We start from the raw sequence: 57671 nt of genomic DNA, 5'->3' as shown, positions 1-57671 counted from the left end.
TTAATTATCTAACACAATGTAATAACACTACATAAACTAACATAACGTCAGATAACCACGTTAGCAAACATCAATTCACACAATGGAAACATTTTTTTAATGAAGGGAAGGAGACTTATATGACTTTCAATCTCGGTACATCGATTCAATTTCACTCTGATAGTGTTGAGAAATAATCTTACGACGTAATTTCAGGGTCGGCGTCAACTCGCCTTTTTCGATGGAAAAAGCGGCGGGCAAAAGGACAAATTTCTTAACTTGATGGAATTTGGCAACGTTTTTTTGTATCTCCTTCAGGCGACTGTCAAATAGTTCAATGATTTGATGACTGCGCAATAATTCAAGACGATCCTGATAACAGAAATTAATGGATTTTGCATACTCTTCCAGAGCATCATAACAAGGGACGATCAACGCAGAAACAAACTGGCGGGAATCCGCAATGATGGCAATATTTTCAATAAAACGATCTTGTCCCAGCATCCCCTCAATCATCTGCGGAGCTATATATTTTCCTGTGGATGTTTTCATCAAATCTTTCAGGCGCTCAGTGATAAACAGGTTTCCATTGGCATCCAGCCCACCGGCATCACCTGTTTTCAGCCAACCATCTTCGGTAAAGCTGTAGACCGTTTCTTCGGGACGATTGAAATAACCTTTCATCACGATGGGGCCACGAACCTGAATTTCTCCCTCAGTACTGATGCGGACTTCAACATGAGGCAATGGCTTGCCAATCGAGCCTAACAGATAATTGTTTTCTTCCCAGCAAGAGACTGTTGCACAGGTTTCCGTCATGCCATATCCATATTTGATATTCAGGCCAATGGCCAGAAAAAAACGGGCAATGGAATCATCAAGACGTGCTCCCGCCACAGGCAGAAAACGAATTTGCCCGCCCAACAAATTGCGAAGCTTATTCAATACCAGCTTATCAGCCAGTTGGTAACTCGAGCGTGTGAATGGGCAACCTTTTTTATTCTGCTGCTGGCGCTTCCAGCGGTTTTCTCCCCGCTTCAATGCCCAATTAAAAATCGCCCTGCGCCAAATCGGTGCCTGAGAGACTTTACCCAAAATAGCACTGTGTACTTTTTCATAAAAACGGGGAACTGAACACATGACTGTCGGACATACATCAAGCATGGCTTCACGCACAAAGTTTGTGTCCGTCAAATACACATTCACTGCGCCAGTATGCATGACGTAATAGCTCCATGCGCGTTCAAAGATATGGGATAACGGCAGAAAACTGAGCGATATATCCTGTTCTGTCAGCGTCAGCCTTTGGTCATGCAAATAAAGTTGTGAGGCTATATTGCGATAATCCAGCATCACACCTTTTGGTTCTCCCGTTGTACCTGAGGTGTAAATAAGTGTGAAAAGATCATTCAAATCCTGACTGTTAATGCGGCGATCCAATTCTGGTTGGTATTCAGCGCAATCATTGGCAATAAAAGCGGATAAATGCACAGCCTGCGGGCACCCTTTCAAATCCACGGATTCATTCAGCACAATGAGATGAGTAAGTTCAGGACACAATTCAGGCAATGTCATTGCCACATCATATTGTTCCTGATTGCCAACGAACAATACCTGAACACCGGCATCATTAAGAATAAATGCCGCTTGATCACGGGTACTCGTTGTATAAAGAGGCACAGTTACCGCCCTGATCTGGAGAATGGCCAAATCAGCCAATGCCCATTCCATACAATTATGTGCAAAAATACCCACTTTTCCCTGCACACTCACTCCCGATGACAGTAAAGCCCTTGCCACGGATTTTGTCGTACATTCGACCTCCCGCCAGTTCATTTCAAGTTGACCTGATGGCGCCCATTGACGAAATGCTGTTTTTTCCGGATATGCATTAGCCTGTTGATGCAGTCGGTTAACCAAGTGATAGGTATGCAGAGCGTCTGTTATCACAATATAATCCTGTATAAATATTTTTATTCAGCGTACTCAGCGAGCATGTCGCCTACTTTTCAGCTTACAGATGTTAGCTATTTCTTTGCAGTCTACCTATTCCTAATTAAAGGGGAAAGTGTATTTTTGATATCTTCCTCCTTTAAAGAGAGGGTTACTTGCAGGATTTTATTGAATAAATGAGGATAAGCAGAGATAAATATCGTCAGAAGGGAAGCGATACAAAGAGCGCTATTCCAGTAAACTGCTATTGGAATAGGACTCTTCGCTCGTTTTGTTTTACGCCTGTTTGCCAAGGTGGCTCAACAGTGACTTCATCCACTGATGGCCTTTATCCCTGTCCGTTGAGCCATGCCAGATCAAATAACAAGGACAAGAAATCTGCCCTGCCGGCAACGGTATTGAACAAATGCCCAACTGCTCGGAATAATGCTCAACCATCCATTTAGGCGCAAGAGCCACTAAATAAGTCTGGGATACAATGTTAAGAACACTATTTAAATCTGTTCCCTGATAAGAAACCGATCGTAATAGTCCATTATTCTCATAGTAAGACTTGCTGAATGAATTTGGATTATCCAATGCCACAATAGCATGTCTTTCTTCCAGTAATTGCTGTTCCGTAATTTTCTGACTAATTCGAGGGTGATGCTTAGAAACCGCCAGTACCAATTCATCATCAAACAAAGGATAATTATGGAATTCGGGTTTATCTAATTGGTTATAACTGATGACAAATTCTATTTCCTGATATTTTAATTGTTTCTCTATATCGTCACTAATTTGTGTTTTAATGACAACTTCAATATTAGAAGAATATTTTTTTATTTCCCCGACAATTTGAGCAGCCAAACGAATATCAAGCGGGCTACAAATAGACAGGTTAAACATTCTGGTACTGTTATCAGGATCAAATCCGACGCCGGGCAATTCATTATGAACAATCTGAAGCGCCTGTCTCAATGGCCCGAAAAGTTGTTTTGCCCTCGCCGTTGGCTGTATGCCTCGCCCATAGCGAACAAACAACTCATCATCAAACATTGTCTTCAAACGGGCCACCGCATTACTGACAGCCGGTTGTGACATCCCCAAGGCCTGAGCCGCACGTGTAATATTCTGCATCTGCATTACAGCATCAAATACAGTAAGCAAATTGAGATCCACACTGCGTAAATGAACATCGCATGGTTCTTTTCTTCCTGTCGTTACTGAGTTGTATTCAGTCATTATTTCACTCCACAAAACTTATAGCAGTGACCTCATTAAATAATGGTTATCGGCAATTTACGAATGCAACATTTTGACATAGAAAACTGCTTTACCAATTAATAAGATCAATTACCCCAATTTGTCTGAAAATAAATTGAGATTCATCCTTGTACAAAAAATCAATATGCATAACCAATGCATTATTATCTACGTAACCGTAATATTTTTATATGCATGAATATTAATGCGCTATATATGAATAGAAAAAATTCATAATGAAAATAATCGTATTACGACCAGTTACCAGAACTTTCTATTAATATTCGATATCAGGAGAATAACTCAGAATACCAATTCATAAATTAGTTTTCCAAACATATCAATGCACGATTTATTAATATTCTATATGGCTATGATTTCGTAGCCTAAAAAGGCAATATTCAGAAACTTCATGGTGAATATCCATCTTATCCTTGTTCCTTAAACACTATCTGTCATATCCGCATCGAAACAGCCATATTTAATTGATTAAAAAAATCACATTAATAATAACTGTATAAAACAACAGGAATCACATCTATCATCCATCAGAGCCGGATTTTACTCCATATATAGATATGAATAATAGATAAAAACATCGCTAAAAATGTAAAAAATAGTCACCAAGTTCAAGTGGTGGTTAATTAATGAACAACAGTGAGCATGATTCACTCCAAATTTGTTCGTTTATTGCTTGACATCCTTTGGGAGATAACGTATCTATAAAAACACTTACGATTAAAACTCGATTAACAAACTTATAAAGGTTAACTTACATGTGTCACTCTATTCGCCTACTAAACCTACTACTACTCGCCTTAAATGCGCGCGGTGTAATGGTGGGTGAAAGACTGAATTAAGTTAACCCCCATTAAAAAACCCGCGCATGGCGCGGGTTTTTTTTTACCTAAACAGCAATAAAACATAAAACATCATTACCCTTTTTGACAGGAGCACAACATGAGCCAGCAAGTTATTATCTTCGATACTACACTGCGTGATGGAGAACAGGCATTACAAGTCAGCCTGAGTGTAAAAGAGAAATTGCAAATCGCTTATGCATTGGAAAGGCTGGGTGTTGACATTATTGAAGCTGGCTTTCCAGTGTCTTCTCCTGGTGATTTTGAATCTGTTCAAACTATCGCACGTGAAATCAAAAACAGCCGTATCTGTGCGTTATCCCGCTGTGTTGATAATGACATTGATGTCGCTGCTGAAGCCCTGAAAGTCGCAGAAGCTTTCCGCCTGCATATGGTACTGGCTACCTCTAACCTGCATGTCGAACATAAATTAAAAAGAACTTTCGATGATGTTGTCGAAATGGCAGTCCGTTCTATTAAACGCGCCCGCAACTATACTGATGATGTCGAATTTTCCTGTGAAGATGCGGGCCGCACTGACATCGACAATTTGTGCCACATTGTTGAGCAAGCCATCAAAGCCGGGGCCACCACAGTTAACATTCCTGATACCGTTGGTTACACAACCCCTTATCAATTTGGCGGCATTATCAATACGTTATTCAATCGCGTTCCCAATATTGATAAAGCCATTATTTCTGTCCACTGCCATGACGATTTAGGCATGTCCGTCGCAAACTCAATCACAGCGATTCAGGCCGGAGCCCGACAAGTCGAAGGCACAATCAATGGATTGGGAGAGCGGGCAGGAAATTGCTCATTGGAAGAAGTAATTATGGCGATTAAAACACGCCATAAAATGCTGGGGGTTCATACCAATATTAACCATCAGGAAATTTACCGGACCAGCCAATTAGTCAGCCAAATTTGCAACACCCCCATTCCTGCCCATAAAGCGATTATCGGCAGTAATGCCTTTTCCCACTCATCCGGTATTCACCAAGATGGTGTTCTGAAAAACAAAGAAACTTACGAAATCATGACGCCAGAATCCATCGGGCTGAAAGAGACTCAATTGAATCTGACTTCACGTTCCGGACGTGCCGCGGTGAAACATCGCATGTCAGAAATGGGCTACAAAGAAACAGACTACAATTTGGATCAATTGTATCAATCCTTCCTGAAACTGGCGGACAAAAAAGGCCAGTTGTTTGATTACGATCTGGAAGCATTGGTGTTTATCAATCAGCAACAGCAAGATACTGAACATTACCGTTTAGATTATTTGAGCACCCAGTCCGGCACCAATATCGTCTCTACGGCCACTGTCCGCCTGGCTTGCGGGGATGACATTAAATCTGAGGCTTCCACAGGAAACGGACCGGTGGATGCCATCTATCATGCCATCAGCCGCATTACAGGCTACCCGCTCCAGCTCATTTCTTACCAGTTATCCGGTAAAGGGCATGGAAAAGATGCACTCGGGCAAGTTGATATCGTCGTGGAATGTTTTGGCCGACGCTTTCACGGCATGGGTTTGGAAACTGACATTGTTGAATCCTCTGCCAGAGCAATGATCCATGTCATCAATAACATCTGGCAGTCTGAGCAAGTAGAAAAAGAAAAACAACGCATAGCCCAAGCACATCATCAAGACGATAAAAAGGAAACTGAATAATCATGACTTCAACGCAATCTACTCCAAGCAAGCAAGAAAACACCCGTCATCACATTGCTGTTTTGCCTGGCGACGGTATCGGCCCAGAAGTCATGAAGCAGGCTTACAAAGTATTGGATGCCGTTCGCCAGCGTTTCAGGATGCGCATCACAACCAGTGAACACGACGTCGGGGGAATAGCAATTGACAGACACGGCACTCCCTTGCCAAAAGAAACATTGAATGGCTGTGAAAAAGCTGACGCCATTCTGTTTGGCTCTGTAGGCGGCCCTAAATGGGAACACTTGCCCCCCGGAGAGCAACCAGAACGGGGAGCATTATTGCCGTTGCGTAAGCATTTTAAACTGTTCAGTAACTTACGCCCGGCACGTTTATATGCGGGGTTAGTCTCTTTCTGCCCGCTTCGCCAAGATATTGCCGCAAACGGTTTTGATATTTTATGCGTCCGGGAGCTGACCGGCGGTATTTACTTTGGACAACCCAAGGGGCGTGAAGGCAAAGGGAAATATGAACGTGCTTTCGATACAGAAATCTACCATCGTTTCGAAATTGAACGCATTGCCCGTATTGCGTTTGAATCGGCACGCAAACGCCGCCATAAAGTAACCTCAATTGATAAAGCGAACGTTTTGCAAAGTTCCGTATTATGGCGTGAAGTTGTCAGTGAGATCGCCAAAGATTATCCGGATGTTGAAATCGAGCACATGTACATTGATAACGCAACCATGCAATTGATTAAAGATCCGGCTCAATTTGATGTCTTATTGTGCTCCAATATTTTTGGCGATATTTTATCCGATGAGTGCGCCATGATCACAGGTTCAATGGGAATGTTGCCGTCCGCCAGCCTGAATGACAAAGGTTTTGGTTTATATGAACCGGCCGGAGGTTCTGCTCCGGACATTGCCGGTAAAAATATTGCCAATCCAATCGCTCAAATTCTGTCTGCTGCACTGCTGATGCGCTACAGCTTTGGCCGCAATGATGCCGCTGATGCCATTGAAGAAGCGGTCAATTATGCACTGGAACAAGGTTATCGTACCGCTGATTTAGCGGGTAATGATCAGGCCATCAGTACCGATGAAATGGGTAGCATCATCGCACGCTATATCGCCGAGGAGGTTTAAGATGTCAAACAACACATCAGCAAATACTGCATTCCCGAAAACCCTGTATCAAAAACTGTATGATGCTCATATTGTTCGGGAAAAAGAAAATGAAATCCCGCTTCTTTATATTGATCGCCACTTGGTCCACGAAGTGACTTCTCCACAGGCCTTTGATGGTTTGCGAAACCACAATCGTGTTGTTCGTCAGCCCAAGAAAACGTTTGCGACAATGGATCATAATGTTTCTACCCAGACCAGAGATATCAATGCCAGTGGCGAAATGGCCCGCATCCAGATGCAGGAATTAATGAAAAACTGCGCAGAATTTGGCATCTCCTTGTACGACTTGAACCATCCTTATCAAGGCATCGTCCATGTCATCGGCCCTGAACAAGGGATGACATTGCCGGGCATGACAATTGTCTGTGGCGATTCACATACGGCCACCCATGGTGCATTCGGGGCACTTGCCTTTGGCATTGGTACTTCCGAAGTCGAACATGTGCTGGCGACACAAACCCTGAAACAAGCCCGTGCAAAAAACATGAAAGTAGAGGTGATTGGCACAGTGAATCCTGCTATCACGGCAAAAGACATTGTGCTGGCGATCATCGGTAAAACTGGCAGTGCGGGAGGAACGGGCTATGTTGTTGAATTTTGTGGTGAAGCCGTCACGGCCCTGAGTATGGAAGGCCGCATGACATTATGCAACATGGCCATTGAGATGGGCGCTAAGGCCGGCTTAGTTGCGCCAGATGAAACAACATTCAATTATTTGAAAGACCGGAAATTTTCGCCCAAGAATGAACAATGGGAACAAGCAGTATCTTATTGGCAAACGCTCAAATCCGATCCCGGTGCCCAATATGACGCCGTCATTACCCTTCATGCAGACGAAATAGCGCCACAGGTGACATGGGGAACGAATCCCGGCCAAGTCATTGCCATTGATCAACCGATCCCCGCTCCGGATTCTATTGCTGATCCCGTTGAGCGAACTTCCGCAGAAAAAGCGCTGGCCTACATGGATCTGAAATCCGGCACTAAATTGACGGATATAAAAATCGATAAAGTTTTTATTGGATCTTGCACTAATTCACGCATCGAAGATTTACGGGCAGCCGCAGAAATTGCCAAAGGCCAGAAAGTGGCATCCGGTGTGCAAGCCATCGTTGTTCCGGGTTCAGGCCCAGTCAAAGCTCAGGCAGAAGCCGAAGGCCTGGACAAAATTTTCATTGAAGCGGGCTTTGAGTGGCGTTTGCCTGGTTGCTCCATGTGTCTGGCAATGAATAATGATCGTCTGCAACCCGGAGAACGCTGTGCCTCTACCAGCAACCGCAATTTTGAAGGCCGGCAAGGGCGCGGGGGGCGCACTCATTTAGTCAGCCCCGCCATGGCAGCGGCGGCAGCCATTTGCGGCCATTTTGCCGATGTACGCAACCCGATACACAAATCTTAAGGAGGAAATCATGGAAAAATTTATTCAACATACCGGCGTGGTTGCTCCTTTAGATGCGGCAAACGTTGACACTGATGCCATTATCCCCAAGCAATTTTTGCAAAAGGTCACACGCACAGGTTTTGGACAACATTTGTTTCACGACTGGCGATTTCTTGATGATGCCGGGCAGCAACCCAATCCAGATTTTATCCTGAACCATCCCCGCTATCAGGGAGCCACCATCTTACTGACACGAGAAAACTTTGGCTGTGGCTCTTCCCGTGAGCATGCGCCATGGGCACTGACTGACTATGGTTTCAACGTTGTCATTGCACCAAGCTTCGCTGACATCTTTTATGGCAATGCCTTCAATAACCAACTTCTGCCGGTAAAATTGAGTGAATCAGTCATTGATGAATTATTTTCTGTCATTAATAACCATGAAGTGAGTCAGTTCACCGTAGATTTAGAACAGCAAAAAGTTATTGCCGGTGATAAAAGTTACGCATTTGAAATCGATGGATTTCGCCGCCATTGCATGATGAATGGCTTGGACAGCATCGGGCTGACATTGCAGCATCAGGATGCCATTGCCGCTTATGAAGAAAATCAACCTGCTTTTCTTCGCTGATCCCCTTTTCCACGAATAGCCCCATAGAAAAAGCCAGTAAGCTCACTTACTGGCTGATAGACTTCGTTGCCCAATTCAACTATCCCAATGTCGATAATGGCATCGTTAATAAAACACAAAAAGGTCAATTGTATCTTCATGCACAATAAAATTGACCTTATTATTAGTGATTATCTGATTTGCCAGACAAATAATTTAGACAAGCTATTTTGTCACACCATTAATAAACCCACGGGCATTAATGGAGGAAATATATCTGCTAAAGAGCAATAATAAATATCCTCTGTATCATTAATGACTTTAGTTTTTGTAGTCCCGGAAAACCACCGTTTTAATACCCTTGGGAAATATCAGAATAAATGCTTCGTTTTTTGCATATTGAAACCAATCAATTTTTCCGCAAAAAATATAAATACCTCCAACCTCCTATTATTTTAAGCTTTCTTATTAAAAATTTAATAATTATGATTTAAAGTTATATGTACTAATGGGACCATTTTAGGCATCGCGCGGGCTCTCATTCAATCGGTATAATCACACCACCATTTGTTTTCATCATGGACACGAATGGTAAGGAACCCCAAGATAAAAGTAGAAAAAACGAACAGATTCCGTTGGCTTGATTTTAAATTTGTATGAATTACCCTCCCAGAGAGGTAATTCACAGAAAAAGCTAAAGTTATAAACATTGATTGTCTAATAGCAACAATTTTATTCACTTTTTCTGTGGATATCTATGTGAAAAAGTGAGGGGTAAAACGGGTATACTTTTTTAAGGTGTTTTATTACTCATCAGAAGAGTAAATAAATACCTATTATTTTTCATTATGTTAAAACATTTAACCTCTCATTTTGTTATGTATGTCACACATCAAAATTCCTGCTCCGGCTCATTGTGTTTAAATATCGAGCAATGGCTATTTTATCCACAGGATATGCCTTTTAGTTAAACAAAAATCGTTTGTTTTTGTAGAAAAAATCGTTTATCAGGGCTGTAAATCAAACCAGTGATCTAACTTTTTATCACTTATCCCACAAATCTGTGGATAACATAGTGTAAGATCCTGTTTATTATCACTGGGAATAGGTGAACAATCATAACAAGTTTATTTTTAATGCAGGGAATACACATGAAAAAATCTTTTATATCATGCTATTATCAAAAAAATAAACGTAATGATAAATTACTAATGACTGACAATAATTTACATGAACATTTTTTAACCAACAAAAAATATACGTTATAACATGCAAATTACACCGCCATCCACACCTGAAAATGAGCAACAATTATTCGAACGTGCCTACTCTCTGGCAGGTTTATCCATGGGTGAACTCGCAGCACAAGCCCATCTTCCGATCCCCCCCAATTTAAAGCGTGATAAAGGCTGGGTCGGCATGTTGCTGGAATACTATTTAGGCGCCAATGCAGGCAGCAGGCCAGAACAGGATTTTGAGCATATTGGTGTCGAGCTGAAAACAATCCCCGTGGATAGCAAAGGTACTCCATTGGAAACCACTTTTGTCTGTGTGGCTCCTTTAACGGGTAATAGCGGTATTAAATGGCAAAACTGTCATGTCAGGCGCAAATTATCTCGCGTCTTATGGATACCTGTTGAAGGAGAAAGAAGTATTCCTCTCTCTGAACGCCGTGTCGGTTCGCCATTGCTTTGGAGCCCAAACGCTCTTGAAGAAGAATTGCTGCGCAACGACTGGGAGGAGCTGATGGATCTCATTGTATTGGGAAAAGTCGAAAGCATCACTGCCCGTCATGGTGAAGTACTACAATTACGCCCAAAAGCAGCAAATAGCCGGGCATTGACCGAAGCCATTGGAGAATATGGACAACCAATAATGACGTTACCCAGGGGCTTTTACCTGAAGAAAAATTTTACAGCGCCATTACTGGCCCGACATTTTTTCTTGTAGTGTCAATAGATAGTGCAAAAATATAGTGCAAACATATGGTGCAAAATTACGGTACAAAATGCAGTATAAAATTCATTACGATGTCGCTTTATATCTGAAACGAAGCGGCAACGTATAACAGAGGGAAATTGATACCTATCTGCCTTCCTTTACTTTATGTTTTTTACTTTATGGCTTTGTTGGCTAATCTATTTTTTTACTCTGTACAACGCCCTTCCACCGAAATATCACTACATCATTTATTTGCAATATATGTAGAAAGTGAATGATATTTAAATAAATAAAGTGAATTAACAGATAAAAAATTAGCGTTAACATCCATCAAAGAATGTAAAACAACCCCTTGACTACCTGATTTTATTTATAGCATATTTAATGCTGAATCTGATTTATTATTACTTTTTTATTTATGTATTTCATTAACACATTACTTTTAATTAGAATAAGAAGGCTACTATTTATTTATAAATAATATTCCATTTTTATTAATAACAGCTCCATCTTTCATAATAAACCTCATTAATACAATAGCTAATTTTATTTGCAACACCTCCCATTTTTTAATAGTGAAAGAACAATCGTCGACATCAAAGAAACGCATTTTACCGATGTGTCAGCCGTCGTTATTTCATTAGAGGATATATTGAATGGTAAATTAGAACGTATTGAAGAAACACAATTTTCACTTCCTGTTTATCTTATCATGCCTGAAAACAAGGCATTACCTAAACACATCCTGTCAAGGGTCACCGCTGTATTTCAATCAGAAAATCAGGAGCAACTCCTCTTTATCTGGAAACCACCCGTAACCCATTTGGACTCATTGGCGGAATTGATGCCCGATGCTTCGAAGAAGATTATTTACGCCATTTAATAAAGGAAACTGCACCTGAGCGGGCCACAGAAAAACGCCCTTTCCGTCTGGCCGTTATCCAGTTAGTCACCTATGACGGAGTTGTCTGTAATGCCAGACACATCGTAGATAAAATCGGACAATTATGTGATTACATTTTGTTTGACTCCGCATGGCTTGGTTATGAACAATTCACTCCTATGATGGCCGACTGCTCACCCTTATTGCTGGATCTCAATGAAAACGATCCGGGTATCATGGTGACCCAATCCGTCCATAAACAACAGGCAGGTTTTTCCCAAGCGTCCCAGATTCATAAAAAAGATAAGCATATCAAAGGGCAATTACGTTACGTAAATCATAAACGTTTCAATAATTCTTTTACGGCCCATGCTTCCACCAGTCCATTTTATCCTCTCTTTGCCGCTCTTGATGTTAACGCCAAAATGCATGAAGGAAAAAGTGGCGTAAAAATGTGGATGGATTGCGTGAAGCTCACGGTTGAAACCAGAAAGTTAATTACGCAACAGTGTGCATATATTAAGCCGTTTATGCCCGACATGATTGAGGGGCGACCTTGGTCAGACTACAATACCGATGAAATTGCCAATGACCTGCGATTTTTCAATTTTGCCCCCAATGAAAAGCAGATGGTGCAGTCCCTTACCCTCCCGGTGTTTGTTGTGTCGTTCCTGGTGAAATTTGGGGAGGTTCTGTATTACGCTATTTTCTGGCGCTGGAAGAAAGCCTCAATCAATTCCCGGGGTTTGAACAAGAACTGCAAGGTGTTTATCCTCAGCAAGAGCAAGATGGGCGCATTCGAATTTATGGTTACATGGTTAAATCATGAAATGCAGGCGGTTTGGATAGGGCTTTCTGGCTGATTGCCTTTTCTTATCATTTTTTCCGACTGGTGGCCTGCCAAATGGCCACCTTACTAGTTTTTACCCAGAAAAGATGATTTATTTGTTTTTCAATTTGAAGTTAAACGTTGTGTTATCAATCCTATCTACATCTAAATCTAATTGAGATTCCAGTGAAATTTTCATAGTTGTAATATCAACAACCCCAGAAGAAGGAGAGTAAATAAGGTAGAGAGTACCCACTAATGGGTAGCTGCGTGTCTCTTTATTTCGAATATAAATGGCACATGCAATATCGTTGCTGCTAGCCTCTGATGGAATTCGAACATATTCCATGTTTCCACCAACTTCAACAGAAGGAACTTTAGCCTCCCCAAATCCATCTGCATCCAATATCATCAAATAGGTGCCCGATTTAGCACCCGTTGTATCTATCAGTTTCAGACTAATTGAAAAATTAGCTTTTTGATGGCTTCTTACATCACTTGTTCCAATCACAATGACCCCCCTGTTTTTCTTATTAAAAAATTAGTTGAATTCCATCGGATATACTTCTCATCTTTAAAACTTATTATTGAGTCAAAAACACTTTAAATTTTATTATTTATATGACTGCCATTGATAATTTTAATAAAAGCCATATACCCCATCATTTTTCAAGTTACAGCTTTGTTAACGACAACTTGAAGTATTGGGTATAATCACAATACCAAATTATGATAAATGGCAAGAATATAATAACAATTTAAAATGATAGCGTATTTTGTGTTATTATTAACTCGCTGTACTATTTAAATATTTTTTCACTTTCTTCAAGGCCATTTGCCTTTTAAGCGGTGATAAATAATCAGTAAAGAGAATACCATGTAAATGATCGATTTCATGTTGCATCGCAATTGACAGAAAATCTTCGCTTTCTATGGTAATCGATTTACCATGCCGATCCTGTGCTTCGACTTTCACTTTTTCAAACCGTTCAACATCAGCATAGTAGCCGGGGATCGACAAACAACCTTCCTGATTAATCACACGACGCTCTTTTTCAACAATCTCCGGATTAACTAAAACCAAGGGGTCATCACGATTTGGTGAAAGATCAATAACTAAAACTGACTCTCTGCGACCAACCTGCGGTGCAGCCAAGCCAACGCCATTATCGGTGTGATACATTGTCTCCAACATATCATCAACTAATCCCTGAACTTTATCAAAATCAATGACATCAACACATTTCTGTCTCAGTCGTTCATCCGGGATTGTTAATATATCTAAGATCGCCATAACGAATCCTCTCTTTCTATCTGGTTATGCACCTGACGTCTTTCGAGTTGCTGCGTTGTTGGTTATATTACTTTATTCTTCGCAACGCCCCCAACCACCATTTTCATCGTGATAGGGTCTGTTATGCGTTTGGAAAGTTGCAGCTTTGCCCTGCACCCTATCTTGAGACTCATCAAATATGCATTTTGAACAAAATGAATATATCTGATTTTTATTTAGATATCAGCAATTACTGAAATAGGTTGACTAAATCAATATCACTAATTATGGGGGTAAAAGATGAGTTTCGTCTATTATTTTAATCTAAATAAAAGACATATAATCACTTCACAATCAAAAAACATGTATTTTCAAAAAATTCATTCAAAGCCCAAAGATAAAAAACCATAAAACAAAATGGATAAATCTAATAACAAAAAATGCCAACTAAAAGAAAATAAGTTGGCATATCATTCTAACTATCCCCATTGAGTTTCAAGATACCACACAACGGGTATCTACTCTTTTACGACAATGAACTTGCGGTTTCAAGCGCCTGAGATAAATCAGCAATCAAATCATCGGCATCCTCAATTCCGACAGAAATACGGACCAGCTGTGGAGTGATGCCAGCCGCCAACCGTTTTTCCAGTGGTATAGAGGCATGAGTCATGGTAAATGGCTGACCAACAAGGCTTTCCACTCCACCTAAACTTTCTGCCAATGTAAACAACTGCAATGCTTTAATGGCCTTGCGAGTATACTCCTCGTCACCTTTCAGTACGATGGAAATCATACCGCCAAAGCCTCGCATTTGACGTTTCGCCAGTTCATGCTGGGGATGAGAAACAAGACCAGGGTAATACACTTTTTCAACTTGTGGTTGTTGTTCCAACCAATGTGCGATTTTATTCGCACTGCTGATATGACGATCCATGCGCAGTGCCAGTGTCCGAATACCACGCAGGACAAGGAAACTACTGAAAGGATCAAGAATGCCGCCAATGGAGTTCTGCAAAAAGCCGACTTGCTCCGCCAGCTCTGGGTTGTTGCCTACCACCGCAAGCCCTGCAACCACATCAGAGTGACCATTGAGGTATTTAGTCGCGGAATGGACAACAATGTCAAATCCCAAATCAAGGGGGCGCTGAATATAAGGAGAAGCAAAAGTATTATCCGCGACACTGATAATATTATGCCGCTGGGCAATCTGAGCGATAGCCGATAAATCCGCCAATTTCAGCAATGGGTTAGTCGGGGTTTCCACCCAAATCATTTTGGTATCAGGCTGAATCGCCGCTTCCAGCGCAGCAATATCTCCTGCTTCAACATAAGTCACCCTCAAGCCCGCTGTCCGGCGACGTACCTTTTCCAGCAATCGGTAAGTTCCGCCATAGAGGTCATCCACCGCAACCAAATGGCTGTCTTTATCCAATAATTCTAAAATGGTTGAACTGGCAGCCAGGCCGGAGCCGAACGCATAACCACGAGTACCGTTTTCTAACTCAGCAATTGCGTTTTCCAATGCGGTACGCGTTGGGTTCCCGCTACGGGAGTATTCATATCCGGTATGCTGGCCCGGAGCGAGTTGTGCATAAGTTGATGTCGCATAAATTGCTGGCATAACTGCACCTGTGTGATCAGGTACATAACCTGCATGAACGCTTTTTGTATCAAATTTAATCTTATCAAACTTAGCCATTAATTTATTCCTGAAAAAATCAATTGAGTTGTTGACGCCATGCGTTCAGCACATCGGTACGAGTCACAAGGCCAAGGAATTGATTATTGTCGTCAACAATCACAGCAACATGGCCCGCATCAAAGGTTGCAATCAATTGCTCCAATGGCGCTTTTTTATTAATAGTATGAACTTGGCTAGTCATCGCTTGAGTGACAGGCAGTGAGAAATTGTGAGAATCAGCCTGAATTGTATGCATGAGATCCCATTCATCAATAATGCCAACGACCCGATCATTCTCGATCACTGGCAACTGTGAAATGTCATACAAACGCATACGGCCATAAGCGATCTGCAAAGTATCTTGTGGTGACACTGAAACTGTTGCCCCATCCCGATAACGATAAGTAACGTAATCACTCAAATCGTTTTCTTGTGGCTGTGAACGCAGCCCTTGTTCCAATAACCAATAATCATTAAACATCTTTGACAAATACTTATTGCCACTGTCACAGGCAAACGTCACTACACGTTTAGGCGTTGTCTGTAACCGGCAATAACGCAGTGCAGCAGCAAGCAACGTACCCGAAGAAGAACCCGCTAAGATACCTTCTGTCAGTAACAAATCACGGGCACTGGAAAAGGCTTCCGCATCACTAATCCGATAAGCATGACGGACTTGGGTAAAATCCCCCAGCGGAGGAATAAAATCTTCCCCGATACCTTCAACAAACCAACTGCCCACTTCATCATAATGACCATGTTCGACATAATCGGCAAGAATAGAACCTTTGGGATCGGCGAGCACAAATTCAGTCTGAGGTGAAACATTTTTAAAATACTGGGCTAATCCCCCCAGCGTGCCACCAGAGCCGACGCCAACAACCACAGCATCCACATTTTGCTCCATTTGCTGCCAAATTTCCGGTCCTGTGGTGGTGGTATGAGCATAAGAATTTGCAGGATTATTGAATTGATCAATGTAATAAGAACCGCTGATTTCTTTCGACAAGCGCAGTGCATAATCCTGATAATATTCCGGGTGCCCTTTTCCTACATCAGAACGGGTTAAGCGCACATCCGTACCCAATGCCCGCAAATGATAAATTTTTTCCCTGCTCATTTTATCAGGCACAACCAAAATCAGCTTATAGCCTTTCATCGCTGCGACCAAAGCCAACCCAATGCCAGTGTTCCCTGCCGTGGCTTCAATGATCGTATCTCCCGGTTTCAGCAAGCCCTGTTTTTCTGCCTGCTCAATCATTGAAAGTGCCACACGATCTTTAATAGAACCACCCGGATTTTGATTCTCCAGTTTAATAAAGAGCTGGCATGGCCCTGTATCTAAATGAGTGAGTTCCAGTAGCGGAGTATTCCCTATCAGCTCTAGGACCGAGCGTGGTACTGCCATATTAGCCTCATTTATAATAATCATAGGTTGGTTTATAAAATCACAGAGAATAGAAAAGGATAACTCTGCATGGCAATTGATTTGAAAGAACAAATAAAAACTACATATAATAAAAAGTAATTACTTAATTCAATATTGATAAATATGATATCAATTTCCGATGATTCCCTGACAAGCAATGTAGCAGCCCAAGTGTAACGGCCAACTTGGAAAGTCAGGGGCAGCCTGTCCGAAAAAAACATATATACCGCCATCATGATCTCCACGATAATTACGATAATAAGGAAGCAATACCCTGAGCATGGCTTAATAGCCGGCGATCCTGCCCCGGCAGGCCATCAATGGACAATCCAACAGACAGACCCTCTTTTAAACCGACGGGTATCGTCAGGCTTGGGGCGCCGACACTACTCGCAATATCCGTATTGCGGACCAAATGTTCAAACAGGGTGGATTCGTGAGCCTTTTCGTGGCAAGGAACAGGACAATTCACTGTGGGATAGAGGATCGCATCCAAATGATGTTCCAGAAATCCCTGACTCCAGGCTTTACGTAAAACATCCATGGTGCGTAATCCGATCATGTAATCATCCCAGGAGATCGAACCGTATTGCAGCTGGTTCTGGATAATATTGCGCACCTGATGGTCACACAACTGATCGAGAATGGAATGAAACCTCGCCGCCATCCCATGACTGAGCAGAAAACGGGGAAAGTCGATAAAAAATTCATAAAAAGGCACCGAGAACTGTATGGCAGCATTCAGTTCTCCCCACAGGCTGTCATCAAATCTGATGAGTGTTATTCCATTGCTTTCAAGCAAGCTAAGAACCTGATTGCAGGCTTGTTCCACTGACGCATCCAATTCCTGCCACAGAAACCGCGCCGGGATCCCTATGCGACTTGGCATGACCGGTGCAATGGGGGTTTCTCCCGTCAGAGCGGCATCCAGCATCGCAATATCGATAACCGTGGGTGCAATGAACCCCGGTGTATCTTTCGTGTGTGATATGGGGACAATGCCGGATCGGGGATAACGGCCGGTGCTGGGACGAAACCCTGACACCCCACACAGTGAGGCGGGAATGCGCACAGAGCCACCGGTATCCGTGCCAACGGCAAAGGCACTGACACCAGCGGCTACAGCCGCAGCACTGCCACCGCTACTGCCACCAGCAATATGTCCGCTGTGTATGGGGTTATCCACCACTCCCCAGTATTCATTGTGCGAAGTTACCCCGAATGAAAGCTCGTGCATGTTATTTTTCCCGATTAGCACAGCCCCCAACTCACGCAGGCGAGCAACTATCGGTGCGTCATTTTCGGGCATAAAATCTTTCAGGCCTGATGTGCCGGCGGTGGTCGTAAAGCCTTGTGCATTAATATTGTCCTTACATGAAAACGGCAAACCAAACAGCGGTACATCCATTGGACAGTGGATTGGCATCTCACCGCTCAGTTGCATTTCATCAAAAGCAATGAAAGCGTTTTGGTGCTTTGTATGATGGTAGTTGGCAAGCCGACGCCGATGGTTATTCCTGAGTCCGGAGCGGCAACGATTAATGGCCACTTCCGTGGCCAGAGAAATATAAGGATCGATAGGCATGGTCAAATTGCGTTCAGTAATGGTAATGGTGGGTCATGGCAGTCAGTGGATTGTTGGTCAGTAACGTTCCCCCCAGACTGTATAAAGTTGCACAGGCTACATTAATGCCGGTCTGAACAGCTCCCTCTGCCCAACCGCCGGTAAAAGAGCAGCTGCAACCGGCTAAATAGATACCAGTATCGGTTTCATGTGAACAGGCACTCTGAAACTGAAAAAATAAAGCTTCAGAGTAGCGTTCTTCACCGGGATAATTGAGTTTGAACGCCCCCATCGCCATGGCATCGGTTAGCCAGTCATATTCAAGGATGTAGCGTGGATCGTTGTTCATCGGCACAAGGTGACGGGCGAAGGCCGGGGCAGTCTGTGATAGCTCCTCAGCGAGCCGGTTCAGACGAGCACACTTATCCTTTAACGTGACCAACTTGTGGGAGTCATCTTCCCAAGTGTAACTGATGAGCACTACGCCATGCCCATTGGGATCATCGGGCTGATAATCGAGGCAATAAACCCCTTTTAACAACGTATCCGTCAGGATAGTGTGCGGCAATTTCTCTTTAAGCCAGAATTTTTCCCGGGTCAACAGAAACAGTTTGGATGAACCAATCAGATGTGTTTCGTTAACCGCACGGACAACCTCAGGCGTCAGCCACTGTGGATCTTTAGACAACCGGAGAGAGACTTGCATGGCACGCGTGGAAGCCGTCACAATAACGCGATCAAACGCCGCAGTTCCCCCCTTCTCCGTTACCACCAAAAAACGATTGCTTTCCTGTTGCACAATCTGAGTGACTTTTTGATACTGAATCCGCTCTGCCAGCGGGCGGCCATTGATGATCTCTTGTCCCATGCGTTCACTCAGTGAAGATATTCCTTCAGGAACCAAACGCTGGTCTTCGACCAATCCATTCACTACCAAACGCAGTATTTCAATAAATGAAGCACGAAACACAGGTTGAAAGCCACCAGAGCCAATACCAAGCGCACCAAACAGTTCAAAATCGACCGGTTTCACCCAAGGCTGCCCCCCTGGCGGTTTTTTTCCGGTGAAAATGCGCACAAGTGCAGAGTAAAAACAGTTGTCACCAAAAACATCCAGATAATGCTGCCAGGCCGCTTTCGCCTCTGCCAGACGTCCTTCACGCAAAGCCTTCGTCACTGCCGCAGGTGCCATCAGACACTGGCCGTCATCAAACTCAATGCCCTCGTTTAGAAACGCTTTCCAGCCATGATCGACACGTTGAAACAGCGTCGGGGGCATCTCTCCGGCCTTCCAGCTGAACACTTCCCCCCGATAGTGGATTTCAGTATCCACAATCCCCGGGTCCGGAAACACGGAAGCAGTATCAATGCCAAACCGGTTAAGGTAGTGAAACAACCCGACTTCCGTCGGCGGGAAACGCATTGCTCCCATTTCTGCGATGTACTGCGGTATCAAGGGATTGAAGCGTTCGCTGAACAAACGCCCGCCATAGCGTTCTGGTTCGGCTTCATACAACGTGATATGACAGACGCCGGCACGTAACAATTCTCGGGCAGCAATCAAACCACTCAATCCTGCTCCGATAATGGCAACATGCTGATGGTTCCGGCTTTCAGGTAAGTGTCCAAGCGTACCCTGCAACTCAACTTGCGCTAAGAAAGCACCATAATCATACAATGTGTCAATAAATGGAAACGTGTCGATAAATGGAAATTCGCGGATCGGGGCTGAGGAAGTATAATTCGTTGTCATGATTATGCCTCAGATAATCAATTGCAAACTGTCGAAAGGGCGCTCAAGGTTAAGCAAAATGGTTTTGCGCCCGCTGATTAGCCACTGACTTTCGTGCAGACGAAACTGATGCTCAAGGCGTGCGGCATAATGCCACTCCCGATCACCACGGCTTTCACTATAGAAAATTTGACTGTTGCCGCTGGCACGCTGTTCACCCTCAACCCAGCTGATAACCGGGCGCTGGATCAGATGCTGTGAACGGCTTCGGGGTTGCTGCGAGAAATTACGCGCATTACGCAGCCGATTAATGCGCAGCTGCGTGACAAAGTGGTCTTCATACACCAGGGAAGACTCCGTCTGTGGGCTGGGTTGATCGTGCCGCAACGGAACCCACCATGTATATTCCTCAGCCAGCAGGGCAGACCAGGCATCAAAATCTTGTTCATCAAGCAGTACTGCCTCGTGGTAAATCAAATCGGTCAGGGTTTGTATGACATCATGACTTTTCATTGCCTGCCTCCATCATACGTTGCCACATGGCATAAAAATTCCGCATTTCGGCTTCACTGGTGCCTGACATTTGAGAGGTACGATCCCAACGTTCTCCGGGTTCATAGAGACGAGCGATATTAACCCACTCACTCGCCTGACTTTTTAGGCCTATTGTTGCGCGCTCATACATTTCCACATCATCATGCGCCACCATCGAACAGGGGGAATTGATTAAGTTGTTGTACTGCACCGTACGCTCCAGCATCTTTTGTGGTGCCCCGATCAATTCCAGTATCCAGGATTCGACAACTGTCTCACTGGCAGAAACTGGGCGGATCACACGTAATGTCTGAATAGGCCCTTTAACCATCAGGTTGGGGAAGTACACGGTGTTGTGCCGTGTATCATTCAAAATTTGCTGTGCCCGCTCCTCACCATAACTCTCCACCATGCTTTCCCAGTAACCGGGGATCGCCGAATAATCTTTATGGATGGAATGACTGACGCCCGTATGACCGTGACCATTGGGCCAGACCCGAAGCCCCATTTCGGCAAAAAATGTGAGGGAAGACATAAAAGGAGAAAAAAGCTCAACAGCCATTGGCTGAACACGTTGTGGATGGGCTTGTGCCCAGAGGTTTATAGCTTCACCAGCCGAAGATTCATGGGCGACCATGGGATGACAGGTGTCTGTCTGGTTATCCATCACCATTTTCCAGTTACAGTGGTGGCGATGGCGCAGTGGCGCACCGACTACCCGCAGAGTTCCCTGGGGGGAACGGTCGATCATATTGTCCAGAGTTGAGAGAGAATCACCAAAGAAACGCTCAAACGGCAGGCCATGGTCACTCAGGCGCACAAAGATAAAATCGCGGTAACACACAACATTCTCAACCACTTTCATGCCGGCACTCGCTTCGCAACCGGACAGAACATCGGGATCATATTCAGTTTTTACCGGAATTCCCAGCAATTCACCTGAAGGTTTGAATGTCCAGGCGTGGTAGGGACAACGCAGGAATCGCCCACTGTTGCCACAGGTTTCGGCCAAAACCTTTACGCCTTTGTGTGGGCAGCGGTTATACAGTACTTTGATTTCACCACTCTTCTGGCGGATCGCGACGAGTGGCTGTGATGCCAATTCAGTGGTGAAGTAATCACCCGCGGTGGGGATTTGGCTACCGTGACACAGATAGAGCCAACTCTGTACAAAAACGGTCGCTTGCTCAATTGCGAACACGGCCTCATCAAGATAAGCGGATTTATGGATTTCCGCTCCACGAAACCAAGAAATTCTTGTCATAAAGCAACTCACAACTCTAGTTTAAGAAAGCATCCCTTTGCGTGAGAAACACAGGGATAGATGATTCCGCTAGTGGCCGCTTCTTGCGGTGTCATGATGAAATCGCGGTGTTCCACGTCGCCTTCGATTACTTTTAATGCACACACGCCGCATTCGCCCCGCCGACAATCATACAAAGGCTCCAGCCCCGCTGATTCCAAGGCATCCAGCAGTGATTGCCCTGCTGCTACCTGCAAGCGGATACCTGATTCTGCTGCCTCTACTTCATAACCTTCTTCAGTCGTATCTGCCTTTGTGAATGGCGTTGTAAAAAGTTCAAATGCAATGTGTTGTCGCGGAAACTGATAATCATCGCAGTAATCCAGCACAGCACTGAGCAGGCGCTCAGAACCACACACATGCAGTCGATCATCAGGCTGCAAAGTTCCCAATAATTCGGCAAGGTCGCATTTTTGGCCTTCTGAGCTGTGCAGATGAAAAGATGAACCTGCGAGATTTGTCAGTTCTGTGGCATAAACAGCCTGTGCCCGTGACTCGGTGAAATAGTGGCATTCAGGGTGCTTGCCCATGACAATGAGACGCGCCACGATGCCAGTAATGGGCGTCACTCCAATGCCGCCGGCAATCACCACATCCCGCCCTTCTGCTGGTGCAATAAGTTGCGGGAAGTGATTAAAAGGTCCTTCAAGACTGACCTTGTCTCCTTGCTTCAGGCTTTGCAGATACTGGCTGCTGGCAGCCGCCATATTCAATTTAATGGCGAACGTCAATGCGGTTGCTGGTGCAGTAAACATGACACAAGAATAACGGCGTGCCCCGATCTCGCCGGGCATCAGCCAGCGGAAGTGGCTGCCGGGCGTTAATGCTGCGAGCTCCCACGCTGGCGTCGCCAGCGTGAATTCTCGGATGGTGTCACTGAGAGTTCGAATATTGCTTATCGGATACTGCTTCATATGTTATTCCACCATGGCTGTTTCATGCGTTAGCACCAGCTGCCCTGCGTGGATATTCATGATGAGCAGTTCGAGCGCAGTATGAGGAGCAATTAATTCTTTTTCTGATTCTGCTCGCATAGAGACTCCATTTATTGACTAATTTTTTGAACCGCCGTGCAGCTCCAGTGCGGCAATAACAACACGGCAGTCACTTCTGAAAAATTCATTTTCCCATTTCAATTATTTTCTTATTTCAATCATTTTCTCATTTCAATAATATATTCGCTGCCATATACCGTAGAGAAATTCAGGTTGTAGATATTTGTGACAGAAAACCCGGCCTGGGTTGCCACAAATTCAAATTCTGTCTGATACCGTTTACGCCCTAATAACAGGGTATCTATATATAAATCAAATGACCCTTCGTCATCGGGTTCTTTAATCATATCAATAATATATAAAACGGAATTATCCCCCATTGCTTTATGGCAATTTTTGAGGATCTCAATGACTTGATTATCTGGCCAATCATGCAAAACATTCTTTATGCAATAAGCATCATACCCTGTTGGAACATTCGAAAAGAAGTTGCCATTGATAAGCGTAATTTCTTCCGATTCCTGTCTGGAAAAATCATATTGATCCATAACATGACACTGAATATGTGGATAATGTTCTTTTATACTTTTTGCAAAAGTACCTACCCCGCCCCCGATGTCAATTAATGAGGAAATACCATCCAGCGGGAGGTGTTCAATAATGCTTTTGTTCATTCTATCGGTCGACTTTGCCATTAAATCATCAAAAGTTTTTTTAATCTTTTTATTACTCTCCTGATTGAGATAATCAAAAAATGGCTCATGATGCGTCAGTTCAAAAGCCGATTTGTCATTTGTTTTACTTAAGGAAATGCCATATTGTGACCAGGCGTTCCAGAAGACGGGGTCTAATTCAAACTTGATATATAACGTTTCAAAACTGTTTGGATCACTGAGTGATGCCCATTCTTCCGTCAGATAAAACTGATTATCTTTTTCTGTTAACACATTGAGTTTCTGCATATAACTCAATAAGCGATGGAATCTATCCTGATAAACATGACATAGCTGGGCAAGTTCCTCCACGGTTTTACCATCTTGGGTACTTAAATGTAATGGGGCTTTGCTGTTTACAAAAGCAAATAGTGCATTAGATTTACGATAAGCAGTAACCATTTCCAATGACATCATTATTTCCTTTATTTAAATTTTACCAATAGATCGGATTCAATTAATTTTTAAATCCGTGGATTTAAAGAAATTGATTCAATAAACGCATTACCGTTTCAATTTTTACCGGAAAACTAGTTTCTTTATTTTCAGAATACATGATTAACGGTAGCAATCAGCACTCGTCAGGTTGCACCAAGTAAAAACATTGACGGCACTCCAATCATTACCGTAAACATTCATCTTATCCCTATTAAATTTAATTCAGACGACGATCATCATATTGAATATGTTCCTAATACCTGTCGATAATATTTTATTAAAATTGATTTTCATAAAATGATAATATGGTACCAAAAAAAGATAATGGTCATTAAACCAAATTTAATTTGGTCAATGATTAAGAAATTCTTATTAAAATAACAATATTCAAGTTTATTTTTTTACAAAAAAGAAACGACCAGCCAACCCAAAATCATTCCACTTCATTCAAAATGAAAATAATATTTTTATTCCAGATATCATGGGAGCTCGGGCTGCTCCCTTATTTTTATGATATCAATGACCGAAGCTTACTCTTACTGCTTCATTTTCTATTCCACAATCGCAGTTTCATGCAGGTAACGCCAAAGAGGTTTCCCTTCATGAATATCAATGATGACCAAAGACCAACGAATCAGTGATGTTCCTTCGTTATGCTGGGTTTCGCGATAGCGACATATTACGCTTTCTGCACTTTCGGCCAACGTTTCGCAGGCATCAATATTAATGCGCAGTTGAGGCCGGGCACCGATGTTATTGCTAAACAGGTTTTCCACGCCGGCGAAACCAATGTCCTGACCTGCCATTGTCACCATCCTGAAATCAGGAGTAAAACTGTTCAATAGTTTTTCCAGTGCAGATGGATAATCCGCATGGCCGGTAAACACCTTTTCTATCCATTGGGGAAGCTCGATCACACTGCGATGAGCAATGATTTCTTTTTCTGATTTCATAGGGACTCCGTTTGTTGATTCATTTTTTGATTAAGTTGCATGAGCCTTAGCAGGGGCAATAGTCCTAGCACCGCAGCGATAAGAAAGGTGTAATGATAAGCCGATGTCGTGGTGGTCTGATGCTGCAACAAATTAAACATCAGAGTAAACGCCGCAGCACCGACACTGAATGACATCTGGCGATTCAGGTTCCAGACTGTACTGGCGCGCGCCAGATGTTCACCGTCAAAATCCAGCATCGCTGTGGTTTGCGCGGTATTGGTCGTAATGCCTCCTCCCGTCCCCATCAGCAGGTAAGCAATGAGCAGCAATGGCAGTTCATGTGTGATGCCCACCAGCGCAAGCAAAGCAATACCGATGGCATGCAGTGTCAGGCCAATGAAAAACAGCCGCGTGGAACCAATGCGATTATAGAAACGCCCGCAAGCCATCATGGCAAAGAACGCTCCCCCCGCAAACAGCACCATCAATAGCCCAGTCTCACTGGCAGCCCAACCGAGCACCTGCTGTAGAAAGAAAATGTTGAGCAGATTCACGCCGGAAAAAACACCCGGTACAGCGTAGTAAACCAAAATAGAGAAACTCATGCGGGGATTGCTCAATACATCCAAATCGAGTATCGGATAGGCTGCACGACGCGCGTGTCTGACATAAAACAGGCTAAAGACAATGCCGGCCCCGGCCAGAGTGAGAGGCAACCAATGGCTGGCAGCACTGGCATACAGCGACATGGCAACCAGTAGCGCAGCAAGTGCTGAACTCACCAGCAATAGCCCCGTGAGATCGGGTCGGCGCGCAGTGGTTTTTTCCGATTTGATCCACCAAACCGCCAATATCGCCGTAATCAGGCTGAAAGGAATATTACAGAGAAAAACCCAGCGCCAGGAAAAGTGATCAACAATGACCCCGCCAACCCCCGGTGAAACGGCCGGCGCAATCAACGCGACAGCCATTATCAGTGTCGATATTTTGGCCCGTTCATTTTTTTTAAACAGTCCAAACGTCAGCGCCTGACCTACCGGGATCAGCAGGCCACCTCCTATCCCCTGAATAAACCGGAACAGGATCAACGAGGCAAAATCACTGGAAAGACCTGACAGTATGGTAGCTACCGTAAATATTGCCATGGAAGCCGCCATCGTCAATCTGGCGCCAAAATGACTCGCAAGCCAAGTACTGAGTGGAATAATCAGCGTCAGTCCCAGAATATAGCTGTTTGCTACCCAGGCGACACTGGATTCAGTAATATTCAGTTCGCGAGAAATATCAGGCAATGCAATGGCTGACATAAAAATATTTATGCAATCAATGAAAAAACCCGCTAAAAAAATCAGGGCAATACGATAGCGATATGTCATTTTCACCTCCTAATCAAAGTCTAATTTGGCTTGACCGGTAGTGTCGATTAATTTAAATTAAATTCGTTGTTTACTAATATTTAACAATTTATGTTTTTTAATTACTTAAACAGAGTTCAGACTTTTATCGCGGTCGTAGACTGTGGCTCATTCACCCGTGCAGCTGAACGGTTGTTCATCAGCAAAGCGATGGCCAGCATTCATGTCAAATCGCTGGAGGAAGTATTGAATGTGCCGCTGCTTATCCGCAACACGCGGGGCATTACACTGACAGAAGCGGGTGAAGTGCTGTACAACGACTTTCAGGAAATATTTGCGAATATTCAGACCTCCATTGAAAACATTTCTGAAAGCCATCATTCTTTGTCCGGAACCCTGAGCATTACCTCCACGGCGGAATTTGGCGAGCAATTTTTAATGCCATTAATCGGTGAGTTTTGTAAACTTCACCCGCGCTTAGATATCAACTATTACGCTGATTCATCATTAAATGATTTAATTTCAGACAGGCTTGATCTGGCTATTCGTCTGGGAACCTTACGTAACTCGGCGTTAAAAAGCAGAAAGCTCGGCAATTATTCCGTTATCATGGTCGCCTCATCAGAGTGGCTCAAAAACAATTCAATTCAGTCGCTTAACGATTTGAATTCTGCCCCGTGGATTGCCAACAGTAACTTACCGATGCCAACACAGTGGGCATTGCACAACGATAAACACGGAACATTTGATCTTCGTGCCGTAGCACGGTTTCATTCGAACTCAGCCTTATCCATTAAGGCAATGGTTCGGGCCGGACTGGGCATTTCCATTTTGCCGGAGTGGTTAGTGAAAACAGAAATAGCAAAAGGTGAGCTGATCCAGCTATTTCCCGATTACACCCTGCCAAAGCAAGACATCACCATCGTTTTTGTCGGTGATCACCGCATTCGCCTGAAATGCCGGGTTTTTATCGATTATCTGATGCAGAATTTACATCTTTAATCCGCTGGGTGACGGAGAACCCAGCCCTCGGCAAACCTGTCAACACATCTCACCAATATCATCGGTTGCACTGTCTTATCGTTATCCCGCAAAAGACAGGCTCCTAATCTATACTTGATTCTGACTATAACGCCATAAATCAGACACACTTCAAATAATCATAGATAATGATTGTCACTACTTTAAACAAAACTGAGGTTAACTGGATGAAAAAAACGTCAATCTTGTTCAGGCTGGAACTGCTGAAATAAAAAAGGGGGCAAGATGTATACATACCAACAAGCTGCCAACTTTGCTGCATTAGTGTTGTATGCAGCTGAGATGAATGTTCAATATTACAATAACCCCACCCCTCCTGCTGACCTGCGCATTAATGAAGATGGATGGGAAGTGATAGCATACATTTCGGCCGATGATACCTCCTTCTCAGTAGAACCCCGCAAAAAAGAAGGACTACCGGAACATGTCTGCTATGGCTATGTCGCCAAAAAACATCAGTTACAGAACGCATTACTGAACCAATATGTTGTTGCCATACGGGGAACCGATCCAAGCATCCTGCTGGAAGATATTCATGACGGCCTGATTGGCCATACTTCACCATGGCCCAACTATCCGGCAATAGCGATTAGCTGGGGATTTTTCAGCATTTATGACTCGATGAAATTAATCCCTGTGAATCCCATATTTCCCGATAATTACAGTAATCTCAAACTGGCAGAAGCAATCACTCAATTGGTGGGCGCTAATAGCCGGTGTACAATCACAGCTCACAGTCTTGGTGCAGCTCTTGCTTCCTATCTCATGTATGAAATTGGCCCCGTGTCCCCTCACTATTCAGCCTGTTTATTTGCTTGCCCCAGACCAGGAAATAGTGAGTTTTCCCAACACCTTACCCAGAATTTCAGTCACTTCTCTGTATTCAATTATGTAGATGATATTATTCCTAAACTTCCCCCTGAAACATTGGCATATTCATCATTGGCGAACATTCAAGAATTTGAATCTCAAACCCAGATCGACATCTCAGATGGCCCACTATGCAGCCACTATTTAATCAATTACATTGCCAGATTGGATTTTGAAGTATTCAAAAGGGTCATCAAAAATGATGACATTGATTCTTGTATCAATTTATAACCAACAAAAGACGATGCGCAGACTAAGTCCGATAACTTGATTTTTTTGCTGACCGCTGCAATACCTATTTCATGTTAGATACTTACCAACAAGGGAACAAAATATGAAATTACGTGGTTACACATATGGTGCAATGCTATTGGCTGGCAGCCTTTTTACGTCAACGTCATGGGCCAAAGGCGAAGCTCATTTGTTATTCCACATGGGCTTGGGCGCCAATGGGAAATTCTTCGTCGGAGGGACGTTGCAAAACAAAGGTGATGCACCTGTAGCAGGAGGCTATCTGGCGATATTGTCCCTCAGCGCTAAATGTCAGCCCGGTAAATTAAGCGTACATTCATTTGAGCCTTTGGCACCAGGGGAAAAGAAAGAATTTCGTGTCCCGATGGAGTCACCACTGAGCGGTTATCGTTTAATGGGTTTTGGGGCTTATGATGATATGGGCTTTCCCCTTCCCGCCATAGATGAAACAGCAGAAATCATTAAAAAACGGAGAGCGGAAGAACGTAAGGCGTGCCTATCTGCACGTTCCCCAGCATCAGAAAACAAGTCAGAAAAACCCAAATCGTAAATAAATTTCCTTTTCGGTTATCAATAGTTTTATATCCTCAAAGGGTGGTTTACAAAAAGCAAACCACCCTTTTTGTAAACCACCGTTTTCTGAAATTTAAAATTTATTTGGCAAATTATTTATTCGTATTTATCCGCAATAAAGCAAAACCATCCCAACCTTTTTTGCCTACCATTTGTAAGGCTGTCACAGTGATTTCCGGACGTTTAAGCATGGATTCCAACGCCTGACATATACCGTCTGTAGATTTATCACGCTGTTCATGCAAAATAGCCCCCTCGCGGATCACATTATCGATGATGATAATGCTTCCCGGCCTTCCCAGCCTGATGGACCAGTCCAGATAGAGCAAGCTGCTTTCCTTATCAGCATCAATAAAAATCAAATCGAAGGGTTCTTCTTCCGCCAACGTTGGCAATGTTTTGCTCGCATCTCCCACGATGATTCTGATTTTGTGATCAAGTTGTGCCCTTTCAATATTATGCAGGGCCACCTTAGCGACTTCCGGCTCTTTTTCTAAGGTGATCAGCAAGCCATCGTCAGGCAATGCAGCGGCCATACATTGAGAACTATATCCCCCCAATGTGCCAAATTCCAAAATGCGTTTTGCACCGCTGATTTGCACCATCATATGCAAAAACTGCCCTTGCAACGGGGAAACATCAATGGCCGGCAGCCCTTGGCTGGTGTTGTATTCAAGTGTTTTATCAAGATTAGGGGATGGATGTAACAGTACTTTTTCAAGATAGTCATCAACGTTTGACCACTGTTGCTGAAACGCTATTTGCTGTAGGCTTGAATTCACAACATACTCCTTTCATCATGGTTAATATCAGGTTTTATATTGGAAAGACAAAATTCAGAAAGTAAGGGGGGAGGCAGGACACATTCCATTGACAGCCTGACAGTGATAAACCGTCGCATTCAAGCCTGTTTTTGCTTCATATTGGTGCTCAATGGCTCGTTTTACACTTTCCACTAAATCAGGGGGAAACAGTGCCACGACACAACCACCAAAACCACCGCCAGTCATCCGAACTCCACCATACTCACCAATCACGTTTTTTACAATCGTCACCAACACATTCACTTCATGCACCGTAATGTCGAAATCATCCCGCATGGAAATATGAGACTCCGCCATAAGCTGCCCCAAATGCAACAAGTTTCCCGCCCTCAAAGCATCAGCGGCTGCCAAGGTACGCAAATTTTCGGTAATCACATGACGGGCACGTTTGGCAAGTAACGGATTAAGCTGCGCCTGCCTGACACTAAACTCATCAAAGGAAACATCGCGCAATGCTGTCACACCGAAAAAACAAGCGGCTTCTTCACACTGTTGCCGGCGCGTGTTGTATTCACTGCCTGCCAGTTTTCTGGGTTTATTGGAATTAATGATCATCACTGCCATGTTATCCGGCATCGGTATTGCCTGCGTTTCCAGTGAGCGGCAATCAATCAGCAGGGCATGTTTTTCTGTGCCACAGGCCGAAATTAATTGATCCATGATGCCGGAATGACAACCGACAAACCGGTTTTCCGATTGCTGCCCATGCAATGCAATTGTTTTGGCACTGATATTGAGTTGATACAAGGCGTTAATTGTTTGGCCTATAACGACTTCCAGCGATGCTGACGAACTCAATCCTGCACCTTGTGGAATATTGCCGCTGACCGCGATATCCATCCCCTTGAAAGCATAACCGCCATCTGCCAGAGACTTGACTACGCCCCGAATATAATTTGCCCACATTTTCCCCGACTGAAAAAGTACCGGTTCAGAGAGATCAAATTCATCACATTCGTTGTGATAATCAACGGCAATAATCCGGATCTTGGTATCTTCACGCCTGGCGGCGCCAACAACCGTGTAATAACTGATTGCACAAGGCAAAACAAAACCATCGTTATAATCCGTATGTTCACCGATTAAATTCACTCTCCCCGGCGACTGAAAAAAATGGGCAGGAGGATAATGAAAATACGCATTGAAAGATCTTGCTACCTTTTGAATTAATGCTTCAATCACAATACCTTCCCTCAATAAGCGGGCTGTATCAAGCATCAGCGCGCGTTGAAACGGATATCACTCACACTGCACAATTGCCTTGCTGCCTGTTCTGGCGTCAAATCACGCTGGAGTTCAGCCAACATTTCATAGCCTACGGCAAATTTACGGACAGTGGCGGAACGCAATAGCGGCGGATAAAACAGCGCATGTAACTGCCAATGCTCAAGGCGATCTTCCTGAGCCTGATGATGAATATGACGTTGATGATTAAAAAAAGGTGCGAAATGCCAGCCCATTGAATACGGAAAGACACATTGGAACAGATTGTCGTATCGGCAGATCAGTTTTTTGAGGGCAATCGCCAAATCATCGCGCTGTCCTTCCGTCAGTTCATTCATGCGACGAACATGGCTTTTCGGCAATAACATCGTTTCAAACGGCCACATTGCCCAATAAGGCACAACTGCCAGCCAATGTTTTGTTTCCACCACTGTTCGGGAACCATCGTTCCGCTCAGCCTGAACATAATCCATCAATAAATTGGCCCCTTGTTGATGGTAATATTGCCGCAACAATTTATCTTTATTGGCTATCTCATCCGGCAGAAAATCACTGGCCCATATTTGCCCGTGGGGATGAGGCTGAGAACACCCCATCATCTCCCCTTTATTCTCAAAAACCTGTACCCAAATATAATGCTGCCCCAACACTTCTATCTGTTCATTCCACGTATCAATGACACGGCGGATTTGTTTCAGTGGCAACTCCGGCAATGTCTTACTGTGATCCGGAGAAAAACAGATGACGCGACAAAGGCCACTCACCGGCTCAGTCTTGAACAAAGGATTATCAGCAGGAGGCTGCCCATAGCTATTCTGTAATTTCTGTAAATCGGGCAAATCCGGCAATAAGGCAGAATAATCATTCTGGAATACGTAGATATCTTTATAATTTGGATTGATGTGACCTGAAGCCCTGATATTGCCCGGGCATAGAAAACAGTGTTCATCGTAGCTTGGCAATGTGGTGTGGAGAGGTTTTTCATTGAGCCCGCTCCACGGTCGTTTGGCTCGGTGTGGCGAAACAATGATCCATTTCCCTGTCAAAGGGTTATATCGTCTGTGTGGACAATCAACCGGATTAAATGGCATTTTTGGCATAACTGGGCGCTCTCTATCATCACCACACCAACCAACAACTTAACACATCATGGCTGTATTACTGTTTCATTTTATAGCCATCCGGATTTTGGGATTGCCAACGCCATGAATCTGCGGTCATGTCGATAATAGTGCGGCTTGCCTTCCACCCCAATTCCCGCTCAGCCTTTTCCGGGCTTGACCAGCATTCAGCGATATCTCCCGGACGGCGGGGACAAATTTCATAAGGAAGGGTTGTACCACATGCACGACTGAAAGCGTCGACCATTTCCAACACACTGGTGCCTTTTCCCGTGCCCAGATTGTAGATGTGCAGACCCGATTTCTTGCCAGCCACATTCAATGCAGCGATATGCCCGTCCGCTAAATCCATGACATGAATATAATCACGAACACCCGTTCCATCCGGCGTTGCATAATCATTTCCATAAACAGACAGTTTTTCCCGGCGCCCGACCGCCACCTGAGCAATATAAGGGACTAAATTGTTGGGAATACCTTGTGGATCTTCCCCCATTGTCCCGGAAGGATGCGCCCCCACCGGATTAAAGTAACGCAGCAATACGACAGACCAATCATTTTCTGCATAATGCAGATCAGACAAGCAACGCTCTACCATATACTTACTGGTGCCATAAGGGTTTGTGGTACTGCCGACCGGAGATTGTTCGGTCACTGGCATGACATCAGGATCACCATACACTGTCGCGGACGAACTAAAAATAATGCTTTTTACCCCCGCCTTGCTCATACTGCGTACCAGCACTAATGTTCCGTTGACGTTGTTGTCATAATATTCGATAGGCTTGGCAACCGATTCCCCAACCGCTTTCAGGCCTGCAAAATGAATGACCGACCGGATTTGGTGACGGGAAAAAATGGCATCAAGAAATGGCTCATCACGGATATCACCTTCATAAAACAGTGGCTGAACTCCTGTTAACGCTTCAATTCGAGCCAGAACCTCACGATTGGCATTACATAGGTTATCAATGATGACAGGAGTCATTCCGGCTTCAATCATTTGAACACAAGTATGACTGCCGATGTATCCCATTCCGCCTGTTACTAATATTTCCACACTGACCTCTTTTAAAAAATGATGACAATAAAATGATGGCAATAAAGAGTATATACCCAATGGATTTCAAGATGCAGCGTGATGGCTCTGGAATATCACGCGTTTTTGTCGTCCGCATCATTGCCAATCTGCCCTTGTTTTGGGGTTAAGGTCGCCTCGCCTTTCGTTTTTCTTCTGCATGATTTTTATCGTGATTTTTCTGACCGGTTTTTTGCACTAGGCGGCGTTCATTGCTCAGTATTGGTGTTATGATTGGCCTCATTCAGCCCGATGGGGATTTTTTTCGTTTAGCGATCAAACAGCTCACCCAATTCGGATTGAATGCTCTCACTGTGAGCCATTATTGGGATCAGTGAATTAGCTAAGAACCCATAAATCCGTACCTACCCATAACTCATTGATATCAATTCAACCGTAAAAAAAGAGGTATCTCCATGATTCAGTCACAAATTAACCGTGAAACCCGTCTGGCGCTGTCTGACAAAATTATCGCCATCAAGGCAAAGAAAGATCTTTCATTTGCCCAGATTGCTGATGGCACCGGTTTATCGGAAGTCTTCGTCACCGCGGCTATTCTGGGACAACACCCCCTGCCAGAAGAAGTGGCCAAGATTGTTGGCAAAAAACTGGATCTCGACAATGATGAAGTGGCGCTGCTACAGGCTATTCCTGTTCGGGGCAGCATAGAGGATCGCATTCCTACCGACCCAACGATGTATCGTTTTTACGAAATGCTGCAAGTTTACAACACTACGCTGAAAGCTCTGGTTCATGAAAAATTTGGCGATGGCATCATCAGTGCCATTGATTTCAAAGTCGATATTAAAAAGGTTACCGATCCCAATGGTGGTGAGCGCGCAGTGATTACTTTTGATGGTAAATATCTGCCGACCAAGCCATTCTGATAACAAGGTTACCAGCAACAATTGGCATATGGCCCCGGGATCGTATCATTAACCCACCATTTGAATGTTAATGCCGCTCGCCTGAGTGCGGGCTGTATCCGTTGGTTTTAAGCCACGTTAAGTTTCTGGGGAACAGTGCCAGGTTTTGTCCTGAACATCATAATAACCCGCTACCCAACAATGATAATCAGCAATAAAATTCCGATGATGAAAAAAATCATGTTTACCCAAGCCGTTGCAGTGAATGATCCTTTTTTCACCGACCTACACATAGGTTCACTGCCTGAGCACCCCGATGTTCAAATCATGCTGGCTCATTTTAATCAAGATTGCTATCGAGATAATTTGTTTGTTGAACATGGCATCTCGTTTCCGGATAAATTACAGAACGCCGTGAACAAACGGCGGGCGGAGTATCTGGCTGCGCGCTATTGCACACAGCAGGCCTTGAATAATCTGGGTTATCCTGACTTTCAAGTGATGAATGCGCCTGATCGTTCTCCCATTTGGCCTGATGACATTTGTGGCTCTATCTCCCATACCACCAACTGCACTATTGCCTTCGCCGCTCCCAATGCCAATTTCAAAATCATTGGTGCGGATATCGAACAGGAAATAAATGCAGATACCATCAAAAATGTTTCAGCCAGTATTCTCAAGGATGCTGAAATCACTTTATTGAAGAAATGCACATTGTCTTTCGAGCAGGCGTTTACACTCGCCTTCTCTATCAAAGAAAGTTTATTTAAGGCACTTTATCCCCATGTAAAACGCTTTTTTGATTTTCATGCTGCGGAGGTGACTTCAATTGACTGCAACAATCACACAGTGAACATCAGATTACTGCAAACGTTATCGGAACAGTATCGGGCAGATTCACAATTTCATGGAAAATTTGCCCTCATGCCCCACCAGCAAGTGCTGACTTACATTGTGGAGTAGCAGGCATTATCCGGAAAGAACTGTTTTTGAAACAATGAGTCTGACAGAAAAGATTTGAAAGAAAGGATTTGAAAAGAGTCGATTGAAGTAAAAAATGAATTCTGAGGCTCACCTAAAAAGCGAGCCTCGAAAAAACGATCAGATTAAGGCATCAGAGTGCTTTCTTTGACGCTTGCAAATAAAGCAATTCCAGACCAATTGTCGCGGCTGCAAGCGCGGTAATCTCAGATTGGTCATAAGCCGGAGCGACTTCCACGACGTCCATTCCGACGATATTCAATGGTTGCAGGCCACGCACGATTTTTAAAGCGCGATCTGACGTCAGGCCACCAATGACTGGCGTTCCTGTCCCCGGCGCAAATGCAGGATCAAGGCAATCAATATCAAAAGTCAGGTAGATAGGCAAATCGCCCACAATTGTTTTGATTTGCTCAACAACATCATCCACTCCGCGATCATTCACCTGACCGGCATCCAGCACGGTAAACCCATTATCCGTATCATGTTCAGTGCGAATGCCAATTTGTACCGAATGATGCGGGTCGATCAAACCTTCATTTGGTGCATGGAAAAACATCGTGCCGTGATCAAACTTACTGCCGTTCGGATAAGTATCCGTATGAGCATCAAAATGAATCAGTGCCATTTTGCCAAAATGTTTCGCGTGGGCACGCAATAACGGCAGGGTAATAAAATGGTCGCCACCAAAAGACAGCATACGCTTGCCTGATGCCAATACTTTTTCAGCGTGTTCCTGCAATTTATCGCTCATGTCTTGGGCATCACCGAAGTTAAATACCAGATCGCCACAATCCACGACATTCAGGCGCTTGCGCAAGCTAAAATTCCATGGCCAACGGCTGCTTTCCCAAGCCAAATTAGTCGACACCTGACGAATGGCGGCCGGTCCGTGGCGGCTGCCTGCACGCCCGGAAGTTGCCATATCGAAAGGCACCCCCGTGATGACCCATTCTGCATCGCTTGAATAAGGTTGAAAATTCAATGGAAAACGCAGGAAACCGAAAGCATTTGAAACCAAAGAATTATCAATTTGGTTTCCTAAGGAGCTAATACTCATGAAATATCCTCAAAGACCCTGTGCTCATCCATTCAACATGTCATGCATTCAACATGCCTGATAGAAGCGCAGGATTTATTTACGCCAGAAAACTACTCATCTTCCAAATAAGTGTAACCATACAAGCCACTTTCAAACTCTTGCAGGAACTGCTCTTGCAAGTTTTCATCCAGATCAGTTGATTTCACTTGATCACGGAAGCGGGTCAGCAACACTTTCGGCTCCAGTTTGACATATTGAAGCATATTGGCGACGGAATCACCTTCCTCACTCTGCTGGTATGTCACTTCACCCTTTTCCGATACATAAACATCTATGGCGGCGGTATCACCGAACAGGTTATGCATGTTACCCAAGATTTCTTGGTAGGCACCGATCATAAAGAAACCTATCAGTGGCGGATTATCCGGATCATAAGCTGGCATTGGCATGGTTGTCGCGACACCATCACCATCAACATAATGGTCAATCGTGCCATCAGAATCACAGGTAATGTCCAACAGAACTGCGCGGCGATCCAGTGGCTTATCCAATCCTTCAATGGGCAGGACAGGGAATAACTGATCGATGCCCCACGCATCCGGCATAGACTGAAATAACGAGAAATTCACATAGAATTTATCAGCCATTCGCTCTTGTAATTCATCAATAATCGGACGGTGGGCGCGGTTGCTTGGATCAAGATCCTGCTGAATATGGCGGCAGATGTTTAAGTACAGTTCTTCAGCCCATGCCCGCTCTGACAGGCTCAACATGCCATGGGCGTACTGGGTATGCACTTCATGCAGGTCAAACTGGCTGTCATGCAACCATTCACGCAGGGAACGGCGGTTACCGTCAGACTGCATTTCCAGCCAGGTTTCCCACAAGCTGCTCAGGGGACGTGTCGCATCTTCTGCCGGCGGTGTTGTTTCAGTAAACTCGTTGCGTTCAACGCCAATCACATTGGAAATTAAAACCGTGTGATGGGCAGTCAATGCCCGGCCGGATTCCGTAATCACGGTCGGATGAGGTAATCTATGTTCCTCACACGCATCACCAATGCCCCAAATGACATTATTCGCGTATTCATTCAGACCGTAGTTAACCGAGCACTCAGACTGAGAACGGGTTCCTTCATAATCGACGCCCAAACCACCGCCAACGTCAAAGCACTGAATGTTGACACCCAGTTTCGCCAATTCAACATAAAAGCGGGCTGATTCGCGTACACCTGTCGCCACATCACGAATATTCGCCAATTGAGAACCCAAATGGAAATGCAGCAGTTGCAGGCTATCCAATTGCCCCGCAGAACGCAGCATTTCAACCAATTGCAATACCTGCGCAGCAGCCAGGCCAAATTTTGATTTTTCACCGCCACTCGCCTGCCATTTCCCCGACCCCTGAGATGCCAGACGTGCCCGCACCCCTAAACGAGGGATCACATTCAGGCGTTTGGCTTCCTCCATCACCATTTCAATTTCAGACATCTTCTCGATGACCAGATACACTTTATGTCCCAGTTTTTCACCGATCAGTGCCAGACGAATATATTCGCGATCCTTGTAGCCATTGCAGACAATCACTGTGCCGGTCATGCCGGCATGGGCCAATACAGCCATGAGTTCTGCCTTAGAACCGGCTTCCAGCCCGACCGGTTCATTTGCATTTGCCAACGTTTCAATGACACGGCGCTGCTGATTCACCTTAATCGGGTATACCAGGAAATAATCCCCTTGGTAACCATAAGATTCACGTGCACGTTTAAAGGCAGCATTAATGGAACGCAGGCGATGTTGCAAAATCTGTGGAAAACAAAACAATGCGGGCAAACGTAACTGTTTTTTTTCTTCCTGAACTTTTTTCACCAAATCAGCGAGTTCAACTTGAGCCCCCGGTAAATCAGGATTTGGACAAACACTGACATTACCCAGATCATTGACATAGTAATAGTTGCCACCCCAGTATGCGATGTTATAGGTCTGTCGCATTTTACGAGCGATATTATCATTCATGGCAGTCTCCTTCATGGAGTTGAGGTTTGCCTTCACCTGTAAAGTCAATAACCCAAGGCACTGTTTTATCGTGCGTATCTTGCGCATTAAAAAATGTCAGGGAACAGCATGCTCTTAAATTATAGGAACGTTTAGAAGAAACTAAACAGTATACTTACTATGTGACTATATGATGCCAACTCAATATCACCTGCGTATATGTTGCAGGTAACATCGAAATGAATTCATATTAAAAAGGAAGGGACTTGATGTGAATACATCAGTGGCATAATGTGGCTGTTGGCCGTCAACAATCAGCAGATAATGGTTCATAACCCCATTCACCCCCACATGGCTTACCTTACAGCAAGCCGTTTCTCAGTTGAGAAGGCAGGACATAAACACGCCTGCAAACGCCCTGTAACTTTAAGAAAAAAACGAATTCAGTTACGCGCGCAGTTTATACCTGTAATCTGACAAAATTGCAAAATGAAATTGAAGTAAATTAAATAAGAAACCCCCCATCGTTTTTAGTACAGAAAGCTAAAATGTCACACCACAAAAGCTATTTAAAATTAAAAAGACTGGTAACATTAGCGATAGTGACTTAAAATAGCCGTCTAGATGGTAAAACATCCGCCCTGAATCAATTCGCCTTTAAACCCAAAATTATATTTAAGGTAATGAAATATAATGACTACACATCTTTTTACTTCTGAGTCTGTATCGGAAGGACATCCAGATAAAATTGCTGATCAGATTTCCGATGCTGTCCTTGATGCAATCTTAGAACAAGATCCTAAAGCGCGTGTTGCCTGCGAAACTTATGTCAAAACAGGTATGGTTATGGTTGGTGGAGAAATCACGACCAGTGCTTGGGTTGATATTGAAGAAATTACTCGTCGTACTGTACGTGAAATCGGCTATACCAGTTCAGATATGGGCTTTGATGCTAATTCATGTGCCGTCATCAGTGCGATCGGTAAACAGTCCCCAGATATCAACCAAGGTGTTGACCGTGCAGATCCTTTAGAACAAGGTGCCGGTGACCAGGGGCTGATGTTTGGTTATGCAACCAATGAAACTGATGTTCTGATGCCAGCGCCTATCACTTATGCACACCGTTTAGTCGAGCGTCAGGCTGAAGTGCGTAAAAACGGCACGCTGCCATGGTTGCGCCCTGATGCAAAAAGCCAGGTCACATTCCAGTATGATAATGGCAAAATTGTTGGCATTGATGCCGTTGTGCTTTCTACCCAGCATTCAGAAGATATTAATCAAAAAGCGCTGCAAGAAGCTGTCATGGATGAAATCATCAAGCCAGTCCTGCCAACAGAATGGCTGACCCCGATGACTAAATATTTCATCAACCCGACCGGCCGTTTCGTTATCGGTGGCCCGATGGGTGACTGTGGCCTGACTGGCCGTAAAATCATTGTCGACACATACGGTGGTATGGCACGTCATGGTGGCGGGGCATTCTCTGGTAAAGATCCTTCTAAAGTTGACCGCTCAGCGGCTTACGCTGCGCGTTACGTCGCCAAAAACATTGTTGCAGCAGGTCTGGCAGATCGCTGTGAAATCCAGGTTTCTTATGCTATCGGTGTTGCAGAGCCTACCTCTATCATGGTGGAAACATTCGGTACTGAAAAAGTGTCAACTTCAACACTGATCCAGTTAGTTCGTGAATTCTTCGATCTGCGCCCTTATGGCCTGATTAAGATGCTGGATCTGCTTCACCCAATCTACCGTGATACTGCGGCATATGGCCACTTCGGTCGTGAGCAGTTCCCATGGGAAGCAATAGATAAAGCAGACATTCTACGTGAAGCAGCAGGATTGAAATAATTCTTTGCTAACGACCAAGGCCCGCAAATTTTGCGGGTTTTTTGTTATTCCATGCGAACTTATCCGGATATCAATCAACTGTGCAACCAATGAGAGATAAGGAACCTATTCCGGCATTATGAAATCCACCAGTGTTTCCCCCTCCCTACAGCAAAACGTTATGGACACCATGCGACAAAAACTGGCACAGGCGAATCATTTTTTACAAAAAGACTTTCCTGAACCCAGTATCAGCTACCGCCAGCGAGGAACAATTGCGGGTAGTGCCCGGTTGCAGGATTGGGAAATCCGATTGAACCCAATCTTGCTGAACGAAAACAAACAAGCATTCATTGATCAGGTCATTCCCCATGAACTGGCACATTTATTGGCTTATTACCAGTTTGGCAAAGTTGCTCCGCACGGAAAAGAGTGGCGCTTCATTATGGAAAACGTGTTCAATGCCCCTGCGGAACGAACCCACCAATTTTCCGTACATTCAGTGCGCAGTCAAATATTCACTTATTGCTGTTGCTGCCAAAAACATGAGCTGACCGTCAGACAACACAACAAAGTCCTCAAGGGAAGCGTTTGCTATGTTTGTCGACAGTGTGGAGAAAAACTAAAAATAGACAAATAACAATGACTCCATTTTCAGGGAAACTGATTCACCAGAGTGATCATTATCTGTCATTCAATGAATTTTGTGTTTATTTTCTGATTTGATTCGCTCAGCGTCTTCTATTATCTGATCTGCTGTTTTCCCATGAAGGGAATGAATAAATTTCTGTTCCAACTTATCGACATTGATATGATAACTATTGCTATTTTTGTTATCTTTAAGTAAATCATCAAAATCAATACTATTAAGCATAGTGATATTCAATGCATCATCGAATTGTAATTTTTTATCCTCTGATAAAGAATCCCTGATTTTTTCAATGGTCATTTTTACTGTTATTTCATTTGACCCATCAACTCTCAATGGATTATCACATCCTGTCAACACAAATCCCAGAAAACAAATGACTAACAATTTTCTCATGATTAACCTCGGCCATTACCATTAATATAATAATAGCAGAAGTCAAATTAATAAAGTTTTCATCTCTAATTTTTTATTATTGGACAATAAATTCCTTCATTGGCTCAAAAAAAACACTCAATTATGAAACCATTAAATAGTACTGAGTAAAAACATAATAAAATAAATAAAAAAACCAAACGTATTTGTTGCTATCACAGAAAATAATATTGGCGAGCAATCGCGTTTTCAGGTTAACAGAAAAATAATTTCTCGCAGAAAATGTAAACCTGCGGGAGATATTCCTGTCAGGCATGTGCCTCATTTATTGATACTCATCTATTATATTTAGATTCATATTTATTAGATAATTAAGACTTAATCCGATAATCAATCTTGAATATATGTCCTAGCATACAAAAAAAACAAAGTACCCGGAGAATATAATGAAAATGTTACATGATATTGCCAAAGAATTGTTACCGGCTAGATCTTACAAGATGTTGATTAATGGAGAATGGATCGACAGTCTTTCTAAAAATACGATGAAAAGCTATAACCCGGCAACGGGGGAATTACTGACAGAATATGCTGCGGGCAATGCCGATGATGTCGCGCTTGCCGTTAAAGCAGCCCGAAAGGCCTTGCCTGAATGGAGCAACACTTCTCCTGCGGAAAGGCAAACTCTGTTATTGAAAATTGCCGACCGGCTGGAAGCTGAAGCAGAACGTTTTATCACGCTGGAAACACTGGATGGCGGTAAGACTCAAAAGCTGTGCCGCAATTTTGATATTCCTTTCTCTATTGATCATTTCCGTTATTTTGCAGGTGTGATCCGTGCACATTCTGACGCCTCCGATATTATCGATAAAGATACACTCAGCTTAGTAATCAGAGAACCCCTTGGGGTCGTCGGACAAATTATTCCGTGGAACTTCCCGTTGTTGATGGCCGCCTGGAAAATTGCCCCTGCCCTTGCCGCAGGCAACACCATTATCATCAATCCGGCAAGTCTGACGCCAATCACGTTACTCGAATTGGGCCGTATCCTGAATGAGGTTCTACCTGCGGGCGTTGTCAATATCGTTACAGGACGTGGCTCAGTTGTCGGTCAGGCTATTCTCGACCATGACGGCATTGACAAGGTAGCCTTTACCGGCTCAACAGAAATCGGTTACAACGTTGCCACCGCTGCGGCCAAGAGGTTGATCCCTGCGACACTGGAATTGGGGGGGAAATCTGCCAATATCGTATTCCCTGATGCCAATATGAAAAAGGCAGTAACGTATGCCGCCAATGCGATTTTGCTGAATCAGGGGCAAGCCTGTGAATCCGGCTCTCGATTATTCTTGCACCGAGATATTTACGATGAATTCCTGAAATCGCTGAAAACCGTATTTGAATCTGTCAAAGTCGGTGATCCTATGTCTGCCGAAACAGAAATGGGGAGTCAGGTCAGCGAAGAACAAATGAAAACAATTTTAGGCTATATCGACCTCGCCAAGCAGGAAGGTGCGACCGTGCTGACTGGCGGAAAACGTATAACAGGTGAGGGATATGATGATGGCTTCTTTATCCAGCCGACTATTCTGACGAATGTCACTAATAATATGCGAGTTGCACAGGAAGAAATTTTCGGTCCTGTATTATGTGTTATCCCCTTCAGCCATGAAGAAGACGTGATCGCAATGGCCAATGATTCCGAATATGGTCTTGCCGGAGCAGTCTGGACACAGGATATTAACCGGGCCTTACGTGTTTCTAAGGCTGTGAAAGCAGGCCGTATGTGGATCAATACCTACCATGAACTTCCTGCCCATGCCCCTTTCGGGGGTTATAAGAAGTCAGGGCTGGGACGTGAAACACATAAGATGATGTTAGACGCTTATTCTGAAGTGAAAAATATCTATATTAGTACTAAAGATTAGTACTGAAGACAATTAATGTATCAATAACAATAAGATCACCATCGATAAAGAGGGTGATCTTAAAAATCACCACAACCTTATTTAAAAGAAAATGGAAGGCTATGTAAATAATCAGCTTTCAATTCCAGCTCAAAGAGCGTATCTGATTTTTCGAGACATTTTCGCATCTCTGCCCCGGCAGCCTGATATTCAGGGTAATCGCCACTATCAATGAGTTTCGGCCCTAAACTTTGCCATTGTTCTTTTGTTGGCCATTGGGCATATCCAATATAATCTCCTGATTTATCTTTATGCAATCTGGAGCCTAACGAGCCAGAAAGTAAATATATCCCTTCCGTTCTCTTTTTCCAGGCCTTAACGAACGTTTCTTCCATCCCTGGATAAACTTTGAATCGATAAATCGCAATAAACATAGCTATTTCCTTACAATTAATATTATTCAAAAAATGATTATTTTAAATATAGAAAATGGCAGATGCATAATGAGTTTCAAAATATAGCACGCTACACAGGAAGCATAGAACCCAAAATAGATAACTTGACAGCATCATCAATTATCAGAAATCATCATAGAAATAATACTCATTGTTCCTGATATATCATGGCAGTGTCTCCGAACTTTTATTTTCGATACATAATCATTGGTATTTCTGGGAAAAGAATGTGTGGAAAAACGTAATATACTTTAATGAATTACAAAGAATACTTTTAAGTATTTTTGCAAAAAATGGTCACTTAATAGGTGGCCATTTTTATCATGCAATAAGGAAAACAGAGCCAAGTCAGGCGCAGTGTTAAAAGCTCAATCAAGCAATAAATCAGATATGCCAGACATTTCCTCCATCATAATATGACAGCGTTTCCGATTTTTCATCGTTGTTACGTAATCGACAGGCTCAGACAAGGAACGGGTGAAAAATCTCGACATGCTGCTGGAATTATTGAGACTGATGGTACAAAGAATGTCAGGTGGTAAATATGCTGCGGGTCCAGAAGCCGGTATTCGTGGGTAAGGTCCGGGATTCGGCCCTGTCGGTGCATCCACATAATCCTCGTTGTCGACAGTTTGTGCCACTTCATACCTATTCCTTTCGGCATTATAATTATATCGAATCACTCGGTGAATTTGCGCAATAGGAATATGAAGATAGGCTGCGTATTCACGTTGATCACCAAAAGCCGCCAACATTTGATTGTAAATTTCCGTATCGCCTGTCTGCTGCTCATAATATCTAAATGATCGTTCAACACTATAAAAATTATCAGTTGGACGTATTTCATAAATATAAAATGGCAACCTTCCCAGGCCTTCAATACCACTAATAGTAATTGTTTCACCTAAGCTAATAGCTTGGTTTAAGTCGGATGTTGTCGAAATAAAAGCTGACTGCTCAGAAGCAGGGGATGTTGGATTAGAACCGCCCAAAGAAGCCCCCTCAACATGCCTCAAGAGATCATCATTCGTCCCCCAAGCGTTAAACCCTGGGGGATTGTTAGCCGAAATCCTTGTAAAAGGACGATAATCCACTCGATAAAAGAAGACAACAGCCAGCGATTGAGTCGCGTATAAAAATAAAACAAATAATAACGTGAGTAGTTTTACTATTTTCATATAACCCCCTAAGAGGTAAATTTATTTATTTTTTCAAAAAGTTTTTCACCCAATTCCCTTTCCTTCGCTACCTATCCACTATTTTCGATATCCACCATGTCCGTTATGTTTATATCCAATGGTTTTCAAGTGCAGGAGCTCCCATTTAATCCTCAGGAACATAGAAGAGAGTGATAAATGATTAAAATTGAGTCCATGTGATAATAAAGTATAGTAGATGTTGTTAAAATGTTAAAATAAAAGCAGCACGTAGCTCCAACAAACGGCCTATAACCGTTTACTACGCTACGGTACTGAGTTGGGAATAGAAATTCGTGTGTTTTGAGTTTGACTCACCAATCTCAATATTGGGGAAGTATTGGGGAAGTATTGGGGAAGTATTGGGGAAGTATTGGGGAAGAATATAAAATGATATCAGGAGAATGGGAAATCAAATTAAGAACAGAATCACCAATGCAACAACCCGTTTTCGATGAATCAACCAAGCCTGAGATACAGCAAAGTTTTCTTCAAGGAGAACTTTGCTGTATCTCAGGCAATTAAGATTTTGATTAACCAAAACCCAAGTTAATGATTACAACCAGAATAACCAGGCGATCCCAGAAATAATGGCAATGCACGCCAGATTCAGCACGATGCCGACCCTGACCATTTCAGATTGCTTGATATAACCAGAACCATAAACAATCGCATTCGGTGGCGTTGCAACAGGCAGCATAAATGCGCAGGATGCACCAATACCAATGATCATGGTCAATACCATCACTGGCATCCCCAGTGCTTCTGCAACGGTAGCAAAGATAGGTACAAGCAGCGCCGCACTCGCAGTGTTGCTGGTGAATTCGGTCAGGAAGATAATAAATGTCGCAATCGCAACTATGATCACAAACCAGGGGCTTGTACCAAACGTTGCCGCCATACCATTTGCCATGACTTCACTGGCTCCCGAATCTTTCAGGACAGCACTTAATGTCAGGCCACCACCGAACAGCATCAATACGCCCCATTCAGTGTTGTTCTGAATCTGTGACCATGTTGATACACCTGTAATGCCAATCAGAATGGCAGCACTGACTGCGATAATGGTATCCAGATCTTTAATGCCACCAAGCGCATCGCTGATTAATGAACTGAAAATCCAGCACACGACAGTCAACAGGAAAATCATCATGGCAATGATACGCTTGCCATTCCATTGCAGGTGCTCTAATTCCAGATCAAATTTGTGGTTCAGATTCGGGCGCAGCATGATGTACATCAGAACAACCATAACCGGCAACAGAATAAGCACCATCGGTACACCGTATTTCATCCATGTGACGAAATCCATACCCAATTGTGCCGCTGCAATCGCATTCGGCGGGCTGCCAACCAATGTTCCCAAACCACCAATGCTTGCACTGTATGCCACTCCCAACAGAACAAATACAAATGTGTTGCGTTCAGAGCGCACATCCAGATTAGCCAAAATACCAAGGATAAGAGGTAACATCATAGCAGCCGTTGCCGTGTTGCTGATCCACATAGAAAGTAACGCTGTGATGCCAAATATCAGCAATACCGCAACAGACAAGCGTCCACGGGCAATAACCAGTAAACGGTTCGCTATCAGTCTGTCCAGGCCCTGGATATGTAACGCCGTTGCCAGTGCAAATCCACCGAAAAACAAAAAGATGATCGGGTTCGCAAAAGATTTCAGCGCGTCACTGGTCCCCATCAATCCCAGCCCAACAGCCAGAATTGGAATACACAGTGCAGTAATCGTAACGTGAATGGCTTCCGTCAACCATAGCACACCAACAAATGCCATCAATGCCAACCCTGCGTTTGCTTTTTCTCCATAAGGCAAAAACTTAAGCAGGACTACAAGCAAGATGATATCCAGCGCGAGAATAATTAAGCCTCTTTTATTTAAAGGGGTAGGCCCAACCGCTGGGGTTAAAGATTCAGAAGCGTCCATGAAGACTCCATAAAACAATGAAACATAACTCTGTAATGTAAAAAGAATAATTAATGAATCATTGCCATAAATGTTAAAGAATTACATTACATGTGAAATAATAAGGAGTATCAACAAGGAAGAAAATATGAGTTGTGTGATTTTGGGATCTGCTACGCGGGATTTGTCTAATTTCTAAAAGGTTGATCAAAAAACAAGCTTATTTTCTGTTGCCATATCACACTTTCATGTAATAACTGTGTATATAATCACCACAAAGAATAAAATTTTCTTTTGTGTAACAGGCGAAAGAGCCTAGACCCTTTCGCCGAAACATAAAAAATATTTATTTTTTAGCGTATCTGGCTGGCTATTTTATGCCTGGCCTTTCACTTCTTTCAGACCGTTAAAAGGTGCACGGTTACCTAATGCTTCTTCAATACGGATCAGCTGGTTGTATTTCGCAACACGGTCAGAACGGCTCATAGAACCAGTTTTGATTTGGCCTGCCGCAGTACCTACTGCCAGATCAGCAATGGTTGCATCTTCAGTTTCACCGGAACGGTGTGAAATGACCGCAGTATAACCCGCATCTTTTGCCATCTTGATTGCAGCCAGAGTTTCAGTCAGAGAACCGATCTGGTTGAATTTGATCAGAATGGAGTTTGCGATACCTTTTTCGATGCCTTCTTTCAGGATCATGGTGTTGGTTACGAACAGATCGTCACCAACCAACTGGATTTTGTCACCCAGTACTTTAGTTTGGTAAGCAAAACCGTCCCAATCAGATTCGTTCAGGCCATCTTCAATGGAAACGATAGGGAACTCTTTGGTCAGGCCTTCCAGATAATGGGTGAATTCCTGAGAAGTGAAGGTTTTGCCTTCGCCTTTCAGTTCATAATTACCGGTTGCTTCGTTATAGAATTCAGACGCTGCACAGTCCATCGCCAGAGTAATGTCTTTACCCAGTACGTAACCCGCCTGTTCAACAGCTTCTTTGATGGCAGCCAGTGCTGCTGCGTTGGATTCCAGGTTTGGCGCGTAGCCACCTTCATCTCCCACCGCCGTGCTCATGCCTTTTGCTTTCAGCACTTTTGCCAGATTGTGGAAAACTTCAGAACCCATGCGCACAGCTTCTTTCAGTGTGCTTGCGCCAACCGGCTGGATCATGAATTCCTGAATATCAACGTTGTTGTCAGCGTGCTCACCACCGTTGATGATGTTCATCATTGGCAGAGGCATAGAGAATTTGCCCGGGGTACCGTTCAGCTCAGCAATGTGCTCGTACAGCGGCATACCTTTCGCTGCTGCCGCTGCTTTGGCGTTCGCGAGGGAAACGGCCAAAATCGCGTTAGCACCGAAGTTAGATTTGTTTTCAGTACCATCCAGCTCGATCATGATCTTGTCGATGTTAGCCTGATCTTTCGCATCCTGACCAGCCAGAGCCTGTGCAATCGGACCGTTAACCGCAGAGATAGCTTTCAATACACCTTTACCCATGAAGCGAGATTTATCGCCATCACGCAGTTCCAGCGCTTCACGTGAACCTGTTGATGCACCTGATGGTGCAGCAGCCAGACCAACAAAGCCCCCTTCCAGATGCACTTCTGCTTCTACAGTTGGGTTACCACGGGAGTCGATGATTTCACGGCCAAGCACTTTAACGATTTTGGACATTAGGTTTTCCTCAAGTCACAAGTTAAATTTCGGGCAACAGGTCAAAGCTGATAACCACTCGCTTAAAAAGCATGAACTTCACAAGCGCGAGCTTAAAACCACCCATTGCCCCACATCTTATTTCAACTGGCCTTTCTGATATTTGCCTGCGGCTTCGACGAAGCCTGCAAATAACGGATGACCATCGCGAGGCGTTGAAGTGAATTCTGGATGGAACTGACACGCCACAAACCACGGATGCGCCGGATTTTCAACGATTTCTACCAGTTTATTGTCGATTGAACGGCCTGCAATGCGCAAACCTGCATTTTCAATGCGCTGCAACAACAAATTGTTCACTTCATAACGATGGCGATGACGCTCAACAATGTCATCCTGACCATAAAGCTGACGAACCAGACTGCCTTCAGTCAAATGACACAGCTGACCACCCACACGCATCGTTCCGCCGAGATCACTCTCTTCGCTACGTACTTCTAGGTTGCCGTCTTCATCACGCCATTCGGTGATCAGACCAACAACCGGTAACTTACATTCAGGCTCAAATTCAGTGGAATTGGCACCAGCCATCCCCGCAACGTTACGGGCAAATTCAATCAGAGCCACCTGCATCCCCAAACAAATCCCCAAATAAGGGACTTTGTTCTCACGGGCATAACGTGCAGTCATAATTTTGCCTTCGATACCACGGCCACCAAAGCCACCCGGTACCAGAATCGCATCCAGGCCTTTCAGCATTTCAACACCACGGGTTTCAACGTCCTGTGAGTCGATCAGTTTGATGTTGACAGTCAGGCGATTTTTCAGCCCGCCGTGCTTCAGTGCTTCAATCACTGATTTATAAGCATCGGGTAATTCAACATATTTGCCCACCATCCCAATGGTGACTTCACCTGATGGGTTGGCTTCCTCATAAATGACCTGTTCCCATTCAGACAGATCCGCTTCCGGGCATTCGATGCTGAATCGTTTACAAATATAATCATCTAAGCCCTGAGATTTCAATAGGCCTGGGATTTTATAAATGGAATCAACATCTTTTAAAGAGATAACCGCTTTCTCTGGTACGTTACAGAAAAGCGCAATTTTTGCCCGCTCATTAGCAGGAATAATGCGGTCTGAACGGCAAATCAGCACGTCCGGCTGAATGCCAATGGACAGCAGCTCTTTCACAGAATGCTGGGTTGGCTTAGTTTTCACTTCGCCCGCAGCCGCCATGTAAGGCACCAAAGTCAGATGCATGAACAGGGTATTTTCGCGACCCACTTCAACCGCCATTTGACGGATAGCTTCCAGGAATGGCAGGGATTCGATATCACCGACAGTACCGCCAATTTCCACCAGCACAACATCATGGCCTTCTGCGCCACGAATAATGCGGTCTTTGATTTCATTGGTGATGTGAGGGATAACCTGAATGGTTGCACCCAAATAATCGCCACGGCGTTCTTTGCGCAGCACTTCGGAGTAGACACGGCCGGTCGTGAAGTTATTGCGGCGTGTCATTTTGGTTCGGATGAAACGTTCGTAATGACCTAAATCAAGATCAGTTTCAGCGCCGTCTTCGGTCACGAAAACTTCCCCGTGTTGGGTTGGGCTCATTGTACCTGGATCAACGTTGATATACGGGTCCAGTTTCATAATGGTGACATTGAGTCCACGGGCTTCGAGTATAGCCGCCAAAGAGGCTGCGGCAATGCCTTTACCCAGAGAGGATACGACCCCGCCGGTCACAAAAATATAATTAGTTTTCATGCTGAACCTGAAAGTTTAGGTTTAAAAGAATGATGAATATAACAGGACGGGAAAGCAGTATACCCTAACCTTAATTTCGCTACAAACCATCTGAGCAGGTTAAAGTGCCGGACAATCCGCGATACAGCGAAATGGGCATACTGATTTTTCTTTAAATTCATCAGGTTATTAGGCTAAAATTTTTTCGCCAGATTCAGAATATTCAGCCATTTATGCGACATCCCTTTCGCATTTTCCTGTCTATTTTCCGTTGTTCTCCGTTCTTGCTGCCTTAAGTGTGCTGATTTTTAACTCGCTGCCACATTTCTTCCATCTCTTCCGGAGTAGCAGTTTCCAGTGACAAGCCTTTGTCGAAGATCAGCTTTTCAACGTTACGGAAACGCTGTTCAAATTTATGGCAGGCCTTTTGTAGAGCCATCTCCGGCTTATGCCCCAAATGGCGGGATAAGTTGACCACTGAAAACAGCAAATCCCCCAATTCTTCTTCCAGTCGGGCTTCATCAATCACGGCCTGCTGCGCTTCGTCCATCACCTCATCAATCTCTTCATAGACTTTATCCAGCACAGGGCCGAGTGTATCCCAGTCAAACCCCACTGAAGCGCAACGTTTTTGGATTTTATAAGCTTTCATGAGCGCCGGTAGACTGGCAGGAATGTCATCCAATACTGAATGCTGATCTTTTTCAGCCCTTTCCGCTGATTTGCGCTGCTCCCAGCTCTTTATTGCCTCTTCGCCACTGATCCCGGCTTGTTGATTGAAAATATGAGGATGCCGACGCTCCAGTTTGTCACATACCGCCTCACAAATATCATCAAAATCGAACTGTTGCTGTTCCTCGGCCATCTGTGCATAAAACACAATGTGAAACAGGAGATCACCCAGCTCTTCTTTCAGGGCATCCGGATCATGACGTTCAATCGCATCAAGGACTTCATAAGTTTCTTCCAGCGTGTAGGGTGCAATCGAAGCAGAAGTCTGTACTTTATCCCAGGGACAACCATTTTCGGGATGGCGCAATTGCGCCATCACCCCTTTAAGCCGTTCAATAGAAATAGGTTTCATCTTATCCATATTTTGATCAATTACCGTGTAAACGTCTGGCTTCAATGACATCGGGCAATTGATTGAGCTTTGCCAATACCCGACCGAGCACTTGTAAGTTGTAAATCTCAATATTCATATCAATGGTGGCAAGCTGCTGTTTCACATCGCTCCGGCTACTGACCCCGAGCACATTGACTTTTTCATTGGCGAGGATGGTCGTGATATCCCGCAATAACCCGCTACGGTCATTAGCCACTACCCGTACCACAAGGGAGTAACCACTGGAATAACTTTCGCCCCAAACGGCTTCAACAATCCGTTCCGGTGAGCTGGCTTCCAGCTCAACCAATTGGTCGCAATCAGAGCGGTGAATGGAGATCCCGCGCCCACGGGTAATAAACCCGATGATTTCATCCCCCGGAATGGGCTGGCAGCAACGGGCAATGTGATGCATCAGGTTGCCAACGCCTTCGACAACAACCCGGCCATTGTCTTTCGAGGTACTGCGGGCGGAATGGGCTTTGTTTTCCAGTGTGCGAAGCGCCTTGCGATCTTCTTCTTCCGCCGTGGTTTTGTTGAATTTACTTTGCAGGAAATTCACCAACTGATGGATACGAATGTCACCAACCCCGATCCCCGCCAATACTTCTTCCAATGAATGGACGTTATAACGGGCGATCAGTTCTTTTTCAGCTTCTTTCAGTGTGAGCCCCAGATGGGCCAGTTCGTTGTCCAGCATCTGGCGGCCGGCAATGATATTCTTGTCACGATCTTGCTTGCGGAACCAATTGTGGATTTTCGCGCGGCCACGACTGGTGGTGACATAGCCAAGGTTCGGGTTCAGCCAATCCCGGCTGGGGTTGGGTTGTTTCTGGGTGATGATTTCAATCTGATCGCCCATTTGGAGCTGGTAACTGAAAGGAACGATCCGACCGCCTATCTTTGCCCCGATACAACGATGCCCGACATCACTGTGGATATGATAGGCAAAATCCAGCGGCGTAGAACCGATTGGCAGGTCAATCACATCCCCTTTTGGCGTAAAGACATAAACCCGGTCATCAAACACCTGACTGCGCACTTCATCCAGCATTTCGCCGGAATCCGACATCTCTTCCTGCCATGCAATCAGTTTGCGCAACCATGCAATGCGGCTTTCATAACTGCCGGATTTGCCGCCGCCAATTGCCGTGCCTTCTTTATATTTCCAATGTGCGGCAACGCCCAGCTCGGCATCATCATGCATCTGGCGGGTACGGATCTGAATTTCGAGGGTTTTGCCATTTGGCCCTAACACCACAGTATGAATGGATTGATACCCGTTCGGTTTTGGGTTGGCAACGTAATCATCGAACTCATCCGGCAAATGACGATAGTGGGTGTGTACAATCCCTAATGCGGCGTAGCAATCCTGCAAACGATCGACAACAATCCGCACGGCACGCACATCAAACAATTCGTCAAAGGCCAGCGACTTTTTCTGCATTTTGCGCCAAATGCTGTAAATATGTTTGGGACGCCCGTATATTTCCCCGTTGATCCCCTCTTTCAACATATACTTACGCAAAGTGGTAATGAATTTTTCGATATATTGCTCTCGATCAATCCGGCGTTCATGCAACAAATTGGCAATTTTTTTATATTCATCGGGATGCAGGTAACGGAAGCAGAAATCCTCCAGTTCCCACTTTAATTGCCCGATCCCCAAGCGGTTGGCAAGGGGGGCATAAATATTGGAACACTCTTTGGCTGCCAGTACGCGCTCATCTTCACTGGCATCCTTCACTTCCCGCAAATGGGCAATGCGCTCTGCCAGTTTGATGATCACACAGCGAAAATCTTCCACCATCGACAGCAGCATCCGGCGAACATTATCGACCTGCACTGAACAGATTGCATCGGTATGCGTGGCCTTAAGCTGACGAATGGCATCCATTTCCAGAACACCATTGACCAGATTCGTGATGGAGTTGCCAAACGTCTCTGTCATTGTTTCGCTATCGAGTAGCTTGGCATTAAGAATGGGAAAAAGCAGCGCAGCGCGCATACTGTCATTATCCATGCTCAATGTGGACAGGATCTCCACCATTTCCACACCACGCCACAGCAACAGTTCTGCATCGGGGTGATCCTGGACTTTTTCGTGACAGTAACGCCATGTTTCAGCCAATTTTTCACTGGATTGTGGATTAGTGATATTTAAACTCGCGATCCACTTATCGACAGCAAATTCACCTGCCGGTGTGAGATGCGCACTTCTGACTGCAACCATAATTTCTCCCTACTCAATGACCACGGGTTCATGGCAGAGCATTAATTCGCGAAAGGCCATTTATTCGTGAAAGGCCATGAGTTCGCGACTAATCACCCACACCTGATAAATCGTGCCTGATAAATAGTGCCATGGACTCCAGATGGCTGGTGTGCGGAAACATGTCCAGCATCCGCACACTGACAAGATGATAACCCGCCTCCAACAGAGCTTTACTGTCCCGTGCAAGAGTTGTGGGGTTACAAGAAACATAGACCACTTTTTCAGGGGCCAGTTTTACAATATGGGGCATGACGCCCGCAGCACCTGCTCTGGCAGGGTCTAACAATACTTTGTTGAACCCCAGCGCAGCCCAGGGCTGCCGATGAATATCCGACTCTAAATTTTCATGAAAGAAATCGACATTCATTAATTCATTCAGTTGCGCATTATATTGCCCACTCGCAACCAATGCGGCAACCCCTTCCACACCAACAACTGACTGGACTTTAGCCGCAATCGGCAAAGTGAAATTCCCCATTCCGCAAAACAGATCCAGAACCCTGTCTGTCGGCTGTAAATCCAGCCATGCCAATGCCTGTGATACCATTTGCTGGTTAACTTCATCATTAACCTGAATAAAATCCTGTGGGCTGAATTCCAGTTTTAAGCCGTCGACCTGATACCACGGGCCGGGTTGCCCCTCGGAAAGAGGCTCAAGAGGGTTGTCATCACCTGCCGCCAGATACAGTGATACATTGTGCTGCACCGAAAAAGTGCGCAATATTTCCCTATCTTCGTGCTTTAATGGATCAAGATGGCGCAATACAATTAACGGACCATTATCCGCCAGCACCAATTCAACATGCCCCAATCGCTTAACGGCATTCAGGCTGTTCAGGCACTGGGATAATGGCTGCAATAACTGTTCCAGTTCAGGACGCATAACAGGGCAATGTTTGATATTCACCAAATCATTGGTCTGGTTCTGCCGGAATCCCATGAATAATGCGCGTTGCTTAGCATTGTATTGCAGCCCCAGCCGGGCACGGCGCCGATAACCATATTCCGGGCCGTGGATAATGGGATGAGCGCTGATATTAAGGCCGGTTTCCCGCTGCATCAGGCGCTCCAGCACGCAGGCCTTAGTATTGGCCTGCAGTTCACTGGCGACATGCTGCTGCTGGCACCCGCCACATACTTTAAAATGCGGGCAAGGCGGGGATACGCGATCAGGGCTGTCGGATAGCCGTTTCACGATTTTTCCTTTGGCAAACTGGCGCTTTTCTTCAGTCAGTTGGATCTGGGCTTGTTCACCCGGCAACAATCCTGAAATAAAAATAGTTTTTCCCTGATGACGGGCAATGCCTTGTCCTTGTGCATCGAGATTATCTGCGGTGACGGAAATAATGCCTCGGTTTACGGAACGACGATTTGGGGAGTAAAATTGCACCATGATTCTGACTGACTTTGAAAAATTGAGTTTTGATTTTCCCACAATGGACGCCTATGACCAAATATAGCCTACGCACCCGTATGATGAGCCTGATATTGGTTCCTGTTTTACTGGTCGGAACCCTTGTGAGTATATCATTTATCTCATACCGCTATTACGAGTTAAAGAGCCTGATCGTCCGCAGTGGTATCAGCATTATTGAACCGTTATCCATTGCCAGCGAAGTCGGCATTAATCTGGAGAACCACAAGCGCGTCAAGACATTGATAAATAGCCTGCATCGCCGTAATTCTGAAATTGTCAGGGCAATTGCGATTTTTGATGAACAGCATAAATTATTCGATATTTCGAATAACAAATATGATGTCAATCTCCTGCGGCTCAGCCCTGGTGAACCCATCCCAACAACATTATCCAAAACGGAATACAGTAATAGCATCATTCTGAGGATGCCCATTATCTCAGAAACGCTTTCCTCCCATCAGTGGAATAATTCCGCCAATAATAATGCCCAACCCATCGGCTATATTGCGATTGATTTGGATTTACGCGCCGCCCAACTCCAACAATACAAAGAAATTGCCACATCAATCATTCTGCTGATCCTTTGTTTGGGAGGAACTGCCTTATTTGCCTATGTGCTGGTACGCAAGGTGACACAACCGCTGGATTGTATGGTCAAAGCAGTGGACCGCATCCGGCAGGGGCAGGTCAACAGCCGTGTAACCGGTGCTATGCCGGGCGAATTGGCGGCGCTGCAAAATGGTATCAATACGGTGGCGGAATCACTGTCAAAGTACAAGCATGAGATGCAGTTGCATATCGATCAGGCGACGTCTGACCTGCAAATTACGATGGAACAGCTGGAAATCCAAAATGTCGAACTGACTATTGCCAAAAAACGGGCACAGGAAGCGGTCAGGATAAAAACCGAATTTCTGGCGAATATGTCCCATGAATTACGTACTCCGCTTAATGGCGTGATTGGCTTTACCCGTCAGATGTTAAAAACCCCCATCACCCCCCAACAGATGGAATACTTATATGTCATAGACAGGTCAGCCAATAATCTGCTGAAAATCATCAACGATATTTTGGAGTTTTCGCGACTGGAATCCAACAAATTAGTGTTGGATCAAGTCCCTTTCCTGCTGAGGGATACCGTCAATGACGTTATCAAACTGCTGACCCCCACAGCCAGTGCGAAAAACCTCCCGTTATACCACCACATCGATGAAAAACTGCCGAACCTGATGATGGGTGATCCCATTCGTTTGCAACAAATATTGACCAACCTGATCGGCAATGCCATTAAATTCACCGACAAAGGCAATGTGACGCTGGATATCAAATTACGTCAGCAACAACACCATCTCATCCAGATTGACTTTACCGTCACCGATACAGGCATTGGCATCAAGCCGGAATACCGCCCCATTCTGTTTCAGGCCTTCAATCAGGCTGATGCCAGCATTACCCGTCATTATGGCGGAACCGGGCTGGGTTTAAGCATCACCAAAAGGCTGGTCAATGAAATGAGGGGCGAAATTGATTTCACCAGTGAGGTCGCCAAAGGTACGGTATTCTACTTTGACATTTGGCTGGAAAAAGAAGAACTTTTATTCAATTCACTGCCAGAATACTGCACTGTCCCTCCGACAGAATCACGCTTGCCCATGACCGTCATGGCTGTTGATGACAATCCTGCAAACCTGAAATTAATTGGTGCGCTATTAAGTGAGCAAGTTGAGAATACCTTATTGTGCAGTAACGGCATGGAAGCATTGGCACTGGCGAAAGAACACGCTCTGGATTTGATTCTGATGGATATCCAAATGGCAGATATGGATGGTTTTCAGACCTCTGAGCAAATCCATCAATTGCCTCAACATGCCCGGACACCCATTGTGGCGGTTACGGCATTTACTTGCCGGGAAACCAATGCCTTTTATGAATCAAAAAACAGCCCATTCCGGGATTGCCTGACTAAACCGCTGGATGAAAAGCGGCTGAAGGCATTGCTGAATCAATATAACCCGCAGCAGAAACCAACCATCATTGATTGGGATGCCGCCTTGCAACAAACTGCCGGCAAGGCCTCATTAGCGCGGGAGATGCTGGAAATGCTTGTGGACACTTTACCCAAAATGAAAGATATCATTGAACAGGCCTTAGCTGCCGATAGCACAACGGCAACCACTGATGGCGAAACCATCCGCAAAAGTTTGCAACATCATGCCCACCAATTACACGGCAGCTGTTGCTACAGCGGTGTTCCCCAGTTGAAAGCCATTTGCGGGTCAGTTGAGAGCCAGCTTCTGCAAGGCATTGCGCTGATCGACCTCGAGCCGGAGCTTCTGGAGTTCATGGACGAAATCGATCATGTCATTGCCGCAGCCCCCAGTATTCTCAAGGCAGCCCAGCCCGTTACTTCGTTACCATAAACTTGCGGTACTCTTCGTAAGCGTAATGGTCAGTCATGCCACTGATGTAATCTTGGATCAGGCGTGCCCGATAATAAAATTCGAGCATATCTTTTTCTGATTCATCAGTGGCAACCATTCCCTCCACCGCTTCGCTATAAGCCAGACGATGCTTCGTGGAAAGTTTGTGCAACAAACGCGTTTCAATAAAGAACTTATCGTGGAAATTATTCTGGTGCAGCACTGTAAAATCCTGGCGGGAAAGCGTCAGCAACGGATTATACACATCCAACAACCCGGTAATAATCCGGTAGCCCTGCAACTCTAACTCTTCCACTTCCGGATGATTGAAAACCTGTTTACGCGTAACATTTTTCAACGTTTT

At 44.4% G+C, this 57671-nt stretch carries 46 protein-coding genes and 1 pseudogene (1 of these 47 only partly in view); 17 read left to right on the top strand and 30 right to left on the bottom strand.

The window, feature by feature from the left end:
* Positions 1-126 precede the first annotated feature (126 nt).
* Both Xsze_RS08870 and leuO read right to left on the bottom strand, forming a co-directional pair.
* Positions 127-1926 carry an AMP-dependent synthetase/ligase gene (locus tag Xsze_RS08870; protein WP_408673123.1) on the bottom strand — a complete coding sequence of 600 codons (1800 nt, stop codon included), beginning with the start codon at positions 1924-1926 and terminating at the stop codon, positions 127-129.
* Positions 1927-2208: 282 nt separating this feature from the next.
* The gene (leuO, locus tag Xsze_RS08865; protein ID WP_038241926.1) at positions 2209-3156 is read right to left on the bottom strand and encodes a transcriptional regulator LeuO; all 948 of its coding nucleotides are present in this window, start codon (positions 3154-3156) and stop codon (positions 2209-2211) included.
* A gap of 981 nt (positions 3157-4137) precedes the next feature.
* On the opposite strand from leuO, the gene leuA reads away from it, so the two are divergent.
* From leuA to Xsze_RS08830, 7 genes and pseudogenes are all read left to right on the top strand, one after another.
* The gene (leuA, locus tag Xsze_RS08860) at positions 4138-5715 is read left to right on the top strand and encodes a 2-isopropylmalate synthase (protein ID WP_038241929.1); all 1578 of its coding nucleotides are present in this window, start codon (positions 4138-4140) and stop codon (positions 5713-5715) included.
* A gap of 2 nt (positions 5716-5717) precedes the next feature.
* Positions 5718-6842, top strand: a complete 1125-nt coding sequence (gene leuB / locus Xsze_RS08855; RefSeq protein WP_051462617.1) for a 3-isopropylmalate dehydrogenase — start codon at positions 5718-5720, stop codon at positions 6840-6842.
* Position 6843: 1 nt separating this feature from the next.
* The gene (gene leuC / locus Xsze_RS08850; RefSeq protein ID WP_051462620.1) at positions 6844-8283 is read left to right on the top strand and encodes a 3-isopropylmalate dehydratase large subunit; all 1440 of its coding nucleotides are present in this window, start codon (positions 6844-6846) and stop codon (positions 8281-8283) included.
* Between the two features lie 7 nt (positions 8284-8290).
* Positions 8291-8896, top strand: coding sequence for a 3-isopropylmalate dehydratase small subunit (gene leuD, locus Xsze_RS08845; RefSeq protein ID WP_176553705.1), 606 nt, complete (start codon positions 8291-8293; stop codon positions 8894-8896).
* 1248 nt (positions 8897-10144) lie between these two features.
* A complete protein-coding gene (gene mutH / locus Xsze_RS08840; RefSeq protein ID WP_038241936.1) occupies positions 10145-10825 on the top strand; it encodes a DNA mismatch repair endonuclease MutH in 681 nt (226 codons plus the stop codon).
* Between the two features lie 610 nt (positions 10826-11435).
* A complete protein-coding gene (locus tag Xsze_RS23210) occupies positions 11436-11699 on the top strand; it encodes an Orn/Lys/Arg decarboxylase N-terminal domain-containing protein (RefSeq protein WP_038241939.1) in 264 nt (87 codons plus the stop codon).
* Positions 11594-12325: pseudogene (locus Xsze_RS08830) on the top strand (ornithine decarboxylase); the annotation flags it as partial. The gene Xsze_RS23210 and the pseudogene Xsze_RS08830, both read left to right, overlap by 106 nt.
* Before the next feature lie 315 nt (positions 12326-12640).
* Here the strand turns inward: Xsze_RS08830 and Xsze_RS08825 are convergent.
* The 12 genes from Xsze_RS08825 to Xsze_RS08765 all read right to left on the bottom strand — a co-directional run bounded on the left by Xsze_RS08825 (position 12641) and on the right by Xsze_RS08765 (position 26504).
* On the bottom strand, positions 12641-13039 hold the full coding sequence (locus tag Xsze_RS08825) for a hypothetical protein (RefSeq protein ID WP_038241942.1): 399 nt from the start codon (positions 13037-13039) through the stop codon (positions 12641-12643).
* 276 nt (positions 13040-13315) lie between these two features.
* Positions 13316-13822: a peptide deformylase gene (gene def, locus Xsze_RS08820; protein ID WP_038241945.1), complete on the bottom strand. Its 507-nt coding sequence runs from the start codon at positions 13820-13822 to the stop codon at positions 13316-13318.
* Positions 13823-14327: 505 nt separating this feature from the next.
* Positions 14328-15503, bottom strand: a complete 1176-nt coding sequence (locus tag Xsze_RS08815; protein ID WP_038241948.1) for a trans-sulfuration enzyme family protein — start codon at positions 15501-15503, stop codon at positions 14328-14330.
* A gap of 19 nt (positions 15504-15522) precedes the next feature.
* The gene (locus Xsze_RS08810) at positions 15523-16893 is read right to left on the bottom strand and encodes a pyridoxal-phosphate dependent enzyme (protein ID WP_038241951.1); all 1371 of its coding nucleotides are present in this window, start codon (positions 16891-16893) and stop codon (positions 15523-15525) included.
* A 271-nt stretch (positions 16894-17164) separates the two neighbouring features.
* The gene (locus Xsze_RS08800; protein WP_038241957.1) at positions 17165-18499 is read right to left on the bottom strand and encodes an amidase family protein; all 1335 of its coding nucleotides are present in this window, start codon (positions 18497-18499) and stop codon (positions 17165-17167) included.
* A 13-nt stretch (positions 18500-18512) separates the two neighbouring features.
* A complete protein-coding gene (locus tag Xsze_RS08795; RefSeq protein WP_051462627.1) occupies positions 18513-20231 on the bottom strand; it encodes an NAD(P)/FAD-dependent oxidoreductase in 1719 nt (572 codons plus the stop codon).
* Between the two features lie 9 nt (positions 20232-20240).
* The gene (locus Xsze_RS08790; RefSeq protein ID WP_051462630.1) at positions 20241-20723 is read right to left on the bottom strand and encodes an aromatic-ring-hydroxylating dioxygenase subunit beta; all 483 of its coding nucleotides are present in this window, start codon (positions 20721-20723) and stop codon (positions 20241-20243) included.
* On the bottom strand, positions 20710-22008 hold the full coding sequence (locus Xsze_RS08785; protein WP_038241960.1) for an aromatic ring-hydroxylating dioxygenase subunit alpha: 1299 nt from the start codon (positions 22006-22008) through the stop codon (positions 20710-20712). The genes Xsze_RS08790 and Xsze_RS08785 overlap by 14 nt, the downstream gene beginning before the upstream one ends.
* An 8-nt stretch (positions 22009-22016) precedes the next feature.
* Entirely contained in the window at positions 22017-22961 is a 945-nt protein-coding gene (locus Xsze_RS08780; protein WP_038241968.1) for a flavin reductase family protein, read from the bottom strand.
* Positions 22962-23200: 239 nt separating this feature from the next.
* Positions 23201-24169, bottom strand: coding sequence for a methyltransferase (locus Xsze_RS08775; RefSeq protein ID WP_038241970.1), 969 nt, complete (start codon positions 24167-24169; stop codon positions 23201-23203).
* Positions 24170-24744: 575 nt separating this feature from the next.
* Entirely contained in the window at positions 24745-25146 is a 402-nt protein-coding gene (locus Xsze_RS08770; protein ID WP_038241971.1) for a hypothetical protein, read from the bottom strand.
* Positions 25143-26504: an MFS transporter gene (locus tag Xsze_RS08765; protein WP_038241972.1), complete on the bottom strand. Its 1362-nt coding sequence runs from the start codon at positions 26502-26504 to the stop codon at positions 25143-25145. The genes Xsze_RS08770 and Xsze_RS08765 overlap by 4 nt, the downstream gene beginning before the upstream one ends.
* A 90-nt stretch (positions 26505-26594) precedes the next feature.
* Here Xsze_RS08765 and Xsze_RS08760 point away from each other — a divergent pair, with 90 nt between their 5' ends.
* From Xsze_RS08760 to Xsze_RS08750, 3 genes are all read left to right on the top strand, one after another.
* A complete protein-coding gene (locus tag Xsze_RS08760; RefSeq protein ID WP_038241973.1) occupies positions 26595-27485 on the top strand; it encodes a LysR family transcriptional regulator in 891 nt (296 codons plus the stop codon).
* A 264-nt stretch (positions 27486-27749) separates the two neighbouring features.
* A complete protein-coding gene (locus tag Xsze_RS08755; RefSeq protein WP_038241974.1) occupies positions 27750-28625 on the top strand; it encodes a lipase family protein in 876 nt (291 codons plus the stop codon).
* A gap of 103 nt (positions 28626-28728) precedes the next feature.
* Complete coding sequence (locus tag Xsze_RS08750) at positions 28729-29196, top strand: hypothetical protein (RefSeq protein WP_038241975.1); 468 nt, start codon at positions 28729-28731, stop codon at positions 29194-29196.
* 115 nt (positions 29197-29311) lie between these two features.
* Here Xsze_RS08750 and Xsze_RS08745 read toward each other — a convergent pair whose 3' ends face one another.
* Genes Xsze_RS08745 through galE form a run of 4 tightly spaced genes read right to left on the bottom strand, consistent with a single transcriptional unit; the run spans position 29312 to position 33448 of the window.
* Positions 29312-30001: an O-methyltransferase gene (locus tag Xsze_RS08745; protein ID WP_244431882.1), complete on the bottom strand. Its 690-nt coding sequence runs from the start codon at positions 29999-30001 to the stop codon at positions 29312-29314.
* A 54-nt stretch (positions 30002-30055) separates the two neighbouring features.
* Positions 30056-31222, bottom strand: coding sequence for a galactokinase (gene galK / locus Xsze_RS08740; RefSeq protein WP_038242067.1), 1167 nt, complete (start codon positions 31220-31222; stop codon positions 30056-30058).
* 38 nt (positions 31223-31260) lie between these two features.
* The gene (locus Xsze_RS08735; RefSeq protein ID WP_038241976.1) at positions 31261-32367 is read right to left on the bottom strand and encodes a UDP-glucose--hexose-1-phosphate uridylyltransferase; all 1107 of its coding nucleotides are present in this window, start codon (positions 32365-32367) and stop codon (positions 31261-31263) included.
* A gap of 58 nt (positions 32368-32425) precedes the next feature.
* Positions 32426-33448 carry a UDP-glucose 4-epimerase GalE gene (gene galE, locus Xsze_RS08730; protein ID WP_038241978.1) on the bottom strand — a complete coding sequence of 341 codons (1023 nt, stop codon included), beginning with the start codon at positions 33446-33448 and terminating at the stop codon, positions 32426-32428.
* A gap of 434 nt (positions 33449-33882) precedes the next feature.
* On the opposite strand from galE, the gene cynS reads away from it, so the two are divergent.
* Positions 33883-34353 carry a cyanase gene (gene cynS / locus Xsze_RS08725; protein WP_038241979.1) on the top strand — a complete coding sequence of 157 codons (471 nt, stop codon included), beginning with the start codon at positions 33883-33885 and terminating at the stop codon, positions 34351-34353.
* Between the two features lie 219 nt (positions 34354-34572).
* Positions 34573-35295 carry a 4'-phosphopantetheinyl transferase family protein gene (locus Xsze_RS08720; RefSeq protein WP_244431883.1) on the top strand — a complete coding sequence of 241 codons (723 nt, stop codon included), beginning with the start codon at positions 34573-34575 and terminating at the stop codon, positions 35293-35295.
* A 151-nt stretch (positions 35296-35446) separates the two neighbouring features.
* On the opposite strand, the gene speB is transcribed toward Xsze_RS08720, so the two are convergent.
* Both speB and speA read right to left on the bottom strand, forming a co-directional pair.
* The gene (gene speB / locus Xsze_RS08715; RefSeq protein ID WP_038241982.1) at positions 35447-36373 is read right to left on the bottom strand and encodes an agmatinase; all 927 of its coding nucleotides are present in this window, start codon (positions 36371-36373) and stop codon (positions 35447-35449) included.
* Between the two features lie 92 nt (positions 36374-36465).
* Positions 36466-38370, bottom strand: coding sequence for a biosynthetic arginine decarboxylase (gene speA, locus Xsze_RS08710; RefSeq protein ID WP_038241985.1), 1905 nt, complete (start codon positions 38368-38370; stop codon positions 36466-36468).
* 672 nt (positions 38371-39042) lie between these two features.
* Between speA and metK the strand changes: the two genes are divergently transcribed.
* Both metK and Xsze_RS08700 read left to right on the top strand, forming a co-directional pair.
* The gene (gene metK, locus Xsze_RS08705; RefSeq protein WP_038241987.1) at positions 39043-40197 is read left to right on the top strand and encodes a methionine adenosyltransferase; all 1155 of its coding nucleotides are present in this window, start codon (positions 39043-39045) and stop codon (positions 40195-40197) included.
* A 118-nt stretch (positions 40198-40315) separates the two neighbouring features.
* Complete coding sequence (locus tag Xsze_RS08700) at positions 40316-40816, top strand: SprT family zinc-dependent metalloprotease (RefSeq protein WP_038241990.1); 501 nt, start codon at positions 40316-40318, stop codon at positions 40814-40816.
* Positions 40817-40870: 54 nt separating this feature from the next.
* On the opposite strand, the gene Xsze_RS08695 is transcribed toward Xsze_RS08700, so the two are convergent.
* Positions 40871-41221: a DUF6694 family lipoprotein gene (locus Xsze_RS08695; protein ID WP_038241994.1), complete on the bottom strand. Its 351-nt coding sequence runs from the start codon at positions 41219-41221 to the stop codon at positions 40871-40873.
* Between the two features lie 425 nt (positions 41222-41646).
* Between Xsze_RS08695 and Xsze_RS08690 the strand changes: the two genes are divergently transcribed.
* Positions 41647-43128, top strand: coding sequence for an aldehyde dehydrogenase family protein (locus Xsze_RS08690; RefSeq protein ID WP_038241995.1), 1482 nt, complete (start codon positions 41647-41649; stop codon positions 43126-43128).
* A 77-nt stretch (positions 43129-43205) separates the two neighbouring features.
* Here the strand turns inward: Xsze_RS08690 and Xsze_RS08685 are convergent, their stop codons facing one another.
* Together Xsze_RS08685 and Xsze_RS08680 are read right to left on the bottom strand one after the other, a co-directional pair.
* On the bottom strand, positions 43206-43541 hold the full coding sequence (locus Xsze_RS08685; protein WP_038241998.1) for an antibiotic biosynthesis monooxygenase family protein: 336 nt from the start codon (positions 43539-43541) through the stop codon (positions 43206-43208).
* Between the two features lie 389 nt (positions 43542-43930).
* Positions 43931-44740, bottom strand: a complete 810-nt coding sequence (locus Xsze_RS08680) for a hypothetical protein (protein WP_038242001.1) — start codon at positions 44738-44740, stop codon at positions 43931-43933.
* Between the two features lie 321 nt (positions 44741-45061).
* Between Xsze_RS08680 and Xsze_RS21790 the strand changes: the two genes are divergently transcribed.
* Positions 45062-45283 carry a hypothetical protein gene (locus Xsze_RS21790; protein WP_143707578.1) on the top strand — a complete coding sequence of 74 codons (222 nt, stop codon included), beginning with the start codon at positions 45062-45064 and terminating at the stop codon, positions 45281-45283.
* Positions 45284-45314: 31 nt separating this feature from the next.
* Here the strand turns inward: Xsze_RS21790 and Xsze_RS08675 are convergent, their stop codons facing one another.
* From Xsze_RS08675 to rlmD, 6 genes are all read right to left on the bottom strand, one after another.
* Complete coding sequence (locus Xsze_RS08675; RefSeq protein WP_038242004.1) at positions 45315-46700, bottom strand: SLC13 family permease; 1386 nt, start codon at positions 46698-46700, stop codon at positions 45315-45317.
* Between the two features lie 354 nt (positions 46701-47054).
* Positions 47055-48356: a phosphopyruvate hydratase gene (gene eno / locus Xsze_RS08670; RefSeq protein ID WP_038242006.1), complete on the bottom strand. Its 1302-nt coding sequence runs from the start codon at positions 48354-48356 to the stop codon at positions 47055-47057.
* A gap of 117 nt (positions 48357-48473) precedes the next feature.
* Entirely contained in the window at positions 48474-50111 is a 1638-nt protein-coding gene (pyrG, locus tag Xsze_RS08665; RefSeq protein WP_038242008.1) for a glutamine hydrolyzing CTP synthase, read from the bottom strand.
* A 271-nt stretch (positions 50112-50382) separates the two neighbouring features.
* The gene (mazG, locus tag Xsze_RS08660) at positions 50383-51183 is read right to left on the bottom strand and encodes a nucleoside triphosphate pyrophosphohydrolase (RefSeq protein WP_051462641.1); all 801 of its coding nucleotides are present in this window, start codon (positions 51181-51183) and stop codon (positions 50383-50385) included.
* Between the two features lie 7 nt (positions 51184-51190).
* Positions 51191-53428 (bottom strand): GTP diphosphokinase, encoded by a 2238-nt coding sequence (gene relA / locus Xsze_RS08655; RefSeq protein WP_038242010.1) that lies wholly within the window; start codon positions 53426-53428, stop codon positions 51191-51193.
* Between the two features lie 88 nt (positions 53429-53516).
* Positions 53517-54863, bottom strand: a complete 1347-nt coding sequence (gene rlmD / locus Xsze_RS08650) for a 23S rRNA (uracil(1939)-C(5))-methyltransferase RlmD (protein ID WP_038242077.1) — start codon at positions 54861-54863, stop codon at positions 53517-53519.
* A 53-nt stretch (positions 54864-54916) separates the two neighbouring features.
* Here rlmD and Xsze_RS08645 point away from each other — a divergent pair, with 53 nt between their 5' ends.
* Positions 54917-57307: an ATP-binding protein gene (locus Xsze_RS08645; RefSeq protein WP_038242012.1), complete on the top strand. Its 2391-nt coding sequence runs from the start codon at positions 54917-54919 to the stop codon at positions 57305-57307.
* On the opposite strand, the gene dgt is transcribed toward Xsze_RS08645, so the two are convergent.
* Positions 57291-57671, bottom strand: partial view of a dGTPase gene (gene dgt, locus Xsze_RS08640; RefSeq protein ID WP_038242014.1) — the 3' portion only. Its footprint extends 1155 nt past the window's final position; the window shows 381 of its 1536 coding nt (coding positions 1156-1536); its start codon lies beyond the right edge, outside the window; its stop codon occupies positions 57291-57293. The genes Xsze_RS08645 and dgt overlap by 17 nt on opposite strands.

Source organism: Xenorhabdus szentirmaii DSM 16338 (genome assembly GCF_002632585.1).
In the GTDB taxonomy this organism is placed as follows: domain Bacteria; phylum Pseudomonadota; class Gammaproteobacteria; order Enterobacterales; family Enterobacteriaceae; genus Xenorhabdus; species Xenorhabdus szentirmaii.
Note: the sequence above shows the minus strand (reverse complement) of the source record. Positions and strands in the feature narration are given on the sequence as shown.

Coding starts and splice junctions, on each gene's coding strand:
- leuO (WP_038241926.1), bottom strand. CDS start 3,156: ATGACTGAATACAACTCAGTAACGACAGGAAGAAAAGAACCATGCGAT.
- Xsze_RS08645 (WP_038242012.1), top strand. CDS start 54,917: ATGACCAAATATAGCCTACGCACCCGTATGATGAGCCTGATATTGGTT.
- Xsze_RS08735 (WP_038241976.1), bottom strand. CDS start 32,367: ATGCCAAAAATGCCATTTAATCCGGTTGATTGTCCACACAGACGATAT.
- leuA (WP_038241929.1), top strand. CDS start 4,138: ATGAGCCAGCAAGTTATTATCTTCGATACTACACTGCGTGATGGAGAA.
- Xsze_RS08790 (WP_051462630.1), bottom strand. CDS start 20,723: ATGAAAAGTCATGATGTCATACAAACCCTGACCGATTTGATTTACCAC.
- eno (WP_038242006.1), bottom strand. CDS start 48,356: ATGTCCAAAATCGTTAAAGTGCTTGGCCGTGAAATCATCGACTCCCGT.
- Xsze_RS08765 (WP_038241972.1), bottom strand. CDS start 26,504: ATGACATATCGCTATCGTATTGCCCTGATTTTTTTAGCGGGTTTTTTC.
- Xsze_RS08800 (WP_038241957.1), bottom strand. CDS start 18,499: ATGCCTATCGATCCTTATATTTCTCTGGCCACGGAAGTGGCCATTAAT.
- Xsze_RS08680 (WP_038242001.1), bottom strand. CDS start 44,740: ATGAAAATAGTAAAACTACTCACGTTATTATTTGTTTTATTTTTATAC.
- Xsze_RS08785 (WP_038241960.1), bottom strand. CDS start 22,008: ATGACAAGAATTTCTTGGTTTCGTGGAGCGGAAATCCATAAATCCGCT.
- Xsze_RS08795 (WP_051462627.1), bottom strand. CDS start 20,231: ATGACAACGAATTATACTTCCTCAGCCCCGATCCGCGAATTTCCATTT.
- Xsze_RS08810 (WP_038241951.1), bottom strand. CDS start 16,893: ATGGCAGTACCACGCTCGGTCCTAGAGCTGATAGGGAATACTCCGCTA.
- pyrG (WP_038242008.1), bottom strand. CDS start 50,111: ATGAAAACTAATTATATTTTTGTGACCGGCGGGGTCGTATCCTCTCTG.
- Xsze_RS08770 (WP_038241971.1), bottom strand. CDS start 25,146: ATGAAATCAGAAAAAGAAATCATTGCTCATCGCAGTGTGATCGAGCTT.
- cynS (WP_038241979.1), top strand. CDS start 33,883: ATGATTCAGTCACAAATTAACCGTGAAACCCGTCTGGCGCTGTCTGAC.
- metK (WP_038241987.1), top strand. CDS start 39,043: ATGACTACACATCTTTTTACTTCTGAGTCTGTATCGGAAGGACATCCA.
- mutH (WP_038241936.1), top strand. CDS start 10,145: ATGCAAATTACACCGCCATCCACACCTGAAAATGAGCAACAATTATTC.
- Xsze_RS08775 (WP_038241970.1), bottom strand. CDS start 24,169: ATGTCATTGGAAATGGTTACTGCTTATCGTAAATCTAATGCACTATTT.
- Xsze_RS08750 (WP_038241975.1), top strand. CDS start 28,729: ATGAAATTACGTGGTTACACATATGGTGCAATGCTATTGGCTGGCAGC.
- Xsze_RS08755 (WP_038241974.1), top strand. CDS start 27,750: ATGTATACATACCAACAAGCTGCCAACTTTGCTGCATTAGTGTTGTAT.
- Xsze_RS08760 (WP_038241973.1), top strand. CDS start 26,595: ATGTTTTTTAATTACTTAAACAGAGTTCAGACTTTTATCGCGGTCGTA.
- leuC (WP_051462620.1), top strand. CDS start 6,844: ATGTCAAACAACACATCAGCAAATACTGCATTCCCGAAAACCCTGTAT.
- Xsze_RS08695 (WP_038241994.1), bottom strand. CDS start 41,221: ATGAGAAAATTGTTAGTCATTTGTTTTCTGGGATTTGTGTTGACAGGA.
- speB (WP_038241982.1), bottom strand. CDS start 36,373: ATGAGTATTAGCTCCTTAGGAAACCAAATTGATAATTCTTTGGTTTCA.
- Xsze_RS08815 (WP_038241948.1), bottom strand. CDS start 15,503: ATGGCTAAGTTTGATAAGATTAAATTTGATACAAAAAGCGTTCATGCA.
- def (WP_038241945.1), bottom strand. CDS start 13,822: ATGGCGATCTTAGATATATTAACAATCCCGGATGAACGACTGAGACAG.
- Xsze_RS08685 (WP_038241998.1), bottom strand. CDS start 43,541: ATGTTTATTGCGATTTATCGATTCAAAGTTTATCCAGGGATGGAAGAA.
- Xsze_RS08720 (WP_244431883.1), top strand. CDS start 34,573: ATGTTTACCCAAGCCGTTGCAGTGAATGATCCTTTTTTCACCGACCTA.
- Xsze_RS08700 (WP_038241990.1), top strand. CDS start 40,316: ATGAAATCCACCAGTGTTTCCCCCTCCCTACAGCAAAACGTTATGGAC.
- Xsze_RS08780 (WP_038241968.1), bottom strand. CDS start 22,961: ATGAAGCAGTATCCGATAAGCAATATTCGAACTCTCAGTGACACCATC.
- relA (WP_038242010.1), bottom strand. CDS start 53,428: ATGGTTGCAGTCAGAAGTGCGCATCTCACACCGGCAGGTGAATTTGCT.
- mazG (WP_051462641.1), bottom strand. CDS start 51,183: ATGGATAAGATGAAACCTATTTCTATTGAACGGCTTAAAGGGGTGATG.
- Xsze_RS08675 (WP_038242004.1), bottom strand. CDS start 46,700: ATGGACGCTTCTGAATCTTTAACCCCAGCGGTTGGGCCTACCCCTTTA.
- leuB (WP_051462617.1), top strand. CDS start 5,718: ATGACTTCAACGCAATCTACTCCAAGCAAGCAAGAAAACACCCGTCAT.
- rlmD (WP_038242077.1), bottom strand. CDS start 54,863: ATGGTGCAATTTTACTCCCCAAATCGTCGTTCCGTAAACCGAGGCATT.
- Xsze_RS08690 (WP_038241995.1), top strand. CDS start 41,647: ATGAAAATGTTACATGATATTGCCAAAGAATTGTTACCGGCTAGATCT.
- speA (WP_038241985.1), bottom strand. CDS start 38,370: ATGAATGATAATATCGCTCGTAAAATGCGACAGACCTATAACATCGCA.